This window comes from uncultured Veillonella sp. (assembly GCF_937981445.1).
GTDB lineage: Bacteria > Bacillota > Negativicutes > Veillonellales > Veillonellaceae > Veillonella_A.
This window is the reverse complement of the sequence record NZ_CALJON010000031.1, coordinates 57,672-115,342: the sequence shown is the minus strand read 5'-3', so window position 1 is coordinate 115,342 and position 57,671 is coordinate 57,672. Positions and strand designations below refer to the sequence as shown.

56 protein-coding genes and 1 other annotated feature (2 of these 57 cut by a window edge) are annotated in these 57,671 nt (G+C 40.4%); of the genes, 4 read left to right on the top strand and 52 right to left on the bottom strand.

All coding sequences use genetic code 11. The features are described 5' to 3' along the window. The 31 genes from Q0376_RS05320 to Q0376_RS05170 all read right to left on the bottom strand — a co-directional run. A protein-coding gene (locus Q0376_RS05320) for a PaaI family thioesterase (protein ID WP_298704938.1) crosses the window boundary here: on the bottom strand, window positions 1–24 show its 5' portion. It extends 546 nt beyond the left edge of the window; the window shows 24 of its 570 coding nt (coding positions 1–24); it begins with the start codon at window positions 22–24; its stop codon lies off the left edge, out of view. Between the two features lie 159 nt (window positions 25–183). Next, window positions 184–1,677, bottom strand: coding sequence for an enolase C-terminal domain-like protein (locus Q0376_RS05315; RefSeq protein WP_298704936.1), 1,494 nt, complete (start codon window positions 1,675–1,677; stop codon window positions 184–186). A gap of 41 nt (window positions 1,678–1,718) precedes the next feature. Continuing rightward, on the bottom strand, window positions 1,719–3,323 hold the full coding sequence (gene menE, locus Q0376_RS05310; RefSeq protein WP_298704934.1) for an o-succinylbenzoate--CoA ligase: 1,605 nt from the start codon (window positions 3,321–3,323) through the stop codon (window positions 1,719–1,721). A gap of 17 nt (window positions 3,324–3,340) precedes the next feature. Then, window positions 3,341–4,183: a 1,4-dihydroxy-2-naphthoyl-CoA synthase gene (gene menB / locus Q0376_RS05305; RefSeq protein ID WP_298704932.1), complete on the bottom strand. Its 843-nt coding sequence runs from the start codon at window positions 4,181–4,183 to the stop codon at window positions 3,341–3,343. 58 nt (window positions 4,184–4,241) lie between these two features. After that, the gene (gene menH / locus Q0376_RS05300; protein ID WP_298704930.1) at window positions 4,242–5,159 is read right to left on the bottom strand and encodes a 2-succinyl-6-hydroxy-2,4-cyclohexadiene-1-carboxylate synthase; all 918 of its coding nucleotides are present in this window, start codon (window positions 5,157–5,159) and stop codon (window positions 4,242–4,244) included. After that, on the bottom strand, window positions 5,152–6,849 hold the full coding sequence (gene menD / locus Q0376_RS05295; protein ID WP_298704928.1) for a 2-succinyl-5-enolpyruvyl-6-hydroxy-3-cyclohexene-1-carboxylic-acid synthase: 1,698 nt from the start codon (window positions 6,847–6,849) through the stop codon (window positions 5,152–5,154). Before menD ends, menH begins: the two co-directional genes overlap by 8 nt. A gap of 10 nt (window positions 6,850–6,859) precedes the next feature. Continuing rightward, a complete protein-coding gene (locus tag Q0376_RS05290; RefSeq protein ID WP_298704926.1) occupies window positions 6,860–8,263 on the bottom strand; it encodes an isochorismate synthase MenF in 1,404 nt (467 codons plus the stop codon). A gap of 176 nt (window positions 8,264–8,439) precedes the next feature. Then, window positions 8,440–8,736, bottom strand: a complete 297-nt coding sequence (locus Q0376_RS05285; protein WP_298704924.1) for a helix-turn-helix transcriptional regulator — start codon at window positions 8,734–8,736, stop codon at window positions 8,440–8,442. Between the two features lie 10 nt (window positions 8,737–8,746). Further along, window positions 8,747–9,382 (bottom strand): hypothetical protein, encoded by a 636-nt coding sequence (locus tag Q0376_RS05280; RefSeq protein WP_298704922.1) that lies wholly within the window; start codon window positions 9,380–9,382, stop codon window positions 8,747–8,749. After that, window positions 9,372–10,904 (bottom strand): DUF2157 domain-containing protein, encoded by a 1,533-nt coding sequence (locus tag Q0376_RS05275; RefSeq protein WP_298704920.1) that lies wholly within the window; start codon window positions 10,902–10,904, stop codon window positions 9,372–9,374. The genes Q0376_RS05280 and Q0376_RS05275 overlap by 11 nt, the downstream gene beginning before the upstream one ends. Window positions 10,905–10,967: 63 nt before the next feature. Then, window positions 10,968–11,417 (bottom strand): universal stress protein, encoded by a 450-nt coding sequence (locus tag Q0376_RS05270; protein ID WP_298704918.1) that lies wholly within the window; start codon window positions 11,415–11,417, stop codon window positions 10,968–10,970. Between the two features lie 191 nt (window positions 11,418–11,608). Next, a complete protein-coding gene (locus Q0376_RS05265; RefSeq protein ID WP_298704915.1) occupies window positions 11,609–12,850 on the bottom strand; it encodes a hypothetical protein in 1,242 nt (413 codons plus the stop codon). A 342-nt stretch (window positions 12,851–13,192) separates the two neighbouring features. Next, window positions 13,193–13,951, bottom strand: coding sequence for an amino acid ABC transporter ATP-binding protein (locus Q0376_RS05260; RefSeq protein WP_298704913.1), 759 nt, complete (start codon window positions 13,949–13,951; stop codon window positions 13,193–13,195). A 9-nt stretch (window positions 13,952–13,960) separates the two neighbouring features. After that, complete coding sequence (locus Q0376_RS05255; RefSeq protein ID WP_298704911.1) at window positions 13,961–14,617, bottom strand: amino acid ABC transporter permease; 657 nt, start codon at window positions 14,615–14,617, stop codon at window positions 13,961–13,963. Between the two features lie 99 nt (window positions 14,618–14,716). Further along, a complete protein-coding gene (locus Q0376_RS05250; protein WP_298704909.1) occupies window positions 14,717–15,526 on the bottom strand; it encodes an amino acid ABC transporter substrate-binding protein in 810 nt (269 codons plus the stop codon). Window positions 15,527–15,876: 350 nt separating this feature from the next. Further along, the gene (locus Q0376_RS05245; protein WP_298704952.1) at window positions 15,877–16,698 is read right to left on the bottom strand and encodes an amino acid ABC transporter substrate-binding protein; all 822 of its coding nucleotides are present in this window, start codon (window positions 16,696–16,698) and stop codon (window positions 15,877–15,879) included. Window positions 16,699–16,902: 204 nt separating this feature from the next. Further along, the gene (locus Q0376_RS05240; protein ID WP_298704907.1) at window positions 16,903–17,400 is read right to left on the bottom strand and encodes a hypothetical protein; all 498 of its coding nucleotides are present in this window, start codon (window positions 17,398–17,400) and stop codon (window positions 16,903–16,905) included. 204 nt (window positions 17,401–17,604) lie between these two features. After that, window positions 17,605–18,591 carry a tryptophan--tRNA ligase gene (gene trpS, locus Q0376_RS05235; RefSeq protein ID WP_298704904.1) on the bottom strand — a complete coding sequence of 329 codons (987 nt, stop codon included), beginning with the start codon at window positions 18,589–18,591 and terminating at the stop codon, window positions 17,605–17,607. Window positions 18,592–18,772: 181 nt separating this feature from the next. Next, a complete protein-coding gene (glmS, locus tag Q0376_RS05230) occupies window positions 18,773–20,605 on the bottom strand; it encodes a glutamine--fructose-6-phosphate transaminase (isomerizing) (protein ID WP_298704901.1) in 1,833 nt (610 codons plus the stop codon). Between the two features lie 529 nt (window positions 20,606–21,134). Then, on the bottom strand, window positions 21,135–22,490 hold the full coding sequence (glmM, locus tag Q0376_RS05225; protein WP_298704899.1) for a phosphoglucosamine mutase: 1,356 nt from the start codon (window positions 22,488–22,490) through the stop codon (window positions 21,135–21,137). A gap of 2 nt (window positions 22,491–22,492) precedes the next feature. Continuing rightward, window positions 22,493–24,106 (bottom strand): NAD(P)/FAD-dependent oxidoreductase, encoded by a 1,614-nt coding sequence (locus tag Q0376_RS05220; protein WP_298704897.1) that lies wholly within the window; start codon window positions 24,104–24,106, stop codon window positions 22,493–22,495. Then, the gene (locus Q0376_RS05215) at window positions 24,090–25,049 is read right to left on the bottom strand and encodes a YbbR-like domain-containing protein (protein WP_298704895.1); all 960 of its coding nucleotides are present in this window, start codon (window positions 25,047–25,049) and stop codon (window positions 24,090–24,092) included. Before Q0376_RS05215 ends, Q0376_RS05220 begins: the two co-directional genes overlap by 17 nt. Continuing rightward, window positions 25,046–25,864 carry a diadenylate cyclase CdaA gene (cdaA, locus tag Q0376_RS05210; protein ID WP_298704893.1) on the bottom strand — a complete coding sequence of 273 codons (819 nt, stop codon included), beginning with the start codon at window positions 25,862–25,864 and terminating at the stop codon, window positions 25,046–25,048. The genes Q0376_RS05215 and cdaA overlap by 4 nt, the downstream gene beginning before the upstream one ends. Before the next feature lie 327 nt (window positions 25,865–26,191). Then, window positions 26,192–26,506, bottom strand: a complete 315-nt coding sequence (locus tag Q0376_RS05205; protein ID WP_298704891.1) for an XdhC family protein — start codon at window positions 26,504–26,506, stop codon at window positions 26,192–26,194. After that, window positions 26,503–27,225 carry an XdhC family protein gene (locus Q0376_RS05200; protein WP_298704889.1) on the bottom strand — a complete coding sequence of 241 codons (723 nt, stop codon included), beginning with the start codon at window positions 27,223–27,225 and terminating at the stop codon, window positions 26,503–26,505. The genes Q0376_RS05205 and Q0376_RS05200 overlap by 4 nt, the downstream gene beginning before the upstream one ends. A 20-nt stretch (window positions 27,226–27,245) precedes the next feature. Then, window positions 27,246–28,079, bottom strand: coding sequence for a selenium-dependent molybdenum cofactor biosynthesis protein YqeB (gene yqeB, locus Q0376_RS05195; protein ID WP_298704887.1), 834 nt, complete (start codon window positions 28,077–28,079; stop codon window positions 27,246–27,248). Beyond that, complete coding sequence (locus Q0376_RS05190) at window positions 28,076–28,720, bottom strand: nucleotidyltransferase family protein (RefSeq protein ID WP_298704885.1); 645 nt, start codon at window positions 28,718–28,720, stop codon at window positions 28,076–28,078. Before Q0376_RS05190 ends, yqeB begins: the two co-directional genes overlap by 4 nt. Before the next feature lie 70 nt (window positions 28,721–28,790). Next, entirely contained in the window at window positions 28,791–29,543 is a 753-nt protein-coding gene (gene yqeC, locus Q0376_RS05185) for a selenium cofactor biosynthesis protein YqeC (protein WP_298704883.1), read from the bottom strand. Window positions 29,544–29,584: 41 nt separating this feature from the next. Further along, window positions 29,585–31,879 (bottom strand): xanthine dehydrogenase family protein molybdopterin-binding subunit, encoded by a 2,295-nt coding sequence (locus tag Q0376_RS05180; protein ID WP_298704881.1) that lies wholly within the window; start codon window positions 31,877–31,879, stop codon window positions 29,585–29,587. Then, entirely contained in the window at window positions 31,876–32,373 is a 498-nt protein-coding gene (locus Q0376_RS05175; RefSeq protein ID WP_298704879.1) for a (2Fe-2S)-binding protein, read from the bottom strand. The genes Q0376_RS05180 and Q0376_RS05175 overlap by 4 nt, the downstream gene beginning before the upstream one ends. Continuing rightward, window positions 32,358–33,149, bottom strand: coding sequence for an FAD binding domain-containing protein (locus Q0376_RS05170; protein ID WP_298704877.1), 792 nt, complete (start codon window positions 33,147–33,149; stop codon window positions 32,358–32,360). The genes Q0376_RS05175 and Q0376_RS05170 overlap by 16 nt, the downstream gene beginning before the upstream one ends. A gap of 599 nt (window positions 33,150–33,748) precedes the next feature. Between Q0376_RS05170 and Q0376_RS05165 the strand changes: the two genes are divergently transcribed. Further along, a complete protein-coding gene (locus Q0376_RS05165; RefSeq protein ID WP_298704875.1) occupies window positions 33,749–34,627 on the top strand; it encodes an epoxyqueuosine reductase in 879 nt (292 codons plus the stop codon). 89 nt (window positions 34,628–34,716) lie between these two features. Here the strand turns inward: Q0376_RS05165 and yfbR are convergent, their stop codons facing one another. The 3 genes from yfbR to Q0376_RS05150 form a co-directional block, all read right to left on the bottom strand. Then, the gene (yfbR, locus tag Q0376_RS05160) at window positions 34,717–35,316 is read right to left on the bottom strand and encodes a 5'-deoxynucleotidase (protein ID WP_298704873.1); all 600 of its coding nucleotides are present in this window, start codon (window positions 35,314–35,316) and stop codon (window positions 34,717–34,719) included. Between the two features lie 48 nt (window positions 35,317–35,364). After that, window positions 35,365–36,168, bottom strand: a complete 804-nt coding sequence (locus tag Q0376_RS05155; protein WP_298704950.1) for a D-alanyl-D-alanine carboxypeptidase family protein — start codon at window positions 36,166–36,168, stop codon at window positions 35,365–35,367. 371 nt (window positions 36,169–36,539) lie between these two features. Further along, a complete protein-coding gene (locus Q0376_RS05150; RefSeq protein ID WP_298704871.1) occupies window positions 36,540–37,466 on the bottom strand; it encodes a mechanosensitive ion channel family protein in 927 nt (308 codons plus the stop codon). A 283-nt stretch (window positions 37,467–37,749) separates the two neighbouring features. On the opposite strand from Q0376_RS05150, the gene Q0376_RS05145 reads away from it, so the two are divergent. Then, a complete protein-coding gene (locus Q0376_RS05145; RefSeq protein WP_298704869.1) occupies window positions 37,750–38,511 on the top strand; it encodes an adenosylcobinamide amidohydrolase in 762 nt (253 codons plus the stop codon). Window positions 38,512–38,629: 118 nt separating this feature from the next. Here the strand turns inward: Q0376_RS05145 and Q0376_RS05140 are convergent, their stop codons facing one another. Then, on the bottom strand, window positions 38,630–39,628 hold the full coding sequence (locus Q0376_RS05140; RefSeq protein ID WP_298704867.1) for an asparaginase: 999 nt from the start codon (window positions 39,626–39,628) through the stop codon (window positions 38,630–38,632). A gap of 130 nt (window positions 39,629–39,758) precedes the next feature. Here Q0376_RS05140 and Q0376_RS05135 point away from each other — a divergent pair, with 130 nt between their 5' ends. Beyond that, window positions 39,759–41,195 (top strand): aminoacyl-histidine dipeptidase, encoded by a 1,437-nt coding sequence (locus tag Q0376_RS05135; RefSeq protein ID WP_298704865.1) that lies wholly within the window; start codon window positions 39,759–39,761, stop codon window positions 41,193–41,195. 235 nt (window positions 41,196–41,430) lie between these two features. Here Q0376_RS05135 and Q0376_RS05130 read toward each other — a convergent pair whose 3' ends face one another. Further along, entirely contained in the window at window positions 41,431–41,946 is a 516-nt protein-coding gene (locus Q0376_RS05130) for a flavin reductase (protein WP_298704863.1), read from the bottom strand. A 149-nt stretch (window positions 41,947–42,095) separates the two neighbouring features. On the opposite strand from Q0376_RS05130, the gene Q0376_RS05125 reads away from it, so the two are divergent. After that, a complete protein-coding gene (locus tag Q0376_RS05125; RefSeq protein WP_298704861.1) occupies window positions 42,096–42,542 on the top strand; it encodes a helix-turn-helix domain-containing protein in 447 nt (148 codons plus the stop codon). 218 nt (window positions 42,543–42,760) lie between these two features. On the opposite strand, the gene Q0376_RS05120 is transcribed toward Q0376_RS05125, so the two are convergent. The 16 genes from Q0376_RS05120 to Q0376_RS05050 form a co-directional block, all read right to left on the bottom strand. Next, window positions 42,761–43,165 (bottom strand): MerR family transcriptional regulator, encoded by a 405-nt coding sequence (locus Q0376_RS05120; protein ID WP_298704859.1) that lies wholly within the window; start codon window positions 43,163–43,165, stop codon window positions 42,761–42,763. Window positions 43,166–43,510: 345 nt separating this feature from the next. Beyond that, window positions 43,511–44,788, bottom strand: a complete 1,278-nt coding sequence (locus Q0376_RS05115) for an O-acetylhomoserine aminocarboxypropyltransferase/cysteine synthase family protein (protein WP_298704857.1) — start codon at window positions 44,786–44,788, stop codon at window positions 43,511–43,513. A gap of 39 nt (window positions 44,789–44,827) precedes the next feature. Further along, the gene (gene metA, locus Q0376_RS05110; RefSeq protein WP_298704855.1) at window positions 44,828–45,766 is read right to left on the bottom strand and encodes a homoserine O-succinyltransferase; all 939 of its coding nucleotides are present in this window, start codon (window positions 45,764–45,766) and stop codon (window positions 44,828–44,830) included. A gap of 142 nt (window positions 45,767–45,908) precedes the next feature. Beyond that, window positions 45,909–46,173 (bottom strand) — a binding site (T-box leader). Between the two features lie 505 nt (window positions 46,174–46,678). After that, window positions 46,679–47,113: an ATP synthase F1 subunit epsilon gene (gene atpC, locus Q0376_RS05105; protein ID WP_298704853.1), complete on the bottom strand. Its 435-nt coding sequence runs from the start codon at window positions 47,111–47,113 to the stop codon at window positions 46,679–46,681. A gap of 3 nt (window positions 47,114–47,116) precedes the next feature. Continuing rightward, window positions 47,117–48,541: a F0F1 ATP synthase subunit beta gene (gene atpD, locus Q0376_RS05100; protein ID WP_298704851.1), complete on the bottom strand. Its 1,425-nt coding sequence runs from the start codon at window positions 48,539–48,541 to the stop codon at window positions 47,117–47,119. A gap of 31 nt (window positions 48,542–48,572) precedes the next feature. Then, window positions 48,573–49,439, bottom strand: coding sequence for an ATP synthase F1 subunit gamma (gene atpG / locus Q0376_RS05095; RefSeq protein WP_298704850.1), 867 nt, complete (start codon window positions 49,437–49,439; stop codon window positions 48,573–48,575). 3 nt (window positions 49,440–49,442) lie between these two features. Beyond that, on the bottom strand, window positions 49,443–50,978 hold the full coding sequence (atpA, locus tag Q0376_RS05090; protein WP_298704848.1) for a F0F1 ATP synthase subunit alpha: 1,536 nt from the start codon (window positions 50,976–50,978) through the stop codon (window positions 49,443–49,445). A 2-nt stretch (window positions 50,979–50,980) separates the two neighbouring features. Continuing rightward, window positions 50,981–51,547, bottom strand: a complete 567-nt coding sequence (gene atpH, locus Q0376_RS05085; RefSeq protein ID WP_298704846.1) for an ATP synthase F1 subunit delta — start codon at window positions 51,545–51,547, stop codon at window positions 50,981–50,983. Between the two features lie 4 nt (window positions 51,548–51,551). Then, entirely contained in the window at window positions 51,552–52,043 is a 492-nt protein-coding gene (gene atpF / locus Q0376_RS05080; protein ID WP_298704844.1) for a F0F1 ATP synthase subunit B, read from the bottom strand. Between the two features lie 67 nt (window positions 52,044–52,110). Then, a complete protein-coding gene (gene atpE / locus Q0376_RS05075; protein WP_298704842.1) occupies window positions 52,111–52,368 on the bottom strand; it encodes a F0F1 ATP synthase subunit C in 258 nt (85 codons plus the stop codon). A gap of 62 nt (window positions 52,369–52,430) precedes the next feature. Continuing rightward, the gene (gene atpB, locus Q0376_RS05070) at window positions 52,431–53,102 is read right to left on the bottom strand and encodes a F0F1 ATP synthase subunit A (RefSeq protein ID WP_298704841.1); all 672 of its coding nucleotides are present in this window, start codon (window positions 53,100–53,102) and stop codon (window positions 52,431–52,433) included. Between the two features lie 92 nt (window positions 53,103–53,194). Continuing rightward, window positions 53,195–53,614 (bottom strand): hypothetical protein, encoded by a 420-nt coding sequence (locus tag Q0376_RS05065; protein ID WP_298704839.1) that lies wholly within the window; start codon window positions 53,612–53,614, stop codon window positions 53,195–53,197. Continuing rightward, a complete protein-coding gene (locus Q0376_RS09325) occupies window positions 53,611–53,808 on the bottom strand; it encodes an AtpZ/AtpI family protein (protein ID WP_363302989.1) in 198 nt (65 codons plus the stop codon). Before Q0376_RS09325 ends, Q0376_RS05065 begins: the two co-directional genes overlap by 4 nt. A gap of 532 nt (window positions 53,809–54,340) precedes the next feature. After that, the gene (gene wecB, locus Q0376_RS05060; RefSeq protein ID WP_298704837.1) at window positions 54,341–55,486 is read right to left on the bottom strand and encodes a non-hydrolyzing UDP-N-acetylglucosamine 2-epimerase; all 1,146 of its coding nucleotides are present in this window, start codon (window positions 55,484–55,486) and stop codon (window positions 54,341–54,343) included. A gap of 20 nt (window positions 55,487–55,506) precedes the next feature. Next, window positions 55,507–56,562, bottom strand: coding sequence for a glycosyltransferase family 4 protein (locus Q0376_RS05055; RefSeq protein ID WP_298704835.1), 1,056 nt, complete (start codon window positions 56,560–56,562; stop codon window positions 55,507–55,509). Window positions 56,563–56,586: 24 nt separating this feature from the next. Beyond that, a protein-coding gene (locus Q0376_RS05050; protein WP_298704834.1) for a PFL family protein crosses the window boundary here: on the bottom strand, window positions 56,587–57,671 show its 3' portion. It continues 274 nt past the right edge of the window; the window shows 1,085 of its 1,359 coding nt (coding positions 275–1,359); its start codon lies beyond the right edge, outside the window; its stop codon occupies window positions 56,587–56,589.

The window sequence follows — 57,671 nt, the reverse complement described above, 5'->3', positions numbered from 1 at the left end:
TCCTAATTGATCAACTAAAGTCATATACAGTCCTTTCCAATCTCTTCTATCTTTTCTATCTTTTCTATCTTTGCAATCTTTGCGTTTTTGCTATCTTTGTAATCTTTACTATATTTGTAATCTTCCCTAATACTACAATCCGCCCCTGGCTTTACAAACACCGAGCCTTTGCCAGCTCTTTGCTCATATCATTACAATCGAATGACTATCTTCTGATGTATTCATTATGATTGTACCATAGGTGTGTAAGATATGACGATTTACTTTTACGCCTAGCCCAGGGCCTGCAGGAACTCTCATATATCCCTTTGAAAAAGTAATTAATGGCTCGATTAAGTCTGCTTCAAAATATCGCATCGAGTCAGATAAGTCGCCCGCCATCCACACAGCAGGCAAGGCTGACAATTCTACATGGAGTATTTTTGAAATACCACTTTCCACCATGCTTCCAACCCAAAATCCAATGCCCTGTTCTTTACAATAGGCTATACAACGTAAGGCCTCACGAAGGCCGCCTAAACGGCCAATTTTAATATTCAGCAAAAGAGTCGGCCTAGCATATACATTTTGAGCTGTCTCTCTCGCCAAAGCCCCAGAGTCCAAACTAGTTTCGAAGGATTCAGTTGTAGAATCTATTGGCGTATTAACGCCTACAACAGATGCCGCAACAGATGTATCTATTACAGTATTTTGTAAATGCAACTGTTTGAAAATGCCATGTAGTTCTTTTAATTCGTCTAAGGACTGCACGCTTTCGTCAAAACTCAAAGGTGTATTCCAATCTTGCCAAAATTCCTTGGGCACCATCCCATAGGTTTGCGCCACCGAATGGCTTACCTCAAATGGTTCCTCTAGGGATTTTAAATGATACGCATCTAATGTCTTTACTAAAGGCCATTGGGAAACAGCAAAGCTGCGATTCGCATCAGCAGCTAATTCTAAATCGGGAAATCTATTGCGCACTGCGGCGAGGCGCTTCTCCGCATCATTAGGCGTTAACTTTATTTTTACGCGCTTACAACCCTGTGCTACAGCGCCACTTATTTTTTCCAATAATAATGGAATAGGCATGTCCCCAAAAACTAAGCCCAAGGGAATTGTTGACGTAAGAGCGCAGTCCTTATCTAAAGCAAGGTCTACTAACGTTTGTATCATCGGCTTATTTTGCTCTTCAAAAAAAGCATGAAGCAATGCATTTTCAAGGCCCGCCCAAGCCATTGGCAGGCGGCCCTCACGCAACAGTGCCAAAGCGCCCCTCTCCCATGCGTCTAAACGTTCACCTATGTTTTTACCTGTGTTTTTACTTATGTTTTTACTTATGTTTTTACCTATATTTTCATCTACATATGCCCTAGTACTACGTCCCTTGCGAACACTATCATCAACTCCAGATTGCTCAAATGGCGGTTCCCAGTTATAACAATCCCATGGCTCATGCATGGTAAAACCAACAAAAAAAGGAATGACATTTCGTAGCCATTCCTCGCTGATATCAATTGTTTCATCTGTATAAAAAGGAGTTTCGAAGGCTACGACTTCACCAAATCCATGAATGCCAGATTCTGTTATGACTTCTACTATTAAAGTCTGACGTTCTCTCACGACGCCCTTAGCCGTATGAAAATCAAATTTCATAGGCAAGCGAAGACGCCACAATACTATGGACTGTACTCTCATAACCTTCCTCCTTGCTTATTTATAAAATACCATATCTGTCATCACATTAAAGCACGCCGCAATATTTTACCAGAACTATTACGTGGCAAGGCCTCTAATTTATGAATGGTCTTGGGCTGCTTATAACGTCCCAAATGGCGCCGTAAGTGCGACTCAACAGTAGCAGGGTCAGCGGCACCAGCATAGTATAATACCGGAACTTGCCCCCATTTTTCATCTGCCTCAGGCACCACAGCACATTCTCTAATGCCATCCAACGTATACAATACATCTTCAATTTCTTTAGGATATATATTTTCACCACCGGAAATAATAATATCCTTCCGGCGATTTACAATATACAAAAAGCCATCCTCATCTACATAGCCCATGTCATCCGTATTAAAGAAACCTTGAATCGGTGCCTGACCTAAATAGCCCTTCATAACCATGGGCGAGGAAATCCAAATTTCTCCAATCTCATCCTCAGTAAAACGAGTCGCCCCAGTTGCCCCAGTCGCCAGAGATCCTACACTGTCTTCAACCCCTTTAGCATGTAATGGCCTAATTTCAATCACTACACCTGGCAATGGCTTTCCTACAGATTGCCATTTTTGTGGATACTTTAAAATATCTACTGTTGTACTCTGCGCAAAAGTTTCGGTCATACCATAGGTCTTAAATATAGGCAACTGTTTCGCCAAGCACGCTTCTACTAAGGCATTAGGAATAAACTCTCCGCCTAAAAGAATGACACGTAACTGATGATGTTTAATTTTGTTCACTAAACGCTGCAACACGGTAGGCACTAAAGACATCATATTGATTTTTCCCGTCTCAATAGCCTTGAGTACAGCGTCTTCATCAAAACCTGAATGAATGGTAGCGGCTGTCCCATTGTACAAGGTCCGCATCAAGATAGATAAGCCGGACACATGAAACATGGGTAGTACGATAAGCCAATTATCTTCAGGTGCAACGCCCAGCACTTGAGCTGAGGCTTTTACATGGGCCTCAATTTGCCCCCAACGAAGGGGCACAGCCTTTACCTTACCGGTAGTAGCACTGGTAGTCATAATGGCGGCAATCGCATCGTCATCAGCGTCCGTAATTACCTTAGAGGATACCTTCTCATGAGTAGGTACTAATTGCTCAAACAATGCTACTAAACGCCGCCCCGTTTGTTCATCCATAAGGGGCAATGCAGGTATACTCTGCCATTGCACTAGATGTTCCTCATTGCCTTCAATAAAGCGAATTTGTGCCAACGCAGCACTAACACAACCAGCCAAGGAGCAAAGCTGTGCTTTGCCCACTTTTAATTGTTCCCCATCAGCAGCTTCTTGTTCTGCCACCACCCGAGCTTGTACCTGTGGCGATGTAAATACTAAGTCTACACCGAGCTCTACAGCTTGACTCATGCGCTCTTCCACAGAAAGTTGTGGATTAATTAAAAACACCTCTTTGCCAGAAAGCCACAAAGCAAACAGCACTATGGCCAGTTGCAAGGAGTTTTCACTGCACACGCCAATACGCTTCCGTTTAGCAATGGTAGGATTTAAGAAACCTACTAACAATATAGCTTGATTGTAAATTTGTTTATAGGAGTATCCATTTAGAAACGATTGATCAGGTCTATTTTCTACCTGTTCACGCAACCATCTCATATATTTTCGACCTCCGATTAAGGGAATTTAGGGAATTGTTTGAAATTAGGTTTTCTCTTCTCTTTAAATGCATCGCGCCCCTCTTTTGCTTCATCCGTTGTATAATACATAAGAGTTGCGTCGCCCCCGAATTGTTGTAACCCAGCTAAGCCATCTGTATCAGCATTGAAAGATGCCTTTAAGAAGCGAAGGGCCATTGGAGATAATTGTAAAATCTCTTCACACCATTTAACAGTTTCTTCTTCTAATTGTTCAAATGGTACAACTGTATTAACAAGCCCCATATCAAGAGCTTCTTGTGCTGTATATTGACGGCAAAGGAACCAGATTTCACGTGCTTTTTTATGACCCACTAAGCGAGCTAAATAACCTGCACCATAGCCTGCATCAAAAGAGCCTACCCGTGGACCAGTTTGACCAAATTTTGCATTTTCAGACGCAATTGTCAAATCACACACAATATGAAGTACATGACCGCCACCAATGGCATAGCCATTTACCATGGCAATAACAGGTTTTGGTGTAATGCGGATTAAATGCTGTAAATCAAGTACATTAAGGCGTGGAATACGGTCTTCCCCTACATAGCCACCATTACCGCGTACACGTTGGTCGCCACCAGAGCAAAATGCTTCTTTATTTACATCGCCACCATGGTTGGCCCCAGTCAATACGATAACGCCCACTTCAGCATCATCACGAGCAATAGTAAAGGCATCAATTAACTCCACAACTGTTTTAGGACGAAAGGCATTACGCACTTCTGGACGATTAATCGTAATCTTTGCAATACCATTATAAGTTTCATAAATCACGTCTTCATAACCGCGATCCAATACTTGCCAATCAAATTTACTCATAATAAACCTCCTTTGAAATAGTACTTCTTACTAACTATTGAATTCACTCCATTATGACCTAACTAATGCTACGCTCACTAAAATCTGACAGGAATAAATCAACAATATCATTAAACTCTTTAGGTTTTTCTATATGCACATTATGACCTGCCTGCGGCACTGATACAAAGGACACATTCCCGCAAGGAGCGAATACATGAGTTCCAAATTCCATGTATTTAGCATCGTATTCGCCAGCAATATATAAAATTTCCGTCCCTAGTTTTTCAATGGAATCACCTACATAGGGCGTTTTTCCCTGTCCTGTACCGCGCAAAGTATGAGCTAGTACATAGGGCTCATTGCTTAACCGGCGCCGTTTTATACTTTCTTGTACAGTCTCAGGCAATGTTTGCTGTGAACTAAAAATAGGCAGCGATGACCAAAGCTCTTCAAACCATTGTATAGAATGGCTTTCAATAGCCTTTGCCAATTTTTCATCATGACCCATACGTAAGCCTCGTTCCGTCATATGCTCAATCCCTGGACTAGCCGATTCTAAAATCAAAAAAGCCAATCGCTCTGGCTCATACATAGCAGCATATTGCAAGGCCATGCGACCACCCATAGAATATCCTAACATACCATAGGGCTCATCGCCTACCAAAGTATGAATTAAAGTATACAAATGGCGCAAAGCAGTATTAAATTCATATAAATTACTTTTATTAGGCCGATCAGAAAATCCATGGCCTAAAAAATCAATGCAATATAAGCGAAAACCAGGTAAATTCAAATGTTGCCACGTATCACAAGCTTCACTAAAGCCATGTAAACAAATCAATGGGAAACCTTCACCGCGAAGTAGTACATGATAGGATACGGTATCAATCGTAACAAACACATCTTCCGCATCATGTAAAATACTATCCAGTTCAGCCCGTTCCCCTTGATCATATACAGGAATTTCATCTAATGTTTCCAGTTCATCATTCATAGTTTCGCACCGTATACTTTCTATGTAAAGCACAAGACGATTCTCTACCAGTTTTTATTTCAAGTATCTGAATCCCCGGCGTATCTAAACTTGCCGCAACGGCCTGTTTAAACTGTTCATAGGATTGTATTTCTTCATAATCAACAGCAAACAAGGTGCTCAAGCCTTTAAAATCAACGCCCTGTGGGGTAGCAAATAAATAATCAAAATAGGCTGTTCCTTTTTGAGGTAAATACTCAAAAATCCCGCCCCCATCATTATTAAACAAGACGATGGTTAAGGATATATTAGCTTGGCGTCCCATAAGAAGACCATTTATATCGTGAATAAAGGATAAATCCCCTGTCACCAACACTGTAGGGCGCCCCGTACTAGCCACACCTAAAGCTGTTGAGATAGTTCCATCAATACCATTAACCCCTCGATTGCCTAGAATTCGTATATTCTGTACACCTTTTGACCAAAAATAATCAAAGTCTCGAATAGCCATGCTATTAGCCACTACCACTTGGCTATCTTCTGGCATAATCCCCTGTAACTCATGTACGAGGCGACCTTCAAATAAGCTAGGTTCACTTTTTACCTCATGCAAGGCTTGCCGCATAGACTCTTGTTCCGCTTGCCAAAGGCTAGCATAACTTGCATCTTCATTCATAACAGTTAGACCCGCTACAAAATCTATAACAGAGCTGGCAATTATACGATTGGTAGTTACCATGCCATTTCGATAGGTAAAGGAAGGATCCACCTGCAAGCAAAGAACATCCCTATGATGTTTCAAAAATTGATGTACCCTCTTAGATACAGGTAATTGCCCTAACATAATTATATAGTCCGGACGCAATGTATCCTTTAGTTTAGAATCACTTAAAAAAGCATCATAACTATCAATAATGTAGTCATCACTCCATTGTCGCACCGGCGATAATGGGTCCGCTAAAACCGGTGCCTTCAATTGCTTGGCTAAAGTTAATACACTTTCTACATAGGCTACCTCATGAGCTTTGGTCCTTTCTATAGTACCTTGTGGTTCGTTATAAGGGCCCGCCAATATGATGCCCTGTTTGCCACGCAATTCATCGCCTCTATAGGTACTGGTCATGTGTCCTTTTATATACTGAAATAGAGTCGAATTTCGTCCTTTTTCAAAATATGCCCAGTCCAAAGCAGGTACTAAGGGCTCTCTTAAAGGCACATTAATTTGTACAGGACCACTCATCGCCCCGCCACTCCCCAAGGCTCCGAGTACAGCGCGCTGCGCTACTTGCCGAGGATATACAAAATCCTCTAAACGACCTTCTAAATTTTCAAAATGATTGACAAATTCACCAAACAGTCGCATTTGGTCAATCGTCTGTGGTGCCCCTACAAACTGCATTTCACTAGGTCGATCTGCCGTCATCATTACTAATGGAATGTGACTGGCCTTCGCCTCGACTACAGCAGGAAAATAATGCGTACCTGCAGAGCCAGACGTGCAAACCAATCCTACGGGGCGACCAGTACTCTTCCCTATGCCTAGAGCAAAAAATGCTGCCGACCGTTCATCCACATTCATATAGGTTTTAAATTTACCATACGCAGTAAATAACATGGCTAGTGATGTAGACCTAGACCCTGCACTAAACACAACCTCTTTCATACCCAACGTATAAAGCTCATCCACTAGAGCCGCTAAGTATTCGTTCATTCTTACCTCTTTATAAAACTTCTAAAATTGTTCCTAACTTAGTCTTAGTTTCTTCATATTCACTTAAACAGTCAGAATCTCCTACAATGCCGCAACCTGCATAGGCGTAGGCAATATTATCTTTCACTAAGGCAGAGCGGATGCCCACCACAATGGTGCCATCTAAATGTCCATTGCCATTAGTTTCCAAAAAACCCAATGGCGCTGCATATAAACCTCGCTCTTGAGGTTCAGCTTTAGCTAGTACATCTAAGGCAACCTCTCTTGGTTGGCCCCCCATGGCTGGCGTTGGATGTAACGCATGAGCCCAAGTCAAAATATTAGGTGCCCCACCTTCTGCTGTAATGATGGTTCGCAAGTGAAATAGATTTTTAAGCTCCATAAGGCCCATTTCTTCCGCCTCAACGCGAGAGCTTAAGGTCTTCATAGTCGATTTAATCATATCCACTACAATGGCATGTTCATGACAATTTTTAGGGTCTTCTAACAAGGCCTGACCTGCTGCCCTATCTGTAGGACTTTGCTTTTTAATGGTCCCCGCTAAGGCATAGCTCAATACATGAGACTGATTTTTTTGTACTAAAATTTCTGGTGTTGCCCCAATAAACACTGCATCGCCCTTAGCATAGGCAAATACAAAGCTACTTGGATTATTACGCTGTAAGCCGCGGAGCATCAAATCTATATCAAATGATACTTCACTCTCTAATTTTACCGCTCTTGAAGCTACAATTTTTACGGCCTTACCACTTTGTATGGTGTCCTGAATGACCGAGAAAAACGTATGCCAATCTTCATAATCATCCGTACTAATCGTATACGCCTGATGCATACTCGCTAATGAATCAGTAGCCTCCTCAAGAGTAAGACTGTTGTCCCTATTAGCTTTAACCCCAAACTCATTAGTTTCTTCGAACGTCTTAGCTCCTTCGAAAGTATTAGACCCTCCGGAAGTATTAGTCCCTCCGAACTCCTTAGATACTTCAAAAGTCTTGGTTACATGAGACTCTTTAGCCCCTGCAGAAACACGCAAGGCACATGAAGCACCAGAACTCTTAGCAAGGCCTTCCACTTTTAAGCGCACCTCATCATTATGCTCCGGTACAAACCAACGTGCACCTGCTTCATCCTGCACATAATAGTAGTTAAAGCCCACCACTTCATTTCCCATACCAGCCCACAAATCGGACTTTGTATTAGGGAAAAAGGTCTCACTATACCAAAGATAAGGGTATTCACTACTATGAGTTGATGCGGTATCATCAAAAGTTTCCACCCCAAAGGCAGCCGCGCGAACTGCTGCAAATATAGTTTGTTGACGCACAGGATTATACCAATACACCTTCTCTGCGTCTGCAAAAGAAGACCATAGAGAAATTGGTTCCTGTGCCTGTTCTATGGTTATATATTTCATACAAATCCCTTTATATCTAATAATTTCATTAACACTTTATTATAAGCCTTTACGCCTTCATTTGTCTAACCTTCATTTGTCTGATAAACAAAAGAAGCCCCTTATTTACAGACTCATAATCTATTTTGTAATACAATCTAAATTATGACCTATAAATAAGAGACTCCGACTTACTATTATTGATGCGCCACGTGCTCAATACCTTGTTTTAATAAGACTACCACATGTTCATCATTCAAACTATACCAAGCTGTTTTTCCTTCTTTGCGAAATGTTACCAAACGTGCTTGCCGCAATACACGCAATTGATGAGAAATAGCAGATTGCCCCATTCCCATCGTATCAGCAATATCAGATACACACATTTCTTTATTTAATAAAAGGCGTACTATGCGAATACGCGTTGGATCACCTAATACTTTAAATAGCTCAGCTAATTGTTGTACATCCACTTGCTCATGCCCTAAATCCATACTACCACTCCTATTGTTGCTCATTTTGTCTATCTTGCGTTACTTCTACAGGCTTAGGTTCACCAATTTGAGACAATGGTGTTCGACTATCTAGTTCCTGCTGCTCCACACTCTCTGGAGTTGCTGTTTCAATAGACACACCTTTAGAGTATACACCTGTTACAACACCATAGCCATCCTTAATTTTTAATGTAGCTAATAAGGTGCCTTTATACGTAGTATAAAACTGCGGGTCTACTTTAGTTAAATCCAATGTAACTCGATTAAATAAAATTTGAAACTCCACATCAGTTTTTTCAACTTTTGTTAAACGAGCCAAAATATACTCCCCAGAAGCAGGCTTTTCATTAGATGCGCCTTGTACTTCTAAAATACCATTAGCCTTAGGTGCTATCCAAATATAGGCCTCTTGGTTCACTGTAGGAAGCCCTTGTCCTTGCCAAGTCGTGCGACTCCCTAAGAATTTCACATCTAAATAATCTGAAGGAATCCAACTCGCCGTGCGGCTTAACGTAACCGGCCATTGGTATTCAACGCCACCTTGTCGCAACGAAGTGGAACGCTGTTGAATATAAAAAGGAGCGAGTATAGTAAAAAGCCCCACAAGAACAAAGCATATCCATTTGATAGGAAGATTATTTTTCATGAGAATCCTCCTCTCCATTAGCGGCACTACGAGACTGCTGCCCGCCAGACTCATCACTTGGCAGAGCCTCGTGATGTAAAGCCTTATCTTCTGATTCACTGGTATCAACACTAGTTTCTGAGCTAGATTCTTCAACACTATCTTGAGAGTCCCTTACGTCCCCAGTTCTTGTCGTTACACTTTGTTTTCTATGCATGCGACGGCCTGCGCGCTGTACGGAAGCATTAATAGAATTCCGTTCTGCTTGCTTACGCCACATATAGAATAAATTCACCACGAATATAGCCGCCCCTGCTACGATAAAAGTAAGCCCTCGTTCTACAAAGGTAAACGCGGGGTCAAAAAAGCGGGCCCCAATCATAGCCAAAAAGGCAAAAATGTAACCATTTACTAGTGCTACACGATTTGTCACACCACCGCGGAAGAACATAACTGCCGCTAATATGACTACATATGTATTAAACAAAATCGAAGCCGACAAGGCGGTTACCCCCATATGCACGGTAACAATTAAAAGCCCCACAACTAAAGGGCAAATCGTTATAAGAATTTCAAGCCCCTGTTTGTCACGCCATAACGCCCGAATGGCACCACCGATCAACACTAAAGCAGCTACAGCCAACAATAAAGCTCCTATGCCTGGTGTGGTGGCCGCTTCTTCTTCCCAAGTGCCCAAGAAAGTACCAGCTACAACAACATAAATGAGGCCTAATGCTCCAATGCCTCTAAATGGCAAGGTCCATAAACCTTGCTCTTTAGATACACTACCTAACGCAAAGGTAACAGCCGACAAGGTGGCTACAAAGAACAAGCCTAAGGATAATTGGTACGAATTAATGGTAAAGAAAAATGCCCCAAATAAGGCAGCCACATAAGCCCAAGAAAGCCATAATGTGGAAATAAGCCCTACAGTGCGAGACCGCAAGCGCTCAGCAAAAAAAGGGCCCCCTAAAGCAAGCAATACCCAAATCCAGGCCGGTTCGCCCCAAATGGTTATATCATGGGCCGAGGTGCTCCACAATAAGGATATACCTAAAAATGCAATCATCGATAATTGACTACCAAGGAGATACACAACAGGTAAGGTCAGCACCATGATAATCAAACAATAAATGCCAATCCCTGCCCCTGTATAATATGTATCAGCCATTAAAAAGGTAGTCATAGTCACTACAAGCACATAGAATAAGCCTACTGCTTCAGCCCCCAATCCACCGCGCGGCGCCTTCCATAGTCCAGCGCCCAAAGCGATAATAGCAACAAGCAATACTGCAATACACCAGTCCAAACGACCAGCAGGGGAGAAACTATACCAATAACCGGCAAATAGTAAAAATATGCCTAAGCCCACCAATAAAAGTCCTAGTAACAGTGCTACAAGGCGCATTAATGAGGGTGTTTTTCGTGGCCCAATCGAACCATAAGATACCTTCATAGCCGCTGCATTTTCATGGCTAATCCAGCCCTTTTTCTCCCATTTAGGAAGCTCTTCATGGAGCCAAATAATTAGTTTTTTATCCATAGGCCCTCCACTTTAAAAAAGAGGCTTTGCCCTATGGCGAGCAAAGCCTCACTATTTAAACTCTTATTTTACAACAAGAACTGGACATGTTGAATGACTTGTTACATAGCTACTTACGCTACCCATAAACAAACCTTTCAATGGACCAAGTCCACGGCTCCCCATAACAATAAGATCAGCATTAAATTTCTTTGCCACAGCAAGCACAGCCGGGCCAGGAGATCCCACTTCAAATACATTCTTAACAGAAATATCTGCCGGAACATCTTTAGATACTTCTTCTAAAATCTTCTTGCCCGTTTCTTCCATATCTTCAGCAATCTGCTCTGATACATAACCACCACTAATTGGAGTTTGATCAAAGTTAGAAATGGCCGATACGATATTGGCAACATGCACGATAATTAATTGTGCTTCATTGCGTTCGCAAATTGAAATCGCATGCTGTAAAGCTCGTTTCGAGTTTTCAGAACCATCTGCTGGCACAACGATTGTTTTGTATTCTACTTTCATGTGAATCCCTCCCAAAAGCGAATTACGTTCGCATTTTCTTCTTCTATAAGTAGGTATTCTCTACTGACCTTAAAAAATCCTCTTTTATTTCATAAAATATTTCACAAATTTTAAAATTTGTTCCGCCCTATTTTATAATTTGTAAAATTTTATAAACTGTGTAATTTCATAAGGTGTTTAAGTTTCTTTTATTATAAAGTAATTGCCCCTGATTGTACAAGTCCTTGATGTTGAATTCTAACACCTTCTACTAAGCTAAGTAAGTCTTGTGTAGAAATGTCATAACTACTAGGCGCTAAAATACGAGCCACCACTACATCCCCCTTGTCAGTCAAGGTAATATAAGCCCCAAATTTAGTGCCTTCCCCAGTAGTACTATTGAGCATGCCCCCAATTAAAGAGCCTGTATTATGATTGTCGATCAAAGTGCGATACACCTCAATCTTAGCATCATAATTTTCAACCAATTCGTCTACATAATAATCAGCCATTTGCTGGCGTGCCGTCATAGTTGGATAGGCGGCTCCGCGCTCCATAGGTACAGATTGTTTCATAGGGAATATGCCCACTTCAATACGCATGTGATCCTTAGTAAGTACAGCCCCTGTATTAGCCTTGCTTACTACTTTAAAACCATCAGGTTTCACAAAGCTAATTTCAGAATTAATTTCTAAATTCCCTTTAGCTTTGTACTTCCCTTTTAATAAATTAAATGATGGAATGAGCGTTCTCACCGTACCTTCGCGCATGAAGTTCTGATATTTGCTAGGATACATCATAGTCAAGGTATAACGATAGGTAGGGTCATTTTTCATGATAAACTCTGCATCAAAGAAAGTGGACCCAGTAGAGCCTTCCCCCTGTCTTGTAAAAGAGTCCCAGCGCGCTGTAGTAGCCCCTTTAAAATCAAATAAATCGCCATCTAAGGTATACCCATTTAAATCAGGGCGATTTGCACGCCAAAGGCTTATGTATTCGTCCTTGGTCATGTTTGTCACTGATTTATTGTACCAAGTGGTATTCCATTCCTCTAAAGACACATTGCCTTCAACTGGATTGTCACGTTTAGTAAAGGAAATCAAAAATGGCTCCGCAATGGAACTTTCTGCCACATTAAAGAAGTAGCCCTTTTCCTTAGTACCATCTTCTTTTTCCTGTGTTGTATAACGGCCATTAGTAAGTCGCCAAGGAATAACCAAAGAATAACCATCTTCATTATCCCGAATTTCCGTTTCCATAATCGTAGTATAACTTTTGTATGCCGCCGGCAAGGTATTATCTTCATGCACCCCGCGTGCTTCAAAAGTTTGAGACTCCATAGCGGCCGTTGTCGTATCATAGGCTGGCAAACTGCGCGCTTCACTCTGAGCCATTACACTTGTTAATGCCAAAGCCGCTACCACCGCTAAGCGAATCTTCCAAGATTGTTTCATTTCATCTCCTCCAAAATTATAAAAAAGAGCACTTACTCTTCAAAGTAAGCGCTCTTCACATATAGCAAAAGGAATTACACTTTCTTTTCTTCTCTATTATAAAATATTCTGAAGATTATAGAAAGGGTAAATACTTATCCTGTGGCTACAAAACGGGTATCCTGCAACTATAGACCACGTATCCTGCAACTACAGACCACGTGTCCTGCCATTATAAAATAGGTATCCTATGCCTACAAAGCAGTTTTGTTAAAATCCCGAAACTTCATACCTAGCGTCTTCGCATACTCCAACTAAACTGTGATGCTAAATCGCCGGTAGCTTAGTCTTAACTATTTTAAATTATAGCATAGATTCTAAAAAGGCTTTTGTCCGTTCATTCTTAGGATTGCCAAAGACTTCCTCTGGTGTGCCCTCTTCTTGAATTACTCCATCAGCCATGAAGATAATGCGATCCGCCACTTCACGGGCAAAGGCCATTTCATGAGTCACAATAATCATAGTCATGCGTTCCTCTGCTAATTGCTTGATCGTGCGAAGCACTTCACCTGTTAACTCAGGGTCAAGCGCCGAAGTTGGTTCATCAAAGAGCATAATACTCGGGTTCATGGCTAATGCACGGGCAATGGCAACACGCTGTTTTTGACCGCCTGATAATTTAGTAGGATATACATCGCGCTTGTCCCATAAACCTACTTTTTTAAGTAAATTTTCTGCCACTGGCGCAATATCACTAGCCTTCATATTTTTTACCATTTGTGGTGCAATTAAAATATTATTCCATACAGTCATATGAGGGAAGAGATTAAATTGTTGGAATACCATGCCCATTTGAAGCAATAAATTATGAAGGGTCTTTTTATCTGCATATTCAGCTAAGCCTTCGCCCTCAGTTTTAGCCATAATAGTGCCATTTACTTCAATGGTGCCACGATCAATAATCTCTAATTGTCCGAGGCAACGTAAGAAGGTGGATTTACCTGACCCAGAGGGTCCAATAATGGCTACCACTTCCCCCTTTTCCATCGCTAATGACACCTGTTTAAGAACCGGTAAGCCTTCAAAGCTTTTTTCAATTTTATCCATTTTAATAAAGCTCATAATTGCCTCCTATTCATCATACACGGCATAGCGTTTTTCTAAGTAATTGAAAATATTAGTTAACACAAAGGTCATAATCAAATAGAAAATAGCCGCTACTATAAAAGCAGATGTATCAAAATCACGTTGTACAATGCTGCGTGTAATACGCAACACATCATTCATAGCTAAAATATACACTAATGATGTATCTTTTAACAAGTTAATTGTTTCGTTTGCAAGGGGTGGCAATACACGCTTAACCACTTGTGGCAAAATAATTTTGCGCATTGTTTGCACATAAGTAAAGCCCAGCACTTTAGCCCCTTCATATTGCCCTTTAGGGATGGATTGAATGCCGCCACGGAAAATTTCACATAAATAAGCTGCATAATTGAGCACAAAGGAAATGAGCGCTGCCGTAGTATCATCCAGTTGAACTCCAATATAGGGAATAAAAGGCAAGCCATAATAAATAAATAAGATCTGTAACATTAATGGTGTGCCGCGCATTACATATACATAAAGGGCCATAATCTTGCGCACGATGCCAAAAGGTGAGAGTCTCAACAAAGCGGCTAACACACCAAAAGGTACGGACAACACAAGGACTACCGTAAATAATGACAAGGTAACCCCTAAGCCCTGTGCAATAACGGGCGTAATTTTTAATAAATAATCCATCATGGATTTTGCTCCTTTCAAAGCAAGAAAGGAGGCCATAACCTCCCTTCTGGAACTACTCTTTAATTTAAGAGCGACTCAGCTCTATGATGTAAACGTTTATTATTTAAAACCATCTTTATTTAATAAATTGCTATTGCCAAACCATTTTTCAGCAATCTTATCAGCTGTACCATCATTCATCATTTCTTTGAGTACGCCATTAATTTTTTCTTGTAACGCTTTGTCTTCTAAACGGAAACCAACGGCCATTTTATCAGCACCATAATCATCATTAGCAACGCGGAATTTGCCAGGTTTTTGAGTCATTGTATATTGTCCCACAATGCCATCTACCACCAAGGCGTCAATACGACCAAGCTCTAAATCCATAAAGGCATTAACAAAATCACCATATTTTTTAACTTCTTTAATGCCACGTTCTTTAGCATCTTGTTCTAAAATTGGTTCTACATTGCTGCCCTGTTGTGTGCCTACAATCTTGCCAGTTAAATCAGCTTTACCTTGAATCGTTGAATCATTGCGAACTACAATGATTTGTTTATCTTGCACATAAGGAGTTGAGAACAATACATTTTTCTCCCGATCAGGCGTTACAGTTACACCATTCCATAATGCATCAATGCGCTTGCTTTTAAGTTCAGCTTCCTTGCTATCCCAATCAATAGCTTTAAACTCCACTTCCATACCAGCACGCTTAGCTGCCTCTTTGGCTAAATCAATATCAAAACCAACGATTTCACCTTTATCATCTCTAAAGCCCATAGGTGGGAAATTGTCATCCAAACCAATGACCATTTTCTTAGGAAGTTCTCCACCAGCCGCTTTATCCGCACTGGAACCACATCCAGCAGTAAATGCTACAACTGCAATTGTTGCTAAACTTAAGGCTAACCATTTTTTTATCTTCATGATACGATCCTTTCCATCACACAAACCCTTACACATATTTTAATTTGTGATTCTTTCATATAATACAAATTTTAATTCACATATTCATTCGTTACTGTAGTTACTACATTGTAGGCTTTAGTGTTACTACTCTGTAGGCTTTAGTGTTACTACAGCTAAAATTCTCTTCTTAGTACGCTATTTATTTTACTTTATCTCGCTAAAGTTGTAAAGAGTAAAATTTAATAATTTTACAATTTAATAATTTGGCCTCTTTACCTAAGTCGCTCTTTACTTAAATATGTCGCTCTTTACTTAAATATATCGCTCTTTACTTAAATATATCGCTCTTTACTTAAATACATCTCGCTTTACTTAAATGCCTCTCTATTTACCTTCGTGGCGTCACCAAACCATTTAATCGCAATCGCATCAAAGGTTCCATCGGCTATCATCTCTTTTAAAATATCATCAAATTTAGCCTTAAGTACCGTATCACCTAAGCGAAATCCAATCCCCGACATATCACTGCCATATGTGCCTTCTGTAATTTTAAATTTGCCAGGATTTTTAGTCATATTATATTTTCCTACATCATCAGCAACTACCAAAGCATCAATGCGCCCCAGTTCTAGATCCATAAAAGCATTGATTACATCACCATATGTTTTTACTGTTTTAAATCCATAGCGCTCTTTATCGGCCTCTACCAAAGGCTCAACATGGCTCCCCTGTTGTGTAGCCACGATTTTATCTTTTAAATCCTCTTTCCCTTTAATAGTCGAATCATCGCGCACAATAATAATCTGTGTACTTTTCAAATACGGCTTAGAAAACAATATATTTTTTTCTCGCTCTGCCGTAATCGATAGGCCACTCCATAATACATCAATATGTTTGCTTCGAAGTTCTGCTTCCTTACTACTCCAATCAATGGGTTTAAATTCAATCTCCATCCCCGCTCGCTTAGCAGCCTCTTTAGCAATATCAATATCGAAGCCTACTAAATTGCCTTGTTCATCACGAAATCCCATAGGTGGAAAATTATCATCTAGTCCTACTACAATCTTCTTCGGTAACTCTGTAGCACTAGCAGTAGACCCTGTATCAGATACACATCCTGTTAATATAGCGGCTAGGCCAATGGTAGCTAAACCTACTCCTATAATTTGTTTCCACGATTTCATTTTCATCATTTCCGCTCCCTCTCATGTTCGTATTAATATCTAATCTACCATAATTACAATGATGATGTTCTACCATATGCCTCACCTGCCTTCCCCATAAAAAATAGGTCCATATACGTTATGGACCTATTGTACTTTATCTTAATAAAGTTGTAAAGTGTTAAATTATTAAATTTTTTATTTTTCTTTTAGACTCTTTGCAAAATCTTCCTACGAGTCACTACGCCCTACATGACTGCGTTCATCAATAATCTTCAAAAGTGCCATTTTGTCACTATATTTCATAAATTGCAAGTCTACCACTACAATTAAAATACCGCCCTGCTCCGATACCATATGAATTTCTTCCCAATTAGAGGTAAAACCCATAATCTGTTGATATGGAACAAATGTATAGTAATCATCACCATGAACTAGCATATCGATGCGTTCAAATAAATTAACTGGACGTCGTCGAATAACTAATCCCTCTTCGGCTACATACGCTAATGGCCGCCGTTGACGAGTCATACGCCAAACACAAAAGATGATAATAATATAGTCCATGGTAATATGGGACCAAGTGCCTCCTCGCTGCGCATTCCACAAAGACCACGTAGCAAGAGCCCCAAAGATTAACCACATAACCCAGGATACTACGATATAGTCAGCAAAGGACGACTCCACCTCTCCACAGGGGAATCGTTGCTCCACTTCTTCCTTATCCATAGTCTCTACCTCCTACACATTATATAATGTCAATCTTTAAGGCCCACTATTTTTCTCTCGATTATTTAATTCGTCTCTTCTCAAATATGCCCTATATATGTATTCAATATACAGGGCTCATATTCCTACTATGGCATGTAAAAATTTTTAAGTTCATTTAAATTCGTGAGTTTTACCAAATAAAACTACATCTAGTCTCAATGCTTATTTGCGATGTAAACCCATAGCAAGTTCCACTTCACGGTATGTTTTACTTGCCTTTTCACGAGCTTTAATAGCCCCTTCATCTAAAATGCGATCTAGTTCAGGACTATCAATTAATTCATTATAGCGTTCATGGATTGGTCGTAATGCATCGACTAATAATTCAGCTACATCCTTCTTAAAAGTACCATACCCTTGGCCCACATAACGAGCTTCAATAGTCTCATAAGACTCTTTCGTAATTGCTGCATAAATGCCCATCAAATTGGAAATACCAGGCTTGTTGGCCTTATCATAATGTACTGAGTTTTCAGAATCAGTTTGAGCACGTTTAATTTTCTTAACAATGGCTGCTTCATCATCTAAGAGACGAATAGTAGCCATCTGATTATCATCGGATTTACTCATCTTCTTAGTTGGTTCTTGAAGACTCATAACGCGAGCACCACCAACACCTAATTTTATTTCTGGAATGGTAAAGACTTCACCATACATACGATTAAAACGCTGTGCTAAATCGCGAGTTAATTCCATATGTTGCTTTTGATCTTCCCCTACAGGTACATAATTTGTTTGATATAACAAAATATCTGCTGCCATAAGTGGTGGGTAGGTCAACAAGCCTGCTGGAATGGAGTCACCACGTTTTTGAGATTTATCTTTATATTGTGTCATGCGCTCTAACTCACCAACATAGCTAAGAGTCGTCATAACCCAACCTAAACGTACATGTTCTGGCACTTCTGATTGTACAAATAGGGTTACTTTTTTAGGATCAAGACCTACGGCCAAGTATAGAGCTGCTAAACGGCGTGTATAGTTAAATAATTCCTTAGGATCTTGTGGTACAGTAATGGCATGCTGATTAACGATGCAATAATAGCATTCATCAGTATCTTGGAAATCTAAGAAATTGCGCAATGCACCTAAATAATTGCCTAGGGTCAATTCACCACTTGGTTGAATGCCTGAAAATATTACTGCCATAATAATCCTCCTAAGAATCTCTATGTCTAAAATATAAATAACTGATTAAAATGATACAAACAACATACTCTGTAAGAAAACTAGCATATACAAGAAAAGTGGCCGAGCGAGTCGGCCACTTTTTATATCGGCAATCAAGGCCGTAGGTCGGCAATCAAGCGCCGTATATTACTGCAAACTCTTATTCTACGGTTACAGATTTTGCTAGGTTTCTTGGTTTATCTACATCAGCACCACGAGTGATGGCTGCATAGTAAGCCAATAATTGCAATGGAATAACAGCTAAAATAGGCGCTGTAAATTTATCGGCACGCGGTACAAAAATTGTATGATCTACATATTTTTCAAGCTCTGTATCGCCAGCTAAGCCAAGACCAATAACTACAGCATCACGGGCTTTAACTTCTTTCACATTGCTCATCATTTTTTCGCGTACATCTTCCTGTGTAGCTAACGCAATTACTGGTACCCCTTCTTCAATTAGAGCTAATGTACCATGTTTTAGTTCCCCACCAGCATACGCTTCTGCATGGATATAGGAAATTTCTTTTAATTTTAAAGAACCTTCCATAGCCACTGCATAGTCAATAGAACGACCTAAGAAGAATGCATCTTCACGGAAGCCATAATTACGAGCAAAAGCCTTAATATCATCTACAGTTTCAAAGATTTCATTACATAATGTTGGAAGCTCATGTAAATCAGTTAAAATCTTTTCTGCTAACGCTGGATCGATTTTACCATTTAATTGGCCAAGATATACAGCTAATAAAAGAAGTGCTACTAGCTGTGTTGTATATGCTTTTGTAGATGCTACTGCAATTTCTGGACCAGCCCAAGTATATACAACTTGATCTGCTTCACGAGAAATAGAGGAACCTACTACATTAGTAATCGCCAAGGAACGAGCACCAAGACGTTTTGCTTCTTTTAAAGCTGCTAAAGTATCGCTAGTTTCACCAGATTGACTGATTACAATAGCCAAAGTATTTTTATCTGTTAATGGATTGCGGTAACGATATTCAGAGGCAATATCCACTTCCACAGGAATGCGGGCCAATTGTTCAATATAATATTTAGCTACTAAACCTGCATGGTACGCAGTACCACAAGCAGTAATTAAAATACGATCAATAGATGCCACATCAGCTGGTTCCCAACCGAGTTCTTCGTAGATAACTTCCTTATTATCTTTAGAAATACGACCAGTCAAAGTATCGCGAATCGCCTTTGGTTGTTCGTAAATTTCTTTTAACATGAAATGTTCAAAGCCACCCTTTTCGGCTGCTTCGGCATTCCAAGTTACATGGAACACTTTTTTATTAATTGGATTACCCGCACGATCACTTACGCTAACAGAATCTTTAGTTACGATAGCTACTTCACCATCATTTAAAATGTATGTGTCGCGAGTGCGATTGATGATAGCTGGAATATCAGAAGCAATGAAGTTTTCCCCTTTGCCAAGACCGATAACAAGTGGATTATCTTGTTTTGTACAAATAATGCGGCTTGGGTCTTCTGCACACATAATAACTAATGAATAGGACCCTTCAATGCGATCAAGCATGCGGCGCACTGTGCCTTCAAAGTCCCCATCATATAAATCAGCTAATAAATGAGCGACTACTTCTGTATCAGTTTCAGATTTAAATTCATAGCCTTTTTTAATAAGCTCTTCTTTAATTGGCAAGTAGTTCTCTACAATACCATTGTGAACTACTGCAAAAAGTCCTTTTGCATCAGAATGAGGATGCGCATTCATATCAGATGGACGACCATGAGTTGCCCAACGAGTATGGCCAATACCAATATGACCTGGATTAGCATCTGCTTTTACTACTGCTTCTAAATTAGCCAAACGGCCTACTTTTTTCTGAATTTTAATAACATTGTTAGCACCAATTACGGCAATACCTGCAGAGTCATAGCCACGGTACTCAAGCTTTGATAAGCCCTCCAACATGAACGTCGAAGCGTCCTCAAAACCAATATATCCTACAATACCACACATGGTTGTATCCTCCTTAATTACGACAAGTTAGTTTGCTTTCTTGCAAGCTCTTTGTTCCTTTGTCACCAAAAGACTTTGCTTCTTGCATAACGACCAAAGCAAGCCGAGAGGCATCCGCTGATTCTTCGATACTCCTCTTCCTCGTCTACTGTCTGGGCTGTCCCCCAGCAGTGCTTGCGCTATTCGCCTTTACGAATTTGGAAACTCTCCTTTTTTATAAGTTACGACAGTCTATATATTAGCCTTTGCATTACTGTAGGTAATTCCTAAAGTGAACTAACCACTAGCATTAGTTGCCATCAGTATAGTCCTAACACTAGTTACAATCAGTATGGTCCCTAACATTAGCACTAAATAATTAACCCCTTAAGCTAGTAGATAGCTGAAAAAGGCATAATATCAAACTATATTATAGCTGATATGGACCTAAAATGTAAAGGCGGGGCCCAAAAGCCCCGCCACTACTAATCTATACTACTAATCTATACTACTAATCTATACTACTAATTTATACCACTAGTTTATACTATTAATCTTCCGCCTTGCCTTGTTCACGCTCAATTGTTTCAGCAATAGTCTGACAAAGTCGATTTAGTTGCTCTTGTTCTGGACCTTCAGCCATAACGCGAATCAAAGGTTCTGTACCAGATGGGCGAACTAATACGCGACCATTGTCACCTAGTTCACGAGCTGCTTCAGATATTTCAGCTTGAATTAATGGGTTCTCATCCCAACCAGTTTTAGTTACTACTTTCACATTAACAAGTAATTGTGGATATTTTACCATAATCCCCGCTAGTTCAGACAAGGTTTTGCCTGAAGTTTTTAATACGCTAAGTAATTGTACGGCTGTAAGCAAGCCATCACCAGTTGTATTATAGTCAAAGAATATTACATGACCTGATTGTTCACCACCGATGGAGTAATTTTCTTGGCGCATTTTTTCTAGCACATAGCGGTCGCCTACTGCCGTAGAGCATGTTTTCATCCCCAATTCTTGGGCTGCTTTATGGAAACCAATATTACTCATTACAGTGCCAACAATCATATTATCATTGAGCTTACCTTGTTCTTTTAAATGTTTAGCACAAAGTAGCATAATCTGGTCACCATCAAGGGTATTACCTTTTTCATCAATGAATAAACAACGGTCCGCATCACCATCATTAGCAACCCCTACATCAGCACCATGAGCCAATACGGCTTCACGAAGCCCTTCCATATGTGTGGAGCCAGCATTTTCATTAATATTCACGCCATCTGGAGTGACATTAATGGCAATCACTTTAGCTCCTAACCCCTGAAGGACTTCAGGCCCTACGGCGGAGGCTGCCCCATTAGCACCATCATACACAACAGTTAAGCCTTCAAGAGATACATCAATAGTGGATTGCACAAAGTGCACGTATTCATGTGCTAAAGACTGCGCTTGTACGATGCGACCAATATCGGCACCTACAGGGCGTACCAAGTCATTTTCACCACTTTTACGGCATAATTCTTCTAACTCATCTTCCACGGAGTCTTGTAATTTATAGCCTGAGCCATCAAAGAATTTAATGCCATTGTCAGGGAATTTATTATGAGATGCGGAAATAACAACCCCTGCATCCCATTTGTGTTTGCGCACTAAATAGGCCACCGCTGGTGTAGGAATCACACCGGCAATCACTACATCACCACCAACGGAGCAAATCCCCGCCGCTAAAGCACTTTCTAGCATAGCCCCAGAAATACGAGTATCACGGCCAATCAAAAACGTAGGTCGTTTTTTGGAACGGCTAAAATACGATGCCGCTGCCCGCCCTAAATGATACGCAAGTTCTGGCGTTAAAAACTCATTTACTACACCGCGCACGCCATCAGTTCCAAATAATCTAGCCATTATTATTCTCCTTCCATAGCCTGTAAAGGCTTGTATTCAGCCATAATACCAATTGCAGTTTCCGCTCCATCAAGAGCAGCACTCATAATACCGCCTGCATAACCAGCGCCTTCACCCATAGGGAATAATCCCTTTGTATTTGGGGATTCTCGCTCGTCATTGCGATTAATACGAAGTGGTGACGAAGTTCGTGTCTCCACCCCCGTCATACAAACTGCTGGATCATCAAAGCCTTTAATACGTCGTCCAAAATACGGTAACGCACGCTCCATGACGTCCGTTACATACGTAGGCAAGCACTGGTGTAAGTCCGCTGCCACAATGCCAGGTTGATAGGAATACGCCGCTGCCTCTGGCATAGTGCCTGACCTATGATTTAAAAAGTCTCCCACTGTCTGAGCTGGTGCCTTATAATCACGACCACCTAATTCATAGGCCTTGGACTCCCATTCTCGTTGGAAAGCTACCCCTGCTAAAGGATGGTCCCCAAAGTCTTGCGGTCCTACAGTCACTACAATAGCGCTATTCGCGCGACCACTATCACGGGCATACAAACTCATACCATTGGTTACTACATGGCCCTCTTCTGAAGCCGATGCTACCACTTCACCGCCTGGACACATGCAGAAGCTATAGGCCGTGCGATTCGTATCCTTATCATGATATACCAAGGAATATTCCGCCGCACCTAAACCTAACTCTTTAGGATCTACACCATATTGTGATAAATCAATCACTCCTTGATTATGTTCAATTCGTACGCCAATGGCAAAGGGCTTACTTTCCATAGCAATGCCTTTATGATACATCATTTCATACGTATCCCGCGCACTATGACCAACCCCAGCTAAAACGATTTGAGCTGGTAATTTTTCATCACCATTGATTTCAACACCAACAATTTGATTATCATTCATTAAGAAATTTGTCACCTTAGCGCCAAATCGAACAGTCCCGCCCCAGGCGATAATTTGTTCTCTCATGGCTTTTACCATGCCTCGCAATACATCCGTGCCTACATGCGGTTTATGTTTATAAAGAATTTCTTCAGGGGCTCCAAATTTTACAAAATAAGTAGCAATCTCATGAAGCCGTGGATGTGTCACGCGAGTCGTTAGCTTCCCGTCTGAGAATGTGCCGGCTCCGCCTTCACCAAATTGAACATTCGATTCGGGTTTAAATGTCCCCTCTTGCCAGAAGGCTTCCACATCTAGAGTCCGTTGGTCCACATCTTGTCCACGCTCTAGCACAATAGGACAATAACCTTCGCGGGCCAGGTAAAAAGCCGCCAACATGCCTGCTGGGCCAAAGCCAATCACTACAGGGCGGTGATGTAATTCGTTTTGACCATATACAATAGGCTCTGGCAAAATAGGATCCATTGTACTTACATTTTTATCGCGATGTAATTTCTTCATAACTACAGCTTCATCGCTCACCACTAAAAACAAAGTATACACAAAGGAAATATGAGGCTTCTTCCGCGCATCAACGGCACGACGCACCACGTGAATCTTTTCAATTTGTCCCTTTAAAATTGGGTATTTACGAGTCAAAAGAGATTCCAATGGTGCCTTTTCTTTTACATCTACACGAAAATTAATGAGTCTTAGCATCCGTAGTATCTCCTATAAATTTTTTCATAATTTCTACTGTTACATGTACTTTCGCTGGATTTGCATTGTACATATCACTGGATAAAATATCAAAATCACCATCAATAGTACTGCTTTGATTAGCTAGAGAAATGGGTACAGTCTTAATATCCGTCATAGACTTAATGCTATTCTCCTTGCCACTAATGAGCACTTGTTGCGGTTCCACAGTAACGCTCTTAATGATATATCCATTAGGCACGGAACCTACAAAATTAGGTGTGACTGATAAATTCTTTTCAAAACGAATTTGCTCTAATGTAATCTGCGCTTGTCCCTGTCTTGGCGTAATAGTAACAGAGTCTATTTCTTTGCCGGCTCCGTCAACAGCGACTAAATTACCAGAGGCAGTAAAATTAGCTCGATGATCGCCCATTTTCACGCGCAACATAACATGAGCAACACGTGTCACTTGCTCTTTGGCCCCACTAATGGAGACTACCTTTGGCACTGTTGCTATGCTCTTAATCGCAATATCATCAGGAACTTTCCCCACTTGTTGTACTTCTACGGGCATTTCACGGACCGTATATTCATCTACCGTAACTAATACGGAATCAGGGGATACTTCTACTAAATTCACCCCTGATGGTGGCACAAATTCAATGGGCAAATTCAATTGCCCTGGTGACACATCACTCATGTCAACATGGGCTTTTAACGAACTCTGTGAAACAGCTAAAATTGCATTCCTTGGCCCCTGTAAATGAACCTTGACTTCTTTTGGTACATTCGTCACTACATAGTCTGGATTGAGTCCCTGCACTTCAACCGGTACAGTATAAGTAATATCGACAATTGGATTTTGTTCCTTCATAATGAAGAACCACAATAAAATAGCCCCTAATAGAGACAATATTTTAGCCAACCAGTGGCCTTGAATACCTTGTATAAATCGCATCATTTTGTAATCCCCCATTTCTTAAGGAAGGATAACGCCGATTTAGGGCGCTCCATAAAGGCCCGCAAGGATTCACGTAATTGTTCCTCTGGTAAATGGCGATAAATATGACCGCCATAAGTATAAGAAATCTTCCCTGTTTCTTCACTTACCACGAGCACCACCGCATCAGCTTGTTCGCTAAGGCCGATGGCCGCGCGGTGACGCGTACCAAGCTCTGTGCTTAAAGAGCGGTCCTGCGTCAAGGGCAATAAACAAGCCGCCGCCATAACGCGACTATTGCGAATCACTACAGCGCCGTCATGAAGCGGCGTATTAGGAATGAATATATTATTTAGGAGCTCACGAGACACTTTGCCATCAATTTCAATGCCGGTGTCAATAATTTCACCAAGCCCCACTTCTCGTTCAAATACAATCAGAGCACCAATTTTTTCTCGAGACATAACCTTTGCTGCAGCCATTACTTCATTGACTACATTGTCAATTTCAACTTCCGTTACATCTTGTGATTTAGAGAACAAACGACCTCGTCCAAGGCGTTCCAAAGCACGGCGCAATTCTGGCTGGAATACGACTGGTAAGGCTACCAAGAGGACTGTCATCCCCTGTTGTAACAGCCAACTAATAACATGTAAATCAAAGAAACGACTGGCTGCATTAATAATCCCTAGAACCACCAGTCCCTTTAATAAGGCCATCGCCCTAGTATCGCGAATCTGTTTATATAAATAATATAAGAGCACCGCTACGGATAGGATATCAACTACATCACCGAAGCGGAACGTATCAATTAAGCCCTGAAGCTGTAAGGCCATATATAACAACTCCTTGTGTGTTTACAAAATAAATAAGGGTACGCTGTGTCTTGCACATGTACCCTTTTATTTTACCTTATTTTGCTAGCACTGTAAAATTAAGCCCCTCTTTAGGAGAAATTAACACTATCTCTTTAAAAGAGATTCCCCTCTCTAGTTTAGAATCGTTTAACAGCCCATTTTTTAGAAGAAATTATGGCTCCACTTATACCGCTATATTAGAAGAAAGTAAGCCTCCTTTTAGAGGATTTTATGCTTAACTTGTTTATATACATCGCTCTTTAAAAGTGTTTGTCAACTTTTCATGCCTTATATTTGCCTTAAGAATTAAATATTTTGAGTTTCAATCCATACATCTAAATTACCACCACAAACCATGCCTTCTTTTACGGCTACATCATCATTTAAATCCACCATGATACGGCGATGAGTTTCTTTGTTAGCTAGTGCTTCTAAGGCTTGTAGACGAATTTCATTTTCTGCGCGTCCGCCCCCAATAGTGCCAAAAATCCCACCATCAGTATGCACTATCATAGTAGTGCCCGCCTTACGTGGCGTTGACCCTTTTGTCTTTAAAATGGTGGCAATGGCCAAAGTGTCTTTCTCATGACCACGCAAATAATTTACAAACTCTCTCTTCATCGATTATAGCCTCCTTGTGACAAAAATCCCCCGGTTTTACCTCTAGTGGCTGCCAAAAACTCACTCACTATGGAAAGTGCAATTTCTTCAGGAGTTTCTGCACCTATAGACAGGCCTATAGGACCATATAATTGATCCAATTCATCCTGTGTCCAGCCTTCCTCTTTTAATACTTCAAAGGCATGGAAAATTCGTTTGTGACTCCCCATAAGCCCCATGTACGTAGTCCCTACTAGCTGACGCAACTGATGAAGGCAAATACTGTCATACTCATGGGCGCGCGTCACAATAATAATCCCTTTATATCTTGATAGCGGCAATTCTGCTTTTAAATTTCTAAAATCAACACAGAGGCGCTTAACTCGCTCATCAAAGAAATCAGGACGCACATATTCTGGACGATCATCTACTACGGTAACATGACAACCAATAAAAAGTAACATGTCAGCAATGCAGCGACTTACATGTCCAGCACCGAGCACGAGTACTTCTGGATCTTTTTCTACAGGTTGCACAAAACATTCCATGGAACCAATATTTAAAATCTCATTACCTTGTTTAGGAGTAATGCATAAGCCATCAATACCATTGCCATATACGACTTCGCCATCAGAACTATATAAAATCTTTTCACCTTCCCGTTCGCCGGAAAGAATGGTAACCATCACGGATGGCTCTTCGCGCTCTAATCGCTGTTCAATAAGCTCATATAAATTCATAAACACCTCTCTAATTTACATCATTTTTTGATTATATCACTTAATTTTCCCTGTATGTATTGCTCATACATAAAGGCACTGACCGCCTCTAACACGCCGCCCCCTACAGCGAGAGACTTATCAGAAATGGAATAACAATGTTGTTCTTCACAACGGGCGTCAATATCAGCTAGCTTAAATCCTTTGGTAACCATCAAACCTGTTTTTAATACGCCTCGTAAAATACCTGGAATTTTAGCCACTACTGGCACATCATCAACAAAACCGATTTTCTCGCCTGCTTCTACAGTTTCCCCGATATGACGGCGTGCCGTAAATAAGCCATCCGCCGGTGAATGAATCACCCGTTCCTTAGTGAAGCCACCCACATTGCCCGGTTCACCTGTATTGGGCAAAGCAGCCCCTTCATAAATACAGCGCCCCAATGTATGCCCCCGCATAGTTTCTATAACAACGTCCACATCAAGTCCTGCTGTAAAGCCAGGGCCACAGCCAATAACTAAAGCCGCATCATCATTAGCAGTGCCTAAGTTGCGCTTTGCTAAAATTGCATCCACTACAATTTGAGGTTTAATTTGCTCTAACACAGTTCTATACGGCTCGGTTACTACAGGAATTTCACGAGCTTCTGATTCAAGCATATGCTGTGCTTCCGTCAAACTCACATAACGAGCCACTAAGCGCTCTAATGCCATTTCCCCTTGGTGCACCGCATTGCCATAAGACACTTTACGGCGAATCATAGTCGGGATAGCCACTTCATTTACAATCACAGGGTAGCCTGCTCTACGCAAGCGATAAATACAGCCAGAGGCAATATCGCCTCCGCCACGAACTAAAACTATAGGTTTCATTTCGACCCCCACATATTATATAAATTTATATAGTCATCTGGTGTATCCACATCAACACCAGCAGATACTGCAAAATCAATAAATTCTATATACTCTGAGCCTTTACCATAGAGTATGGCGCGCCCGCCTTGGTCACCTTCAAGAGTTGCTAAAAAAGGACGCCAATAGGGGCCAAATAAAACAGGATTACCCCGTCTTTTATGAGCACCATACCGAGGACATAGAATAAGTCGCTTCGTATCAAAAGAAGCGTGCTTCGTAAATCCATAGGCTGTAACTAACGACTCATAGGTCCTTCCTATCTGTTCCACTATGTGAGCCGTTAGTAAAGGCTGATCTACAACAGCACAAAATAAGGGCCTAGACTCCCTGCTTAATGCAGCAAGGCCTACTCGCAAGGACTCACTTTGCCCTTTCTGTGCTTGCTTATTTATAATCGCTTTAAAACCATATGGCTCTACTAAGCCAGCCCGAGCCTCTAAATTTTGCCCTAAAACAGCAATTTTTTCGCCACTTAAGTTGGCAAAAGGGGCACAGGCATGTTCCAACAAGGTCCCTCCTTGCCACGAGAGCAATGCTTTTGGCTGCCCCATGCGTGACGAAGTCCCTGCGGCTAATAAAATCACATCAATTTCCATCATCTATTAATTATCATTCACTTAACTATCATCATATGATTGTCGCTTTTATCTAACCCATAGATTTGCGTTTTTACTGCCAACGCAATACACGGGCAATTTCACAGCTTGCCTTATACCCATCGGCTAGAACAATCATGGATAGGCCACTATCGGTCAATGAATCTAAGAAGGCATCAATAATACGATGCTGTACTGTGTCATAGCCAGTGCAGAACAAAATTCGTTCGCCCTTGCTATATTGGAATAAACCACGCGGATGAAGCACGAGTCGCGCTAGCATAGTGGAGGTAACAACAGCCCCTTCAGGACGCCCCATAATGGACGACACATCGGGTAGATTATATACATGTTCGTCATCCATAGTGGTACCTAACATTTGTAAATTAATAACCCCAATGGTAGTGTTCGTCTTCGAAGGAATTACAGGTTCACTTTCCTTTGGCGCTTTAAGCCACTTTTCTTTGGCCCCATCAGCTTCTACTAAAATCTGCCAATTCGGATGCACCATGTGAATTTCATCAATTTCTTTAGCCGTCAAAGCCGTTACTTTAGTGCCTTCAACGCCACCAAACCAGGACGCACAACGGCCCCGTTGCATGGCCTTTTGACAAGCTGCTTCGGCCTCATTAAAATCATGTCCATAGTACGGATTCCAAGCTGCCACCTGAGATTCATAAAGCTTAGTCGTAGTAGTGACTAAGGTAGGTTGCCCTGCCAGTCCACCATATTCGACTAATTTCGCTAACACCGTCGTCTTCCCACCAGCCCCTACAATCGCTGTGATTCCAGGGCGCACTAGCTTATTCCAATGTTTCGCCTGCATCGTATAGCCTCCTTTGTATTCACGCATCTATACTCATATACTTATTCATTCGCCATCAAGGCGTCAAATACCTTTTCTGAAATCATAGGTAATGTAGTAAGATTTGCACCACATGCATTGAGGATAGCCCCTTGCACGGCAGGACAAGATGTATTAATGACTACTTCGCCAATGGATTTAACGCCAAAAGCGCCAGTAGGTTCATGGGATTCTACAAAGTCCACATGAATTCGACCTGTATCTTGTCGTGTAGGGATTTTATAGGTCATAAAATTATTTGTTTCTAATCGTCCGTTTGAGGCATAACGAATTTCTTCATACAAGGCCATACCTAAGCCCTGCACAATGCCCCCTTCCGCTTGTACACGAGCCAGTGTAGGATTTACGATGGTCCCGCAGTCCACAACAGAATAAAAATCAAGTGGTACCACTTGGCCTGTTTCAATATCTACCGACACTTCTGCGATGCCTACCATAAAAGGAGGTGGTGATGTATGACTGCCCCATGTGGCAAAGCCCACCAGTTGCTGAGGTTCTGGCCCTAATTTGACCATCAATTTAGGCGCCAATTCCGCCGTTGTCATCGCTTTATTAGAACCATCTGTAGTGCGAGCTGTCACACCATCAAATTCAATATGCTCTTCAGCAACTTCTAAATAGTTAGCGAAGGTAGTGATAATTTTACTGCGCAATTCTTCGGCAGCCATTTTTGCTGCTGTACCCGTTACATACGTAGTACTCGATGCATAAGAGCCTGGGTCAAACGGTACCACATCGGTATCGGCTTCATAACAGGTCATATGATCTAAGGGACAACCTAAAACTTCACAAGCCATTTGCATTAAAATAGTATTCGAACCTGTCCCCATATCTGTGGAGCCTGTATACAAGGTATAATTGCCATCATCTTGTAATTTAATTTCCACTGATGCTACGTCAAACTTAGCGACCCCAGACCCTTGGAAAGCCAAGGCCACGCCTAATCCGCCACGATGTGTCTCATCGATTTGCCAACTATAAGGGCGCTCATCCCAACGAGCCATTTTCTTTGCTTTAGCAATAGCTTCTTTTAATAGGCCCGACTCTAATACTTCCCCTGGCTCATACACCAAGGATGTTTCACCTACATCAATGAGATTTTTTAAACGCAGTTCGATCTCATCCATACCCATTTTTTTAGCTAGCTTTGTAATGGCGCATTCTAAAGGCCATAAGGCTTCCGTTGCACCATACCCACGGAAAGCACCACCTGCCATATGGTTTGTATATACAATATTAGATTCATAGCGCACCGCCTTGCCCTTATTATAGAGCGGAATTGATTTATGTTCCCCTGCCGTAAAGGTCGTAAAAGCATGAGTACCATACGCGCCTGCATCAGATAAGGCTACCATATCAATCACTTGAATAATACCATCCTTGGTAGCGCCAAGACGAATATTCCATTCTCTTGCATGGCGACTAGTAGAGCAGTTATTAGCTTCATGACGGTTGTAAATAAGTACAGCAGGTTTTTTAAGCTTCCACGTTACAAAAGCGCAGAACATTTCACTACAAGCGGTTTGTTTAGAACCAAAGCCGCCGCCAATCCGGGGTTTAATAACGCGAATTTTAGTAGCTGGAATATCTAAGGCACGCGCCAAGTGGCGGCGCAAATGGAATGGAATTTGTGTAGAACTTGTACAAACTAAGCGATCAAATTGGTCAATATAACAAAATGTTCTAAATGTTTCCATGGCCGATTGTATAGTGGCTTGGTCAAAATACGTACCTTCCACTACATAGTCACATTTTTTTAGTTCCCCTTCCACGTCGCCTACAACACGACTATAAGAGCATGCTATATTGCGTTTAGGGTCCCCGCCTACGGGCATGTTATAAAACAAGTCATCTTCTGGATGAACTACCGTCGGATGGTCAATGGCTGTATGCATGTCTAGCACTGGTTCCATAACTTCATAGGTAACCTTAATAACATCGCGAGCCTGCATGGCGGTCTTTTCATCTACAGCTACTACTATGGCTACAGCATCGCCTACATAGCGCACAATTTGATCTAAAATTAAACTATCATAGGCCGATACTTCTGGATAGGTTTGACCAGCCAAAGTAAAGCGCACTTGAGGCACATCTTTATATGTGTATACGGCCTCTACGCCTGGTATTTTTAAAGCAGCCGCATAATTAATATCTAAAATTTTGGCCATTGCATGGGGGCTGCGCAAAATCTTAATCACCAATGCATTGGCTGGTATAAAATCTTCCGTATAGGCAACGCGACCACTTAAAATTGTCTTCGCATCAATTTTTTTATATGATTTACCTACATGCTTCATGGTGCCACCTCTAGCTTTTCTTCGCTTCCTTGCGCATCTTGACTCTTCATCACATCTAAGTATTTTAGAATGCCACGCAAATGAGATTCATAGCCCGTACAACGGCATAAATTTCCTACCAAATAAGCGCGAATCTCTTCTTCTGTGGGATTATCATATTTGCGACGTACCGCCATGGCACTCATCATCATGCCAGTGGTACAATAGCCACATTGATCAGCCCCTTCTGAAGCCAAGCAGTCGCCTAAAATAGCCGCTTCCTCAGCAAGACCTTCTAAGGTCGTAATTTCATGCCCCACCGCTCTAAATGTAGGGTACGAACAAGACAGAATCGTGTCGCCATCAAGCCATACGGTACAAAGACCGCAGTTCATTGTATCGCAGCCGCAACGCACACTATAAAAGCCTTCTCGACGCAAGGTTTTAAGTAACATTTCATCAGGCTCAATTTGTAATTTAGTCATTTTGCCATTGATTTTTAATTGCACGTCCACTGTGATACCTCCTGCACCAATCGTTTTACCATTACTTTAGCCATAGCAGCTCTATATGAAGCAGACGCATGAGAATTAGTCTGAAACGCCACATCTTGTAAAGCCTCTAAACAAGCTGGTAAGCCCTCTATGCCTTGTTCCGTAAGAATTTGGCCGGCTCTAACAGCTTCCACCGGCTTAGAAGGACGGCCCCCAATATAGATGTGATAGCCCGTTTCATTATGACTTATAGCACCTGTTAAATGAGGAAAATCTGACACTGATTTTCTAAACGCTAGGGCCGCCACAGGTTGATCTTTTTTAGGCACTATAATTTCAACTAAAATATCACGGTCCTTGAAAGTCAAATAGTCCTGCAAAGTCATTTCTCCATGACTATGTAAGAGAACTTTAGCATCTAGAGCCAATAAACTAGGAATAATATCGGAAAAGCCAAAGCGCGCCGCTACGGACCCTCCCATAGTGGCCATATTCCGGAATTGCACACCTAAAATACTGTTAACAGACTTTGGCAAAATACCCTTGCCAAAGGTTTTAAATGGCTCATACTGTTCCACATCACCTTGGGTTGTCATGGCACCAATATGAAAATTCTGTTCTGTTTCTTTTATATAGCGCAAAGGCAGTCCAGATAAATCAATTACGGCAGGAAACTTGCGAGTCCCCAAGCCAATCCAGCAACCGCCAGCTAATAAAGGAGCCCATTTTTGTTTTTTCATGAGCTCCACCGCTTCGTCTAAGGTTTTTGGTTGCCATACCTGACGATACATTAACATATGAAATCCTCCTAACCCCTACGTAACCTATACTTTAGTTCTATATGTCTTACATCTATATGCGCTTAATACTACTATTTGCTTTTATCTATATGCGCTTAAACTTTTGCTTTTATCTATATGCGCTTAAACTTTTGCTTTTATCTATATACGCTTAGAATTTCGCTTTTATCTATATGCGCTTAGACTTTCACTTTTATCTATATGCGTTTAGACTTCTACTTATGCCCATATCTACGCTTACTTCTAAATACCTATATCAGCTTATACGCTCACTATGCTTCATAGAAGTTTATTTTTAACATAGGCAAAATATATCTAGCAGTATATAATGTATATAATTATTTTACTATGTTTTATGAGCTCCTAGAATACAATATTTTTTATATTCCCAACACATACTCAATTAAGCTTACTTTATTGAACTTACTTTGTTAAATTTATTTTGTTGAATTTACTTTGTTGAATTACTTTATTGAATTATTTTATTGAATTATTTTGTAGAGCTTACTTAATCCATACTACTTCATGTGCTAACACTTCTAGTTGTTGCTATGTACACTAGCTCTTACAAATACTGCCACCATAGGTGAAACTATATGATAACCATAGAAACTATAAAAGAATTGACAGCGAAACTAGAAATTCCTGCCTTTGGCATTGCCCCTTGGCCGCTGCCAAAGGATGCCAAAGATTTTATACACACAGATAATCCCTGCCCCTTTATTAATGGTACTTTAGAAGAACGTTTATGCGGCAACACCAATATTGCGGCCCAAAGTGCCATCGTCTGCCTCTTCCCCTATTACATGGGAAAAGAGTCCTCTAATCTACCAAAATATGCGTGGGCTAAAGACTATCACCTCGTAGTCAATGATTACTTACAACGCCTAGGCCAAGCCTTACAGGACCTCGATGATACTGTAGCCTTTGAGGTTCACTGTGACACCTCACCTTTAGCTGATCGCTATATGGCCTATATAGCTGGTCTTGGCGTATTTGGAAAAAATAGATCGCTCATTAATCCTACTTGGGGCTCCTATACCTCTATAGGTACCTTATTGACGAATATTCCTTTAGAGCCAGCGACGCCATTAAGCGGCACTTGCCTTGGTTGCAATCGCTGCATCAAAGCCTGTCCTGGCCAATCATTGGGGCAAAAAGAATTTCGCTATGAAACTTGTAAAAGTTATTTAACCCAGAAGAAAGGTATTCTCACCAGCGACGAAGAAAGTATCATTCAAAAAACGCCGCTTATTTGGGGCTGCGATGTATGTCAGGATGTATGTCCTCACAATCAACAGGTCCCCCTCACCCCGATTAAGGAGTTTCAAGCTATTGAGCCTATGCTAGCAAAAGAAAGCTTAGCAAGTCTCTCCAATCGCGAATTTAAAGCCGCTCATGGTCATCGCGCCTTTGCTTGGCGCGGAAAAGCCACTTTATTGCGGAATTTTGACATTATAGAGAAAAAAACTTAAAAATATGTATTAGCCTTCTCCCGCCTTAAGTCTACCTATGATTACGCTGAACTTCAGAGTCCCTAGTATTCCTCTAAACGTAAGACGCTCTATAGTTTTTTCTCTAGTGAATAGTTCAACACATCCAAGGACTGTCCCATAGAATCCATATATAAATCTAAAAACTGCTCCACTGCTGGCATCTCCATATTGTGGAGCTTTTTTAATATACCTTCATAGGCTTCGTTAAATTCACCATTTCCAGCTTGACGCTCTAAGGCACATTTCATAAAAGCTGCCATGGTATCAGCAGCCTTCAAAAGACGCGCCTCTTCATCAGTCATTTCTCCCAAAATAATATCTTTATAATAGGGCTGTAAAATTTCGGGCAATGTATGAAGTAATTTCTCCTGCGCCAACCTTTCTACCTCACCATATAAACTGCGCAAAGTGGGATGAAAGTATTTTATAGGCGTTGGCATATCACCGGTAAAAATTTCACTCACATCATGATACATAGCTAGAACAGCTAGGCGATTTACATCTACTTGCCCCCCTGCTAGATTATGCAACAAACCTAAGTTATGAACAATAAAGGCCACATCTAAACTATGTTCCTGATTGTTTTCCACTTCTGTATTGCGCATTAACCCCCAGCGCCGAATAAAGCGAAGACGCCGTAAAAATGCAAAAAACGAACTTTTTTTCATTATTTTCTATATACTCCCTGAACTATGAAATAGCTTAACGATGTATCTTTACTCCTCTACGGCCATATCAAATTGTTCCGATTCTAACAAAGCAAAGCCATAATCTAATAAAGCCGGCGCATCGTCCCAACGATAGTCATCATTAAGTAGTACTACAATTAAAGTATGTCCATTTCGCGTAGCTGAAGCGATTAAGCAATCGCCGGCTGCTTCTGTATAACCTGTTTTTAAGCCATTAGCCCCTTCATAGTGGCTACGAATAAAATGATTGGTAGTCCGCACTGTAACAGGTGTTCTATTTTGATACCCCACCGTATAATAATCAAAACCTACCATATCTCTAAACATAGGAATGTTCATGCCATAGGCTGCAATACGTGCCAAATCCAAGGCCGTACTATAATGCCCTTCCTGTGTTAGTCCATGAGGATTTAAAAAATGACTATTCGTCGCTCCCGCTGCCTTAGCTACTTCATTCATTTCTAAGGAAAAGCGATATACAGATCCGCTCACAGCCTCTGCCACTACGACTGCCGCATCATTGCCACTGGCTACCATCATGCCTTCTGCCACACTTTGAAGCGGCAATTGGTCCCCCACTTTAACACCTAAATTTGATTCTTCCATAGAGGTAGCATAGGGTGAAATCTTCGCTAATTCATCAAATCGCGTGCCATAATGTGTTAAAGCCGTCAATAATGTAACCATCTTGGTAGTGCTAGCCGGGTGCATGCGACGCTCTTCATTGCGCGCAGCTAAAATGCGTCCCGTTTCCGCTTCTATAAGCACCGCCGCTTCAGCTCGAAACTGTGGCATGATTGGTGCTACTTTACTACGAGCGCCCCAGCCCATATTAATAGAAGGCAATTGACTCACTGTATCTTGTCCAGTTTTTACAGCCTCCATAGTACCATTAGCTGCGACGAATCCTGTATTACCTACTACTAGCCCCGTCAATATCATAATGCTACCTATTGCAGCAAGGGCTCTGTTCCAACTCAATCTCTTCACCTTCTCATTCTTACAATCTATAGAACGATGTTGCCTCTAACGTCTCATCCATAGGAATTATACTGCCATCAAGCCATCCCTAAGAATTATGTTGTCACCAAGCTGTCCATCCTCAAGAATTATACTGCCATCAAGCCACCATCCCTAAGAATTATGTTGCCACCAGGCGTCCCTTCTCAGGAATTATGTTGCCACCAGGCTGTCCATAAAAACTATTTTACATATTGACTTACATCACCTAGAGGGGATTTTCTTTCATCAATACCACCGCGAATGCCTTCTACATGAACCACTCGTTGAGGATATGGGATATCAATACCTTTTTCATCAAAGGCATCTTTAACATCTGACATAGTATCATAGAATACAGATAAATAATCAGCATTTTTTACGATAGGATAGGCTGCGATTCTAACCGAATTATCACCAAATTCACTAATCCCAATTTCCACAGTAGTGCGATTTACTACGCGTTCATCATTTTCAAAAATCTCTCGAAGCACGGCAATAGCTTGATGATGATCATTATTGTACCCAATATCAAATACAAATGGTACAATGCGCGTTTCATTATATGTACTATTGGTTACTTGTTGTGATGTCAACATAGAATTAGGGATGAATACAGTACGCAATTCTTTAGTAATAATTGTTGTATTCATAAATTGAATGCTGCGCACCGTCCCTGATATAGTTCCGACTGTAATAAAATCGCCCGCACGGAATGGTTTAAAAATCAAAATCAATAAGCCCGATGCAAAATTAGCTAAGTTACTCTGCAAGGATAAACCAATAGCCAAACCAAAGGCACCAAAGGCTGCAAGCAAAGAATTCGTTGGGAAACCTGCAGAATTTAGAGCTGATAACAGGCCTATAGACATAACGCCATAATAAATAATTTGACTCACAAAAGATATAACGGTGTGATCATAATTAGCTCTTTGCATAACACGAATAGAGAAATCTCGTACAAAACGAGCAATATAGGTACCTATAATAAAGATAACAATGCCCATGATAATACTTGGACCATGGGCCACAAAAAAGTCAATAATTTTATCTACATAGGTAGCACTATTTGCTACTTGTGTCTCTACAGCATTTGAAACTGCATTTGGTTCTACACTTGCCAATAACATAGTCTGTCTCCTTTGCCTATTACAGAATAAACACAATATACAATACAATTTAAATAAAATCAGAACGAAATTCAAATGAAATGCCAGTCAGCCCTTACAATCACATTAGATTATGAGAACTTCTAAAATTTCAGATGACAAAACATAAAAAACAATTTATATTAAGAACATATATTAATCCATAGTCCTATATAGGTCTATTAATAACCCCATTATATGTCCAATATTGAAAATACAAAGTATATACGAAAAAAACGCCAGGTATATATTCACAGGAGAAATTATGACGAAACAACAACATGTCAATCCCTATGCAGCACCGTCACAACTTGATGTAGGAGGCTATGTAACAACGACGGCCTCGGCCTTAACAGTAGCCTTTGACGAGGTGCATTATAGTCTCAGTACGAGTCCATTAAATGGTGGTTTTCATCATACCTTAGCACTGCGCAATCAACAGTTAAACTTCTTTGTCAATAATGAACAAGAACTACCTGGTGGTTCCATGGCAAGTTACTTGAGCCTAGAATTCGAGCAAGAAGACTATCCGCTTAACTTCTGTACCGGCCTCATTACCAGTGCCTCTATGAAATGGCATGCCTACGCCAAAGTAACCTGTGACACGCTCCTTGTAGAAGTCATTGCTACAGCGGGCTACGAAGAAACAGCCCACCGCGCTGGTGATGGCTATCATTATGTGGAGCAAGAAGGACATTTTACACAGCCGCACACCATCAATTTACTGGTCTTCACAAACCATGCCCTCACTGATGGCGCTATGACCAAGGCCTTAATAACAATCACAGAGGCTAAAACCGTGGCGTTACAAGAAGCACAAATTTATGATGCTACGGGGCAACATTTAGCTTCAGGCACTGCTACGGACGGTGTCATTTTAACTATCGACACCAATGGCCCTATCCTTACTGATGCAGGGACCTTCTCTCAATTTGGCGACACCCTTGCTAAAGCAGTGCGCCTAGCCATTAAACGGGCTTTAGAAAATGGTCGCACTCGCAAAGTGTTAGAAGAAGGTAATGCATAATCTTCAAAGAAGGTCTCCCATAGTCTTAAAAGAAGCCAGCACATAGGCGCTAAAGCAACTAGTACATAGTTTCTAAATAAACTAGCATATAGTCTCTAAATAACCTAACCCATACGCTCTAATAGGTATAAAACATTTGCTGCAACTCTTTTATACTATCAGTTTGACATAAACCTAACATAAGCAAAATCCGCGCTTTCTGCGTTGTTAAGGTATCACTCACGATAAATGGCGCCCCCAAAGCCACTCCAGAACTTACCATACCACTGCCCGTACGAGATGCGCGCACTACAGGAATCTGAAGTTGACTTACCTTCTTATGAATAGCCTCTGGTAATATACCATGACCTAAACCACCTAATACAAGGCCTTTCGGCTCAAGTGCTAATACACCATCTAACACGGCAGCTGGCATATCAGCATATAGAGTCACCGCCACAACCCTTGGCAACTTCCGAGCTTGCCATTCTGCCTTATTTTGTAATAAAGCAGAAAATTGACTCTCCTTCGTATGCTTGCGGAGCGATTTATAATACAATCTGGCCTTGCCTTCTTGAACAAAGCCCATATGTCCAAAGTAGGGACTTTCAAATGTTTCTACAGCGGTCGTGTGGGCTTTATGTACGTCTCGCGCACAATCAATGGCCCCATTCAATACAACTAAAACGCCGGCCCCTATAGCGTCTTTTGAACGCGCGGTTTGAACTGCTTGCAATAAATTTAAAGGACCATCCGCACTAATTGCTGTAGCAGGCCGCATGGACCCAGTCACAACAATGGGCTTTGTCGTATGTACCATTAAATGTAAAAAATACGCCGTTTCTTCCATCGTGTCCGTGCCATGAGTGATTACGACTGCATCTACATCACTGCGATCTACATACTCTTGCACTAGCGCAGCCAAACCTTGCCAATGGGGCGCCGTCATATCTGAACTATCAATATTACTAAACTGTTGACTTTCAAATGGCCCATATTGTCCTAGGCCTGGTACAGATGCAACAAGAGCATCTACAGTCAATTCGCCAGCATGATATCCTGTTAAATCATCGGCCGTAGCGCTTTGCCCTGCAATAGTGCCACCAGTTCCTATAATTACTAATTTATTAGAATACATAAAGCCTCCTTTTATCCTGAAAACTCTAATAAAATTATATCAAACCTATATGGATTTTCACAAATCATTACAAATATGATAGTATAGATGCATAGAGTTTTTTACTTAAATTAATAAACGAGGTGTTAGTATGAGCAACAACAAAACGATTGCATACTTTGAACAAATGAATCAAATTCCACGTGGCTCTGGCAATGAAAAAGCTGTAAGTGATTGGCTCGTTCAATTTGCCAAGGACCGTCAACTTGAGGTGGAACAAGACGAAGCATTAAATGTTATTATCCGTAAGCCGGCTACACCAGGTTATGAAAATAGACCATCCATCATTTTACAAGGCCATATGGATATGGTTTGTGAAAAGAGCGATGCCTCCACTCATGATTTTACCAAAGATCCTATTGAACATATTATCGACGGTGATTGGCTTCATGCCAATGAAACAACGCTCGGCGCTGACAATGGCATTGCCGTTGCTATGTCTCTTGCCATCTTAGATGATGATACTGTAGCACATGGCCCATTAGAATGCCTCTTCACCACATCAGAAGAAACTAGCATGGTTGGTGCCAATGCAATTAAAGAAGGCCAGTTACACGGTCAATACTTACTTAATATTGACACTGAAGAAGAAGGCGAATTTGTAGTTAGCTGTGCTGGTGGCTGTGGTGTAACCGTAGAAATCCCACGCCTTCGCGATAATCGCGACACACAATTTACTAAAGCCCTAAAACTAACTATCAGCGGTTTCTTAGGTGGTCATTCAGGGATTGAAATCAACAAAGAGCGCGCCAATGGTAACCAAATTCTTGGTCGCTTACTCTACGAATTGGCTCTTCAATACAATTTCCAACTTGCTAACTTTGAAGGCGGCACTAAGCACAATGCGATTCCACGTGTAGGGACTGCTACTATTTTACTTAAAGAAGATGATGTAACAGCCGTAACCAATTGGATTAAGGCAAAAGTTAAAAATTACCGTCATGAATATACACCGCAAGATGAAAACATCGACATTCTCCTAAGTGATGCGGAACTTCCTGACACTGTATACGGTGGCGATACAGCCGAGTCCTTACTCACCTTCTTATACTTGGCGCCTAATGGCGTATTTGCTATGAATCACTCTTTAAAAGGCCTCGTAGAAACAAGTAATAATATTGCCATTGTCAAAGAAACAGAGCATACAATTAATGTGGCTGTATCCATTCGCAGCCTCTCTGGTAGCTCCTTAGATTTTCTAGTGAAAAAATTCCAACTCTTAGCAAGTACACTAGGACTTCCAATCACTGTTGGTGAAGGCTATCCAGCTTGGGAATATGAACCAGGCAGCAAACTTGAAGAACAAGCCATTGCCATTTATGAACAAGTGACTGGTCAAAAACCATTAGTAACAGCGATTCATGCAGGCCTTGAATGCGGTCTTTTAAAAGCGGTTATGCCTAATACTGAAATGATTAGCTTTGGCCCAACCATCACACATGCTCATACACCACAAGAACGCATAAGCCTCTCTTCTGTAGATCGCATTTACACGTACTTAGTGGCTTTGCTCAAGGATTTAAAATAAGAACTTTATCATAGCCGTACTAGTTCAGCTATAACTGCATTGACGCAAGGATAACTATATGTAAGGCATCCATAGGGATATAAAAATATAAAGCACCACCGAGTCACTATGTCTTCTATTATTAGATATTTCTAAAGTTAGAATCACAGTGCACTCAGTGGTGCTTTTTCTCTATATTTTAGTCTCTCACTATTCTTTCTGTATGAGGTAGACTTCAACGAAACTTTTGTATCATTTAATCCTTAACCAATACTTTTTGGATTTCCCCTACATACATATCATGGAAGTCTCGTTCTGGATACATGGTCTCCATAATATGGCGATCCACAAAGCCTTCTTCTAAAATAGGGGCTTTATAAATTTTACGGCAAATAAGAACTAAATCAGCTTCTTCAAAATATGTTGTGTCCATGTCAAAGGCTGGCTTCATTTCCATCTTACCAATCTTATCTTCATCGCGACCTGAGTGAGTCCCTAAATAAGCTAATTGACGCTTATAGTCTTTGCTAAAGAAGGATAAAGTAAAATAGTCTTCACGATCTATAAATTCTTTTGTATAACGCTGTGGGCGTACGTAAACAATGGCAGTTGGTAAGCCCCTATTCGTTGCCCAAAGAGCCCCTAGATGGCCCCAGCTCGCCGTCATAGTATTAAACCCACGGTCTTCATTTCCCGCTGTAATTAACAACCAATCATCGGAAATCATGGTCATAGGATTTAATTGCAATTCTTTTACGGAAATTTCTTTCATATCTATCATCCTTTCTCAAATTTGAATCAAGTCCTTTACACATGCTATTATAAAAGAGATATATAAACCTGAAAAGACGGCACATTTTTTTACTATAGGAACAAATTTGTTACAATTAAGTAATTTCAATGCTTTTTAAGGAGGTGAACATGTTGCGAAATCTATATCATCTAGCCATTGATGCCACTCTTGAAATTTTAAGTGGCAAATGGAAATTACTCATCCTCTGTCATCTAGGCGATGGTACCTTGCGAACTGGTGAATTAAAACGGCGCATGCCGGGCATTTCTCAACGCATGCTAACCCTACAGTTGCGCGATTTAGAAAAAGCTGGCATAATTAGCCGAAAAGTATATAAGGAAGTACCGCCTCGCGTAGAGTATAGCTTAACCGAGCGCGGCTTAAGCCTACGCCATATCTTAGAGGATATGTCCGATTGGGGTTCTACGTTAATCGAAGAACGCCGTCAAGCTGGTGAAATTATTGAAGTCATAGCCCCTAATGACAATGGCCTTCGCAATACACTCCCTAGTCATAGCGATAACAATCTGGAGGGGCAGAACCCAACGGCTTCCACTAGTAAAGCTTTAAAATAATATACAATACTATACAAATAATATACTAGTACTCATATGTTAAAATAAAATCCCCTACTCTTTAGATTGTTGGTCTAATAGTAGGGGATTGTTATTTGTTATTTGTTATTTGTTATTTGTTATTTGCTATTTGCTATTTGCTAATTATTATTTTAATTGTTATTTATTACCTGTTTATCCTCTTAGGGTTTTAATTTATTGAGCCGTATGTCTTCGAATTATTTATTTGTATTCTTAGACTTCCAATCCTCTACTAATTGAGCTGTTGCTACATTGCAATCTTTATAGACTGTATCAATTTTATAATCTAATAAGGCCAAGCATTCTTTAATTTCTTCGAGCTTTTCACGTAAATTTTCACGAGTTTCTACTAAAATTTCACGGCGTGCTGGTTCAGTACCTGCTCCTTGTAAAGCTAATTTTACATACTCTATAATGCCTTCCAAAGGTACGCCTGCTTTTTTAAAGCAAAGCACAAACTCCACCCATTTGATAGTCACTTCATCAAAATCACGAATGCCCGATGCTGTACGAGGCACTTCTGGAATTAAACCGATGCGCTCATAATAACGGAGTGTATCAGTTGTAAGATCAAATTTTTCTGCTACTTCTTTTATAGTCATCCTTGCACCAACTTTCATTTTATAAAAATGCACGTATATATGTTACTATCCTTATGTATTAAGTTCTCTTCTTAGTATATCTATATGCCTATTATTAGAATACGCATAGTACTATTATTAGAATATCCATATTACTATTATTAGTATACGGCCTGAAGTGAACTCTAAGTCAAGAGCAAAATCAGCTAAAAAAGCAAAGAGACTCTAATCAAAGCCATTACGCTTCAATCAGAGTCTCTTTGTCTATGTTAAGGAGAGAGTTTTCGTATTAATTTAGAAAATTCTCTAGATTAATACCACCAATATTCTGGATAGGTATAAGGTGTCGCATGGGCGGCTATGTTTTTATACGTGTTCCAAAGCTTGTTCCAAATCATCGATTAAGTCCTCCACATTTTCAATCCCCACAGAAACACGAATCATATCTGGGCTTACACCAGCTGCCTTTTGCTCGTCTTCATTAAGTTGTGCATGGGTGGTGCTAGATGGATGAATTACCAAGGATTTAGCATCCCCTACATTAGCTAAATTAGAGAAAATTTGTAGGGCATCAACAAATTTAATGCCTTCTTCTTTACCACCCTTAATACCGAAAGTAAAAATAGAGCCTACCCCTTTAGGATAATACTTATCAGCTAAGGCTTTATATTTGCTATCCTTAAGTTCGGGATAATTAACCCAAGCAACTTTAGGATGATTGACTAAGAAATCAATAATTTTACGTGTATTCTCTACATGACGTTCTACACGAAGAGACAAGGTTTCAATGCCTTGAAGAATGAGCCAAGCCGCCAATGGTGTTAACGCAGCCCCTGTATCGCGAAGTAATTGTGCCCGCACCTTTACAGTAAATGGAATTGGTAAATCACCATAGACAAGACCATTGTAGTGAATATCGCCAGCTACAAAATCAGGATAGCGCCCACTGGCCTTGTAATCAAACTTGCCACTTTCTACAATTACACCAGCAATAGTTGTGCCATGACCACCTAAGAATTTAGTAGCTGAGTGTACCACGACATCTGCACCATGTTCAAAAGGACGGATAAGATATGGTGTACCAAATGTATTATCTACGATAAGAATGATTCCATGTTTATGAGCAATATCAGCTACAGCTTGAATATCAATTAAGTTAATATTAGGATTACCAATAGATTCGATATAAATAGCTTTCGTTTTATCATCAATGGCTTTTTCAAAAGCAGTTAAATCATCAGGATCTACGAATTTAGTAGTAATACCAAAACGTGGTAAAGTTGCACTAAATAAATTGTAAGTACCACCATATAATGTAGATGCAGCAATAATATTGTCCCCAGCGCCGGCTACATTTTCAATAGCATAGGTAATCGCAGCAGACCCAGATCCCACCGACAAGGCACCTGCACCGCCTTCAAGAGCAGCTACACGTTTTTCTAATACATCATTAGTCGGTGTGCCAAGACGAGAGTAAATACCGCCTGCATCGCGAAGTGCAAAACGATCAGCAGCTTGCTGTGCATCTTTAAATACATAACTAGTTGTTTGATGAATTGGCACAGCACGTGCCCCTGTTTCATCGATTACTTGACCTTCATGTAATTGAATTGTTTCGAATTTGTACTGTTTGTTGTTGCTCATAATAAAATCTCTCCTTTTTCTCAAATAGGCTTCTCACACCTATTTAATATGTGTTTTCATCTTTTTTATTTGTTCAATAATATATGGTGTTTCCTGGTACACATAATAATTTAACCAGTTAGTAAATAACAAAGTACCTGTAGAACGCCACCTAACAATAGGTTCCTTCGCTGGATCATCATCAGGATAATAATGTTCTGGCACATCAATCTCTAACCCCAAGGCCACATCTCGCTCATACTCTTTTTGCAATGTATCACGATCATATTCAGAATGGCCGAATACAAAAATGTGTTTATTATCTAAACTTCGTACAACTGACGCCCCTGTTTGTTTAGAATCAGCCAAAATTTCCAGCTTCTCATTAGCTTTAATCAAATCACTACTTACTGTTGTATGTCTTGAATGCGGCATATAGAAAATTTCATCCATCCCCCTTAACAACATAGGTCGTGAGTTATGCACTTCATTTTCAAATACGCCGAATAGTTTCTTTGGTAATAATTCCTTGTCAATTCCAAAATGGTAATAAATACCGGCTTGAGCCCCCCAACAAATGTATAATGTTGAATATACATGTGTTTTACTCCACTCCATAATTTCAACAAGTTCTGACCAATAATTTACTTCTTCAAAAGGCATTAGTTCTACAGGCGCCCCCGTTATTATCATGCCGTCAAAGAATTTTTCTTTAATGTCCTCAAAGGTCCTATAAAAAGAAGTTAAATGCTCTTCTGATGTATTAACAGCCTTATGTGTTGCCATGTGCAGTAAGGTTATGTCTAATTGCAATGGCGTATTGCTTAAGGCCCTAAGCAGTTGCGTTTCTGTAGTCTCCTTAGTGGGCATTAAATTTACGATTAGAATCTGTAGTGGCCGAATATCCTGTGTTTCAGCTCGAACAGAATCCATAACGAATATATTTTCTTCCGCTAACTTTCCTATGGCTGGTAAATCCTTTACCACTGTAATAGGCATCTTACCACCTCCCGATATCATATTGTCTATTTTTCAACTTGAAAACTCTCTCATCCCCTAATTCTTACCGCTCTCTAATCTCTCAATACCTCTCTATCCCCTCCTGCAACAATATATAAAAAACGCCTCATTCACTCTCGTGAACAAGGACGTTAGATAACGTGTTACCACCTTGATTTAAGTATATTTCACAATATACTCCTCAACCAGTACGACTTATACATTGTTTAAATTAAATAAGTTTATACTGTGGCATTATAACGGTTGCATCCGCCGAGACTAAAGCTTTCGCATTCCACCTCGGTGACTCCAAGACCATCTTCGTCGTATTCCCTTGTATCCCCTTTCACCTAACGGGACTCTCTGTAACAATACCCTACGAGTACTTATCTTTTCATCGTCTGTTCTATATATAATTATGAAATCTCAAATACCATGTGATGTATTTGATGTTGTTACTATACCAATGTGGCAAGAAAGTGTCAACAGCGATTTAACTCACGTCCATTCTCAAGAGACTCAAAAACTATAATCCATCATTAAGTACCAACAGATCATAATTCCTATAGATTCCCATCAAATCCTATGATTTAAACTTGTAAACAATCTAAAATATTAAAAGAACTCTTCGTTGTTATAGTTTCAAACTATAACTAAATAATAAGAACAACTATATTCATGTGTAATATCAATAGACAATTTATTTACTACGTATATTTGAATTATGATGCATTTTGACCTGCGATTGTATCAAATAAAACCTAAAATTATAAAACCAAATGTATCCTAGCTATTTGTATAAATATTTACTATGTTTTATTCTCATTATTTTTCATTTATAAAGAAAAAAGGACTGCAATAATGCAGTCCTTCTATAAGTAAATTTACTCGATTCGTAAACTCACTTAATAATTATTCGTCTTTTATACCTTTTTTAAGGCCTTTTTTTACCTCAATACGTAAGAGGGCACGTTCTAAAGCAAGACGAGCTCGATCAAAATCAACATCATCATGATGACTTTGTAAGCGTTCTTCTGCACGCTCTTTAGCGCGTTTTGCTCGTTCTTCGTCAATTTCGCCAGGCAATTCGCAATTAGGAGTTACAATGTTAATTTCAGTTGGTGTTACATCCATAAAACCACCAAAATTAGCAAAGAATAGTTGTTCACCATCCAAAGTATCCACGCGAAGTTGTCCCACATCTAATGCAGCCACTAAATTAGCATGTCTTGGCAAAATACCAAGTTCACCCGCTTTAGAGCGCACTACTACGAATTTAGCATCGCCAGAGAATATGGTGCTATCAGGAGTAATCACATTTAAATGGATTTTGCTTTCGCTACTCATGAATTATTCCCCCTTCTCCAACAATTCCTTTCCTTTAGCTACTGCTTCATCGATGGTACCAACCATGTAGAAAGCATTTTCAGGTAAATCATCATGTTTACCTTCAAGGATTTCTGTGAAACCGCGTAATGTTTCTTGTAATGGTACATACTTACCAGGGGAACCAGTAAATACTTCAGCTACGAAGAATGGTTGACTCAAGAAACGTTGAATTTTACGTGCACGAGCAACTGTCAATTTATCATCTTCAGATAATTCTTCCATACCAAGGATGGCGATGATATCTTGTAAATCTTTGTATTTTTGAAGTACTTCTTGTACGCCACGAGCAATTTTATAATGTTCTTCACCAAGTACTAGTGGGTCAAGAATACGGCTTGTGGAGTCAAGTGGATCCACAGCTGGATAAATACCAATTTCAGCAATAGAACGAGACAATACTGTTGTCGCATCCAAGTGAGCAAATGTTGCTGCTGGAGCAGGGTCAGTCAAGTCATCGGCAGGTACATATACGGCCTGTACAGATGTGATAGAACCTTCTTTTGTAGAAGTAATACGTTCTTGCAATGCTCCTACGTCATTAGCCAAAGTAGGTTGGTAACCTACGGCTGATGGCATACGACCAAGCAAGGCAGATACTTCAGAACCAGCCTGAATGAAACGGAAAATATTATCTACGAATAATAGTACGTCTTGTTTTTGTACGTCACGGAAATATTCCGCCATAGTAAGACCTGTTAAAGCTACGCGCATACGAGCTCCTGGTGGTTCATTCATCTGCCCATATACTAGGGCAGTCTTAGAAATAACGCCAGACTCTTTCATTTCGTTCCAAAGGTCATTACCTTCACGAGTACGTTCACCTACGCCGGAGAATACGGAATAACCACCATGTTCTGTAGCGATATTGTGAATTAATTCCATGATTAATACAGTTTTACCTACACCGGCACCACCGAACAAACCGATTTTACCACCTTTTACATAAGGGGCAATAAGGTCAACTACTTTAATCCCTGTTTCAAGGATAGTAGTTTCTGGTGCTAGATCGTCAAACTTAGGAGCTGGACGATGAATTGGCCATTTTTCTTCAGATGCAACTGGAGTATCATCATGGTCAACAGTTTCGCCAAGTACGTTAAAAATACGGCCAAGTACGCCATCACCTACTGGAACAGAAATAGCCGCTCCAGTATCAACAGCTTCCATACCACGAGTAAGGCCATCAGTGGAGCTCATTGCTACAGCACGAACAGTATCATCACCTAAGTGCTGCATAACTTCAACTACAATGACTTCTTCCTTACCTTGGTCATCGACTTTTTTAATGTGAATTGCGTTGTAAATAGCTGGCAAATTCCCTGCCGTGAAGAGAATATCAACTACTGGTCCAATGACCTGTACAACTTTACCAATATTATTACTCATTTAAGAGGTCTCTCCTCCTTTATAGTTCTGCCTATTGCAAGGCATTAGCGCCGCCGACAATTTCAGAAATTTCATTAGTAATGCCAGCTTGTCGTAATTTATTGTATTCCAAATTAAGGGTACTAATCAGTTCACCTGCATTATCCGTTGCGGAGGTCATGGCCGTCATACGAGCACCAAGCTCACTAGCGGAGGCCTGCAACAATGCATTATATACTGTAATCTCTAAATATTTTGGCAAGAGTTCACTATAAATTGCTTTTGCACTAGGTTCATAGTAATACATCTCTTGCATTTTTGAATCGTCTTGTTCAGGACTTGTTACGGGTAGTAAATCTACACTGCGAACAGTTTGTGTTAAAGAGTTCACGAAATGTGTATATACCATCACTACTTTATCCACTTTTCCTTCAAGGAAAAGCTTTGTAGCATCGCTTACAATCCGTTGTGCATGACTATATTCTGGCTTATCAGAGAAGCCATAGTAGGACTCAGCAATAGCATGTTTTTGATGAGTCAAATGTTCTAATGGCTTACGTCCTACCGAAATTACTTCGTAACTAGTGCGCTCTTCTTCAGCAACTAGACGAGTAAAATATTTAATCAGGTTACTAGTATATGCACCTGCTAGGCCTTTATCAGCACCTATAAGAATGTAGGCTGTACGCTGTACTTCTCTTACTTCCATAAGAGGATAGGCTGTCAATTCAGCTGTATTAAGACTGCCAGCTACATTATTTAGGATTTGGCCTAATTTTTCTGCATAAGGCTCCGTAGATTTTGCTTTTGTTTGTGCACGGCGCAATCGGGCAGAGGCTACCATTTTCATGGCCTTAGTAATCTGCTGCGTATTTCGTATACTTTTTATACGCTTACGTAAATCCTGTGCACTGGCCATTAACTACGCCTCCTCTGAAATCAAGTGATGGGAATCCCCAAATGATTCGATACATTCCTTAATAGCTTGTTTCAATTTTTCTTCCGTTGCTTCTTCTAATTTTTTAGCCGTAGCAATGTCAGTTAAAATATCGCCATGATTACTATGAATATAGCGTAATAAAGCATTTTGGAACTCAGATACATCAGCCACTTCAATAGAAGCTAAGTATCCATTAATACCTGCATATAAGCAAACAACTTGTTCTTCAACTTTTAAAGGAGAATATTGTGGTTGTTTTAACATTTCTGTTAAGCGTTCGCCACGGTCAAGCTGTGCTTTAGTAGATTTATCAAGATCAGAACCAAATTGAGCGAATGCCGCCAATTCACGATATTGTGCAAGGTCAAGACGAAGCTTACCAGCAACTTGTTTCATCGCTTTAATCTGTGCACTACCACCTACACGAGATACAGAAAGGCCAACGTCAACAGCTGGACGAACGCCAGAGTAGAACATATCAGTGCCCAAGAAAATCTGACCATCTGTAATGGAAATTACATTTGTCGGAATATAGGCAGATACGTCACCAGCCTGTGTTTCAATGATAGGTAATGCTGTGATAGAACCGCCACCTAATTCATCAGATAATTTAGCAGCACGTTCTAGTAAACGGGAATGTAAGTAGAATACGTCCCCTGGATACGCTTCACGTCCTGGTGGACGGCGAAGCAATAGACTCATAGCACGATATGCTGCGGCTTGCTTAGTCAAGTCATCATATACGCAAAGTACATGTTTGCCTTGATACATAAAATGTTCGCCCATAGCAACCCCAGAGTATGGTGCTAAGTACTGCATAGGTGCACCTTCAGAAGCCCCTGCAGATACAACGATAGTATAATCCATCGCACCAGCTTCTTCTAATTTTTGTACTACACGTGCTACAGTAGATTCTTTCTGACCAATAGCTACGTAAATACAAATTACATCTTGTCCTTTTTGGTTCAAGATTGTATCGATAGCAATAGCGGATTTACCAGTACCACGGTCACCAATGATAAGCTCACGTTGACCACGGCCAATTGGTACCATCGCGTCAATTGCTTTTAACCCTGTTTGTAATGGCTCAAATACAGATTTGCGGTCCGCAATGCCTGGTGCTGGGAATTCAACTGGACGATACCCTTCCGCTTTAATATCGCCTTTGCCATCAATAGGCTGCCCCAACGCATTAACTACGCGGCCAATAAGTTCATCACCTACTGGAACCTGCATGATACGACCAGTACGACGTACTTGGTCGCCTTCTTTAATTAAGAAGTCATCACCTAAAAGTACGGCACCAACATTGTCTAATTCAAGGTTGAGTACCATACCATATACACCATGTGGCAATTCCAATAATTCACCAGCCATGGCTTTTTCAAGACCGTAAATATGGGCAATACCGTCCCCTACTTCGAGAACTTTACCCACATCATCAACGTTAAGTTCCACATTATAGTCCTGAATCTGCTGTTTAATTATGGCAGTAATTTCTTCAGGCTTCATTTTCATACTTAACCATTCACCCCAATCTCAGTTGCACCTGTTGTAAGCAAGTGTTTCTTCAAATCTTCTAAACGACGCGTTACACTCGCATCAATACGAGTATCACCAATCTGAAGAATAATGCCACCTACAATCGTAGGATCCACTTTAATATCAAAAATGTACTGTTTGCCTGTAACAGCTTTTAACTTGTCAGCTAAGCTACTATAAATTTCATCAGGCATTGGTTCGCTTACTGTTACCGTAGCAGCGAAAATGCCGCGAGCTTCACGAGCTTTAATGATAAATTCTTTAATAGTAGACACAATATAGCGCATACGACCACGAGTAACCATGACTAACAAAAAGTTAAGAGCCAAGGCACTGATGGATTGGCCAAAGATTTTGGTCATCACATCACATTTTGCTTGTGTTTCTAAGGCTGGGTACAATAATAATGTGCCGAGTTCCGGCTGCGTATCCATAACATCCTTTACATAAGTGAGATCTTTTTCCATCTCTTCAAGAACGTTGCCTTCTTGTGCCAATTCAAAGATAGCGGTACTGTATTTATCTGTTACAATGTCTACACTCATACCATCACCCTATCGCTTTACTATCAAGCTTGGAGATTGCATCTTTAATCAAATCCATATTAGCTTGACTATCAAGATTTTTGGCTACAATTTTACCTGCCACAGCTACGGAAAGCGTAACCATATCTTCTCGTATCTGTTGCAATGCTTTTGCTCGTTCTCGTTCAATATCAAGACGAGCTTCTTCTTTTTCGCGTACTAGCTGTTCTCTTAATTCTTTAATTTGAGCTTGCGTATTGCTTTCCGCTTGTTTAGCTGCCGCTTCTACAATAGCTTGTGCTTCTTTACGAGCATTAGTTAACTGTGCTTCATACTCTTTTTTTGTTGCTTCGGCTGCTTCTAAAGTAGCTTGAGCATTTGCAAGATCACCCTCAATTTTATTGCGACGTTCTGTCATAATTTTTTGTAGAGGTTTGAAAGCAAATTTTGCTAAAATCGCAAACAAAATAAAGAAATTGATAAATTGAACTAGCAATGTACCGTTTACTTCTACCAACGGCGTAACCCCCTCTTAAAATGGATTAATTCTGCTTACCTGTTTTGTTCAATTTATAACAACCAGATTATAATTTACCTACAACAGTATCAGTAAATACAAGTACGATTGCGATAACGATAGCAATGATTGGAATCGCTTCGATTAAGCCGATAACGATGAATAAGTTAGTCATAATTTTACCAGCCATTTCAGGTTGACGAGTCATACCATCAAAAGCTTTACTTGCTGCAAAAGCATCACCAAATGCTGCTGCTAATGCTGCTAAACCTGCTACGAAACATGCACTAAATACGCTAACTGATAACAAAATCGCTTTTTCCATAATAAAAATCCTCCTAAATAATAAAATAATTTCTTACATTATGAACTGAGAAAACGATAGAATTAATGTTCATCCGCAATCGCCATACCTAAATAGGATGTAACAAGAATCGTAAATACAAAGGCTTGAATAACACCAATAACCAAACTAAAGGCTATCCAAATAATTGGCGCTAAATATGGGGCTAAATTATTTAATAGCTCCAATACGATTTCCCCGGCTATAATATTACCAAACAAACGGAAGCTTAATGTAACCGGCTTTGAAATTTCTTCAATCAAATGAAATATTGCGAATACAGCAAATGGTTGAAAATAATGTTTCAAATAACCAACACCCTTAATCCGCAAGCCAATGACCCAAACACTGACTGAACTAGCAAGTGCTAAGCCCAAGGTCGTATTCAAATCACTTGTTGGTGATACTAAAATGTGAGGACTTGGTAGCAAACCGAGCTCATTACTTACAAAAATGAAGAAGAAGAACGTAAATAATAAGGCCGTTAATTTGTTGAAATGCTCGCCAAGTGGTCCTTTAAACTGATTGCCAATAATCTCAAGCACCATTTCCACGCCATTTTGCATTCCACTGGGTACCATTCTACACTGCCGAGTGGCAAAATATGCTAATACGATAAGAATACCAAATACTAGCCATGTCATATATAGAGTATCCATATTAAATGCCATGCCCCACATATGAACTACCGTATGCTGTCCTGCATGTAATTCCATCAGATTCACCTCCTTCCTACTTATTAAATTGCCAATTACTCTATCTAAAAGTTAGTATATGTATTCACAAGACAATAGAAGTTTTACTCTGATTAATGAACTTTGGATATACCCATTTTTTCTTCCAATAAACGGGAACGAATATGTTCATAAAATGCGAAAGGTCTCCATACGAAAATCCCCGCAATATATGAAATATAATGAAATTCTAAAAATAATAAGTCCGCTAATAAAGTAGCAATTGCTACAATAATCAAACGAACAAATACACCACTTTTAGTAGCTCTAACAGCGGCTTCTGTACTTTTTTTGGCTGATTTATATACCCATACACCCAATACTAACATATAAATAATATTCGTTAGGCATCCCCAAACCCAGCCAATAATACACTCACTTAATTCTACAATCTCTAACAACAATGTTACTACTAGGGCGGCTAACATTACATGCACCGTCATTCTCTTAACAAACGTCAAAAATTGTAAGATGATAATGACCCCCTTAGTCACTTCACTACACGCAGGTATAAAGAATAAAGACCTCCTATACCTCCTGTAATTCCGCCCAAGAAAGTGAACCACGGCTTTGTGCCTAGGACATGATCCAAGCCCACACCAATGGCCAGACATATTAATATAGACGTTAGCAAGCTAAAGCCTGCTGAAAGAGCTACATTCAATGCCTTCAAAGTCGTCCGATCCATGGGTTTCATTAAGATCACCTGCTCTTTGATGAATTAAATAGACAACACAAGGTATAAAAAGTCAGTTCTTCTCACATATTAAAATTGTATACTACTGCTTCTTGTTAATACACATTAAATTATAGCATTTTTGGCACCTATACCACCAATGCAACTATGGTATGAATACTTTTACCTTGATTTGTCTACATCAATTTATCAAATGACAGTCAAAAACTGAACGTTATGCATATTTTCGAGACTTACAAAGTGATTATACAAAATTTTTTTACACTTTACAATAGATTTTTGTCCTTTACAAAAATACCGAATTATTCCAAAAAGTCATGGTGAGTATAATTTTTCATCACTTTTTCGAATAATGGTATATGCCAAAGAAATATGTCATCTCCTACCATTAAGCTCTCAAAAGAGTCTTAAAGTCTCAATATTTTCTATATATTGTGCAATTACCTTCAAATTCTACTATTTTATTTGTGGAGAAAAAGAAAAAACCCCTGTTGTCTCATCACGAGCTACAGAGGTTTTCCTTTTAATAACCAAATCGACTTGGCTTTTTACCACTATTTAAGAATTCAAAGCGCAAGGCCTCAACAATTCGTTGAGAGGCAATACCATCTCCATAAGGATTAACAGAGTTCGCCATTGCTTCATAGGCCTCTTTATGAGTCAACAAGCGATGTGCTGTACTATATACAGTTTCCTCATCAGTCCCTACTAGCTTCACAGTTCCCGCAGTAACTGCTTCAGGTCGTTCAGTTGTATTGCGAAGTACTAAAACTGGTTTGCCAAGGGCTGGCGCTTCTTCTTGAATTCCACCAGAATCGGTAAGTAATAAATAAGCACGAGCCATTAAATTAGCAAATGGTTCATATTCTAATGGATCGATTAAATGAACGCGCTCTACAGCTCCTAGTTCTTCGTCAACAATTTGTCGTACCTTAGGATTTCTATGTACCGGGAATACGACTTCAATGTCATCAAAATCTTCCACAAGTCGGCGAATGGCTCTGTATACATGGCGCATTGGCTCACCTAAATTTTCTCGTCTATGTGTGGTTACGAGAATAATGCGGCGCCCTTCATAATCTAAATTATTAAGTAATTCTTCATCAAAATGATATTCTTTTTTTACAGTCGTTTGCAATGCATCAATTACTGTATTGCCAGTCACATATAAATGAGCTGATCCTACATTCTCTTTCATGAGATTTTTTTCTGCACTTGAGGTTGGCGCAAAGTGATACGAAGCCAAGGAACCAGTCAATTTACGATTCATTTCTTCAGGGAATGGCGAATAAATATTGCCCGTACGTAGACCAGCTTCTACATGGCCTACAGGAATTTCTTGGTAAAAGGCAGCTAAGGCTCCCGCAAAGGTCGTCGTCGTATCGCCGTGAACAAGCACCACATCAGGCTTAGCATCAGCTAATACATCGCGAAGCCCTAATAAGGATTTACTCGTCACATCATATAATGTTTGGCCTTGGCACATAATATTTAAATCATATTGTGGTGTAATGCCAAATAAATTAAGCACTTGATCGAGCATTTCACGATGCTGTGCTGTTACTGTAACGATAGCCTCCATATCAGGCGCTGCTTCTAGAGCCTTTACAACAGGCGCCATCTTGATGGCTTCTGGTCGAGTTCCGAAAATCGTCATTACCTTTAACATAAATTCCTCCTGAGCACACTTTAGTTCTGTCTATGGGAAGCGGCTGCCTTCTCTTTGTTGATTACTTCGTCTTTAGCAATCATACCTAATTTAGTAGCAATAAATACACAAACGCAGAGAATCGCAAGTACAAGTGCGACCCCTACTAACCAATTGACCTTAGCCAATAAAATCGCTACATATCCTAATGCAGCAGTTACTGCATACATTAAAAGTACCGCTTGTTTTTGACTTAAGCCTAGGGCTAATAATCGATGGTGTACATGTCCTTTGTCTGGCTTAAACACAGGTCGTCCATTAATTTTTCGACGAATAATAGCAAAAGTCGTGTCTAAAATAGGTAAGCCTAGCACAATGATAGGTACTACTAAGGAAATAGTCGCCGCTGTTTTTACAGCTCCCATAACAGATATGGTGGCCATCGTATATCCTAACAACATACTGCCTGTATCACCCATAAAAATCTTAGCAGGATTAAAATTGTATTTTAAGAATCCCCCTGCCGCCCCAGCTAACGCCAAAGCAATACAAGCTAAATCAACCTGTCCCATTTGCCATAACACAGTAAAAATAGCGATGCAAGAAATAAAAGAAATCCCTGCTGCTAAACCATCAAGGCCATCAATTAAATTAACAATATTAGTAAATCCTACAATCCAAAAAATTGTTAAGGGTATCCCTAGATAGCCCAAATACAATAAATGTCCCCATGGATTAGTAATAAACTCTACTTGATTCCCAAACAGCACAATAATAGCTGCCGCTAAAATTTGGCCACATAATTTAGTTCTAGGACCAATTTGCTTGACGTCATCCCAAATACCGACGCCAACTAAGACTATGGACCCTATAATGAGACCTAAAATAGCTCTAATATCTTGCACTGTATATAAAACAGAAAGAATATAGCCAATAAAAATAGCCAATCCTCCTAAACGGGGCATCATGCCATGATGCACTTTACGAGCATCAGGCTTATCAACTGCCCCAATTCGTATCGCCAACCGTTTAATTAGCGGTGTAATCGCAAAGGTAATAACAAATGCTATTACAAATGCCCACACGTACACCGTCATTCTCGCACCTCCTCGTGCTAGCTCTTAGTTTGTTAGACTGCGTATAGGCGCCGGAATTCGACCGCCTCTTTTTATAAACTCATCAGCACTAAATGGACTTACTTCAATAATTGGGCAATATCCCAACAAACCACCGAATTCAACCATTTCACCTACAGTTTTACCAGGTACTGGAATTAGCCGCACGGCAGTAGTTTTATTATTAATCATCCCAATAGCTGCTTCATCAGCTATAATTGCTGAAATTGTCGCTGCTGATGTATCTCCTGGCACAGCAATCATATCAAGGCCTACGGAGCAAACACAAGTCATAGCTTCTAATTTATCTAAACTTAAGCTGCCCACTGCCACCGCATCAATCATGCCGCGGTCTTCACTAACAGGAATGAACGCACCACTTAAGCCACCTACATGAGAGGATGCCATAAGGCCACCCTTCTTAACGGCATCATTTAACAAGGCTAATGCCGCCGTCGTACCATGGGCCCCACAAGATGTAATCCCCATCTCTTCTAATACATGTGCTACGGAGTCACCCACTGCCGGCGTAGGAGCCAAGGATAAATCTATAATGCCAAATTTTTTATCTAATCGACGCGATGCCTCTTGCGCCACTAATTGACCCACACGAGTAATCTTAAAAGCGGTCCGCTTAATTGTTTCAGCCACTTCATCAAAAGACTTACCACGCACAGCTTCTAAGGCATGTTTTACCACCCCAGGGCCGCTGACACCAACACTAATGGTCGTGTCCCCTTCAGTAACACCATGGAAGGCTCCCGCCATAAACGGATTATCTTCTACTGGATTACAGAAAATAACGAGTTTAGCACAACCTAACGCATCTTGATGAGCCGTAAGTTTAGCTGTTTCCTTAACAACTTCACCCATTTGGGCCACTGCATCCATATTGATGCCTGCTTTAGTTGAGCCTACGCCAACGGAACTACATACAATATCCGTAGTAGCTAAGGCTTCTGGAATCGACGCAATGAGACGACGATCCCCTTCTGTATAGCCTTTGCTCACCAAGGCTGAAAAGCCACCAATGAAATTTACGCCTACGGTTTTAGCCGCTCTATCCAAAGCTTTTGCGACAGACACATAGT

What these genes read in the sequence shown, in the direction of transcription:
- atpD (WP_298704851.1), bottom strand. Translation starts at nt 48,541, where the DNA reads ATGAGTAATAATATTGGTAAAGTTGTACAGGTCATTGGACCAGTAGTT.
- Q0376_RS05255 (WP_298704911.1), bottom strand. Translation starts at nt 14,617, where the DNA reads ATGATGGATTATTTATTAAAAATTACGCCCGTTATTGCACAGGGCTTA.
- Q0376_RS05265 (WP_298704915.1), bottom strand. Translation starts at nt 12,850, where the DNA reads ATGAAACAATCTTGGAAGATTCGCTTAGCGGTGGTAGCGGCTTTGGCA.
- Q0376_RS05280 (WP_298704922.1), bottom strand. Translation starts at nt 9,382, where the DNA reads ATGAAAAATAATCTTCCTATCAAATGGATATGCTTTGTTCTTGTGGGG.
- yqeC (WP_298704883.1), bottom strand. Translation starts at nt 29,543, where the DNA reads ATGCAGGCGAAACATTGGAATAAGCTAGTGCGCCCTGGAATCACAGCG.
- Q0376_RS05240 (WP_298704907.1), bottom strand. Translation starts at nt 17,400, where the DNA reads ATGGATAAGGAAGAAGTGGAGCAACGATTCCCCTGTGGAGAGGTGGAG.
- Q0376_RS05125 (WP_298704861.1), top strand. Translation starts at nt 42,096, where the DNA reads ATGTTGCGAAATCTATATCATCTAGCCATTGATGCCACTCTTGAAATT.
- Q0376_RS05215 (WP_298704895.1), bottom strand. Translation starts at nt 25,049, where the DNA reads ATGATGCGATTTATACAAGGTATTCAAGGCCACTGGTTGGCTAAAATA.
- glmM (WP_298704899.1), bottom strand. Translation starts at nt 22,490, where the DNA reads ATGGCTAGATTATTTGGAACTGATGGCGTGCGCGGTGTAGTAAATGAG.
- wecB (WP_298704837.1), bottom strand. Translation starts at nt 55,486, where the DNA reads ATGTTAAAGGTAATGACGATTTTCGGAACTCGACCAGAAGCCATCAAG.
- Q0376_RS05165 (WP_298704875.1), top strand. Translation starts at nt 33,749, where the DNA reads ATGATAACCATAGAAACTATAAAAGAATTGACAGCGAAACTAGAAATT.
- Q0376_RS05285 (WP_298704924.1), bottom strand. Translation starts at nt 8,736, where the DNA reads ATGGATTTAGGGCATGAGCAAGTGGATGTACAACAATTAGCTGAGCTA.
- Q0376_RS05140 (WP_298704867.1), bottom strand. Translation starts at nt 39,628, where the DNA reads ATGTATTCTAATAAATTAGTAATTATAGGAACTGGTGGCACTATTGCA.
- Q0376_RS05155 (WP_298704950.1), bottom strand. Translation starts at nt 36,168, where the DNA reads ATGGGCTGGGGCGCTCGTAGTAAAGTAGCACCAATCATGCCACAGTTT.
- Q0376_RS05260 (WP_298704913.1), bottom strand. Translation starts at nt 13,951, where the DNA reads ATGAGCTTTATTAAAATGGATAAAATTGAAAAAAGCTTTGAAGGCTTA.
- Q0376_RS05180 (WP_298704881.1), bottom strand. Translation starts at nt 31,879, where the DNA reads ATGAAGCATGTAGGTAAATCATATAAAAAAATTGATGCGAAGACAATT.
- Q0376_RS05245 (WP_298704952.1), bottom strand. Translation starts at nt 16,698, where the DNA reads ATGAAAATGAAATCGTGGAAACAAATTATAGGAGTAGGTTTAGCTACC.
- Q0376_RS05200 (WP_298704889.1), bottom strand. Translation starts at nt 27,225, where the DNA reads ATGAATTTATATGAGCTTATTGAACAGCGATTAGAGCGCGAAGAGCCA.
- atpH (WP_298704846.1), bottom strand. Translation starts at nt 51,547, where the DNA reads ATGAGTGTAGACATTGTAACAGATAAATACAGTACCGCTATCTTTGAA.
- atpE (WP_298704842.1), bottom strand. Translation starts at nt 52,368, where the DNA reads ATGGAAAAAGCGATTTTGTTATCAGTTAGCGTATTTAGTGCATGTTTC.
- Q0376_RS05275 (WP_298704920.1), bottom strand. Translation starts at nt 10,904, where the DNA reads ATGGATAAAAAACTAATTATTTGGCTCCATGAAGAGCTTCCTAAATGG.
- glmS (WP_298704901.1), bottom strand. Translation starts at nt 20,605, where the DNA reads ATGTGTGGTATTGTAGGATATATTGGTTTTGAGGACGCTTCGACGTTC.
- Q0376_RS05190 (WP_298704885.1), bottom strand. Translation starts at nt 28,720, where the DNA reads ATGATGGAAATTGATGTGATTTTATTAGCCGCAGGGACTTCGTCACGC.
- Q0376_RS05115 (WP_298704857.1), bottom strand. Translation starts at nt 44,788, where the DNA reads ATGAGCAACAACAAACAGTACAAATTCGAAACAATTCAATTACATGAA.
- atpB (WP_298704841.1), bottom strand. Translation starts at nt 53,102, where the DNA reads ATGGAATTACATGCAGGACAGCATACGGTAGTTCATATGTGGGGCATG.
- atpA (WP_298704848.1), bottom strand. Translation starts at nt 50,978, where the DNA reads ATGAAAATGAAGCCTGAAGAAATTACTGCCATAATTAAACAGCAGATT.
- Q0376_RS05290 (WP_298704926.1), bottom strand. Translation starts at nt 8,263, where the DNA reads ATGAAATATATAACCATAGAACAGGCACAGGAACCAATTTCTCTATGG.
- menB (WP_298704932.1), bottom strand. Translation starts at nt 4,183, where the DNA reads ATGAGTAAATTTGATTGGCAAGTATTGGATCGCGGTTATGAAGACGTG.
- Q0376_RS05170 (WP_298704877.1), bottom strand. Translation starts at nt 33,149, where the DNA reads ATGTTAATGTATCGTCAGGTATGGCAACCAAAAACCTTAGACGAAGCG.
- Q0376_RS05250 (WP_298704909.1), bottom strand. Translation starts at nt 15,526, where the DNA reads ATGAAGATAAAAAAATGGTTAGCCTTAAGTTTAGCAACAATTGCAGTT.
- yfbR (WP_298704873.1), bottom strand. Translation starts at nt 35,316, where the DNA reads ATGAAAAAAAGTTCGTTTTTTGCATTTTTACGGCGTCTTCGCTTTATT.
- Q0376_RS05270 (WP_298704918.1), bottom strand. Translation starts at nt 11,417, where the DNA reads ATGAAAGTAGAATACAAAACAATCGTTGTGCCAGCAGATGGTTCTGAA.
- metA (WP_298704855.1), bottom strand. Translation starts at nt 45,766, where the DNA reads ATGCCTATTACAGTGGTAAAGGATTTACCAGCCATAGGAAAGTTAGCG.
- Q0376_RS05145 (WP_298704869.1), top strand. Translation starts at nt 37,750, where the DNA reads ATGACGAAACAACAACATGTCAATCCCTATGCAGCACCGTCACAACTT.
- menE (WP_298704934.1), bottom strand. Translation starts at nt 3,323, where the DNA reads ATGAGATGGTTGCGTGAACAGGTAGAAAATAGACCTGATCAATCGTTT.
- Q0376_RS05205 (WP_298704891.1), bottom strand. Translation starts at nt 26,506, where the DNA reads ATGAAGAGAGAGTTTGTAAATTATTTGCGTGGTCATGAGAAAGACACT.
- Q0376_RS05130 (WP_298704863.1), bottom strand. Translation starts at nt 41,946, where the DNA reads ATGAAAGAAATTTCCGTAAAAGAATTGCAATTAAATCCTATGACCATG.
- trpS (WP_298704904.1), bottom strand. Translation starts at nt 18,591, where the DNA reads ATGGCAGTAATATTTTCAGGCATTCAACCAAGTGGTGAATTGACCCTA.
- menH (WP_298704930.1), bottom strand. Translation starts at nt 5,159, where the DNA reads ATGAATGATGAACTGGAAACATTAGATGAAATTCCTGTATATGATCAA.
- Q0376_RS05150 (WP_298704871.1), bottom strand. Translation starts at nt 37,466, where the DNA reads ATGTTATTGGCAAGTGTAGAACCAAATGCAGTTTCAAATGCTGTAGAG.
- Q0376_RS09325 (WP_363302989.1), bottom strand. Translation starts at nt 53,808, where the DNA reads ATGGATCGGACGACTTTGAAGGCATTGAATGTAGCTCTTTCAGCAGGC.
- menD (WP_298704928.1), bottom strand. Translation starts at nt 6,849, where the DNA reads ATGAACGAATACTTAGCGGCTCTAGTGGATGAGCTTTATACGTTGGGT.
- yqeB (WP_298704887.1), bottom strand. Translation starts at nt 28,079, where the DNA reads ATGAAACCTATAGTTTTAGTTCGTGGCGGAGGCGATATTGCCTCTGGC.
- atpG (WP_298704850.1), bottom strand. Translation starts at nt 49,439, where the DNA reads ATGGCCAGTGCACAGGATTTACGTAAGCGTATAAAAAGTATACGAAAT.
- Q0376_RS05055 (WP_298704835.1), bottom strand. Translation starts at nt 56,562, where the DNA reads ATGACGGTGTACGTGTGGGCATTTGTAATAGCATTTGTTATTACCTTT.
- cdaA (WP_298704893.1), bottom strand. Translation starts at nt 25,864, where the DNA reads ATGGCCTTACAGCTTCAGGGCTTAATTGATACGTTCCGCTTCGGTGAT.
- Q0376_RS05120 (WP_298704859.1), bottom strand. Translation starts at nt 43,165, where the DNA reads ATGACTATAAAAGAAGTAGCAGAAAAATTTGATCTTACAACTGATACA.
- Q0376_RS05315 (WP_298704936.1), bottom strand. Translation starts at nt 1,677, where the DNA reads ATGAGAGTACAGTCCATAGTATTGTGGCGTCTTCGCTTGCCTATGAAA.
- Q0376_RS05135 (WP_298704865.1), top strand. Translation starts at nt 39,759, where the DNA reads ATGAGCAACAACAAAACGATTGCATACTTTGAACAAATGAATCAAATT.
- Q0376_RS05220 (WP_298704897.1), bottom strand. Translation starts at nt 24,106, where the DNA reads ATGCTAAGACTCATTAATTTTCGTGTAGATGTAAAAGAAAAGGCACCA.
- atpC (WP_298704853.1), bottom strand. Translation starts at nt 47,113, where the DNA reads ATGAGTAGCGAAAGCAAAATCCATTTAAATGTGATTACTCCTGATAGC.